Source organism: Rhizobium sp. 3T7 (assembly GCF_020166565.1).
Taxonomy (GTDB): Bacteria; Pseudomonadota; Alphaproteobacteria; order Rhizobiales; family Rhizobiaceae; genus Rhizobium.
This window is the reverse complement of the sequence record NZ_JAIQXS010000023.1, coordinates 1-55,205: the sequence shown is the minus strand read 5'-3', so window position 1 is coordinate 55,205 and position 55,205 is coordinate 1. Positions and strand designations below refer to the sequence as shown.

The 55,205-nt window shown below is 60.2% G+C and carries 59 protein-coding genes and 2 pseudogenes (1 of these 61 running past the window's edge); 31 read left to right on the top strand and 30 right to left on the bottom strand.

Annotation, left to right across the window (positions count from 1 at the left end; genetic code table 11):
• Positions 1-486, top strand: the 3' portion of a protein-coding gene (locus K9B32_RS24430) for a multicopper oxidase domain-containing protein (protein WP_224566947.1). Its footprint begins 1,830 nt before the window's first position; only the last 486 of its 2,316 coding nucleotides appear in the window; the start codon falls outside the window, past its left edge; it ends in the stop codon at positions 484-486.
• Positions 487-869: 383 nt separating this feature from the next.
• Here K9B32_RS24430 and K9B32_RS24425 read toward each other — a convergent pair whose 3' ends face one another.
• Positions 870-1,781, bottom strand: coding sequence for a response regulator transcription factor (locus tag K9B32_RS24425; RefSeq protein ID WP_224566945.1), 912 nt, complete (start codon positions 1,779-1,781; stop codon positions 870-872).
• Positions 1,774-5,160 carry an ATP-binding protein gene (locus K9B32_RS24420; RefSeq protein WP_224566943.1) on the bottom strand — a complete coding sequence of 1,129 codons (3,387 nt, stop codon included), beginning with the start codon at positions 5,158-5,160 and terminating at the stop codon, positions 1,774-1,776. Before K9B32_RS24420 ends, K9B32_RS24425 begins: the two co-directional genes overlap by 8 nt.
• 217 nt (positions 5,161-5,377) lie before the next feature.
• On the opposite strand from K9B32_RS24420, the gene urtA reads away from it, so the two are divergent.
• From urtA to ureG, 16 genes are all read left to right on the top strand, one after another.
• Complete coding sequence (urtA, locus tag K9B32_RS24415; protein ID WP_224566942.1) at positions 5,378-6,670, top strand: urea ABC transporter substrate-binding protein; 1,293 nt, start codon at positions 5,378-5,380, stop codon at positions 6,668-6,670.
• 195 nt (positions 6,671-6,865) lie between these two features.
• The gene (urtB, locus tag K9B32_RS24410; RefSeq protein WP_224566939.1) at positions 6,866-8,485 is read left to right on the top strand and encodes an urea ABC transporter permease subunit UrtB; all 1,620 of its coding nucleotides are present in this window, start codon (positions 6,866-6,868) and stop codon (positions 8,483-8,485) included.
• Positions 8,482-9,642 (top strand): urea ABC transporter permease subunit UrtC, encoded by a 1,161-nt coding sequence (gene urtC, locus K9B32_RS24405; RefSeq protein ID WP_224566938.1) that lies wholly within the window; start codon positions 8,482-8,484, stop codon positions 9,640-9,642. Before urtB ends, urtC begins: the two co-directional genes overlap by 4 nt.
• Positions 9,643-9,648: 6 nt before the next feature.
• Entirely contained in the window at positions 9,649-10,404 is a 756-nt protein-coding gene (urtD, locus tag K9B32_RS24400) for an urea ABC transporter ATP-binding protein UrtD (RefSeq protein WP_224566936.1), read from the top strand.
• A 1-nt stretch (position 10,405) separates the two neighbouring features.
• Positions 10,406-11,101, top strand: a complete 696-nt coding sequence (urtE, locus tag K9B32_RS24395; protein WP_007790272.1) for an urea ABC transporter ATP-binding subunit UrtE — start codon at positions 10,406-10,408, stop codon at positions 11,099-11,101.
• Positions 11,102-11,279: 178 nt separating this feature from the next.
• Entirely contained in the window at positions 11,280-12,101 is an 822-nt protein-coding gene (locus tag K9B32_RS24390; protein ID WP_224566934.1) for an urease accessory protein UreD, read from the top strand.
• Between the two features lie 132 nt (positions 12,102-12,233).
• The gene (locus K9B32_RS24385) at positions 12,234-12,536 is read left to right on the top strand and encodes an urease subunit gamma (protein ID WP_224566932.1); all 303 of its coding nucleotides are present in this window, start codon (positions 12,234-12,236) and stop codon (positions 12,534-12,536) included.
• A 7-nt stretch (positions 12,537-12,543) separates the two neighbouring features.
• Complete coding sequence (locus tag K9B32_RS24380; protein WP_224566930.1) at positions 12,544-12,798, top strand: DUF1272 domain-containing protein; 255 nt, start codon at positions 12,544-12,546, stop codon at positions 12,796-12,798.
• A 10-nt stretch (positions 12,799-12,808) separates the two neighbouring features.
• A complete protein-coding gene (locus K9B32_RS24375; protein WP_224566928.1) occupies positions 12,809-13,114 on the top strand; it encodes an urease subunit beta in 306 nt (101 codons plus the stop codon).
• 19 nt (positions 13,115-13,133) lie between these two features.
• Positions 13,134-13,541 carry a lysozyme inhibitor LprI family protein gene (locus K9B32_RS24370; protein WP_224566917.1) on the top strand — a complete coding sequence of 136 codons (408 nt, stop codon included), beginning with the start codon at positions 13,134-13,136 and terminating at the stop codon, positions 13,539-13,541.
• Positions 13,542-13,557: 16 nt separating this feature from the next.
• The gene (locus K9B32_RS24365; protein WP_224566915.1) at positions 13,558-14,181 is read left to right on the top strand and encodes a Urease operon accessory protein; all 624 of its coding nucleotides are present in this window, start codon (positions 13,558-13,560) and stop codon (positions 14,179-14,181) included.
• 3 nt (positions 14,182-14,184) lie between these two features.
• On the top strand, positions 14,185-15,894 hold the full coding sequence (gene ureC, locus K9B32_RS24360) for an urease subunit alpha (RefSeq protein ID WP_224566913.1): 1,710 nt from the start codon (positions 14,185-14,187) through the stop codon (positions 15,892-15,894).
• A gap of 342 nt (positions 15,895-16,236) precedes the next feature.
• Positions 16,237-17,088 carry a GGDEF domain-containing protein gene (locus K9B32_RS24355; RefSeq protein WP_224566911.1) on the top strand — a complete coding sequence of 284 codons (852 nt, stop codon included), beginning with the start codon at positions 16,237-16,239 and terminating at the stop codon, positions 17,086-17,088.
• A 97-nt stretch (positions 17,089-17,185) separates the two neighbouring features.
• Positions 17,186-17,668, top strand: coding sequence for an urease accessory protein UreE (ureE, locus tag K9B32_RS24350; protein ID WP_224566910.1), 483 nt, complete (start codon positions 17,186-17,188; stop codon positions 17,666-17,668).
• Positions 17,669-17,674: 6 nt separating this feature from the next.
• Complete coding sequence (locus K9B32_RS24345; protein WP_224566908.1) at positions 17,675-18,346, top strand: urease accessory protein UreF; 672 nt, start codon at positions 17,675-17,677, stop codon at positions 18,344-18,346.
• A 100-nt stretch (positions 18,347-18,446) separates the two neighbouring features.
• Positions 18,447-19,058 (top strand): urease accessory protein UreG, encoded by a 612-nt coding sequence (ureG, locus tag K9B32_RS24340; protein WP_224566906.1) that lies wholly within the window; start codon positions 18,447-18,449, stop codon positions 19,056-19,058.
• A 3-nt stretch (positions 19,059-19,061) separates the two neighbouring features.
• Here ureG and K9B32_RS24335 read toward each other — a convergent pair whose 3' ends face one another.
• The 7 genes from K9B32_RS24335 to K9B32_RS24305 all read right to left on the bottom strand — a co-directional run bounded on the left by K9B32_RS24335 (position 19,062) and on the right by K9B32_RS24305 (position 28,671).
• Positions 19,062-19,742 carry a Crp/Fnr family transcriptional regulator gene (locus tag K9B32_RS24335; protein ID WP_224566904.1) on the bottom strand — a complete coding sequence of 227 codons (681 nt, stop codon included), beginning with the start codon at positions 19,740-19,742 and terminating at the stop codon, positions 19,062-19,064.
• 142 nt (positions 19,743-19,884) lie between these two features.
• Positions 19,885-23,178, bottom strand: coding sequence for an efflux RND transporter permease subunit (locus K9B32_RS24330; RefSeq protein ID WP_224566902.1), 3,294 nt, complete (start codon positions 23,176-23,178; stop codon positions 19,885-19,887).
• A gap of 10 nt (positions 23,179-23,188) precedes the next feature.
• Positions 23,189-24,379, bottom strand: coding sequence for an efflux RND transporter periplasmic adaptor subunit (locus tag K9B32_RS24325; protein WP_224566900.1), 1,191 nt, complete (start codon positions 24,377-24,379; stop codon positions 23,189-23,191).
• Positions 24,380-24,768: 389 nt separating this feature from the next.
• Complete coding sequence (locus K9B32_RS24320; RefSeq protein WP_224566898.1) at positions 24,769-25,740, bottom strand: ABC transporter substrate-binding protein; 972 nt, start codon at positions 25,738-25,740, stop codon at positions 24,769-24,771.
• Positions 25,741-25,795: 55 nt separating this feature from the next.
• Positions 25,796-26,923, bottom strand: coding sequence for an ABC transporter permease (locus K9B32_RS24315; protein WP_224566896.1), 1,128 nt, complete (start codon positions 26,921-26,923; stop codon positions 25,796-25,798).
• Positions 26,920-27,804, bottom strand: a complete 885-nt coding sequence (locus tag K9B32_RS24310) for an ABC transporter permease (protein ID WP_224566893.1) — start codon at positions 27,802-27,804, stop codon at positions 26,920-26,922. The genes K9B32_RS24315 and K9B32_RS24310 overlap by 4 nt, the downstream gene beginning before the upstream one ends.
• Positions 27,805-27,840: 36 nt before the next feature.
• Positions 27,841-28,671, bottom strand: coding sequence for an ABC transporter ATP-binding protein (locus tag K9B32_RS24305; RefSeq protein ID WP_224566891.1), 831 nt, complete (start codon positions 28,669-28,671; stop codon positions 27,841-27,843).
• 53 nt (positions 28,672-28,724) lie between these two features.
• Here K9B32_RS24305 and K9B32_RS24300 point away from each other — a divergent pair, with 53 nt between their 5' ends.
• The gene (locus tag K9B32_RS24300; RefSeq protein ID WP_224566880.1) at positions 28,725-29,138 is read left to right on the top strand and encodes a cupin domain-containing protein; all 414 of its coding nucleotides are present in this window, start codon (positions 28,725-28,727) and stop codon (positions 29,136-29,138) included.
• A 9-nt stretch (positions 29,139-29,147) separates the two neighbouring features.
• Here K9B32_RS24300 and hydA read toward each other — a convergent pair whose 3' ends face one another.
• The 3 genes from hydA to K9B32_RS24285 all read right to left on the bottom strand — a co-directional run bounded on the left by hydA (position 29,148) and on the right by K9B32_RS24285 (position 32,574).
• On the bottom strand, positions 29,148-30,605 hold the full coding sequence (gene hydA, locus K9B32_RS24295; RefSeq protein WP_224566878.1) for a dihydropyrimidinase: 1,458 nt from the start codon (positions 30,603-30,605) through the stop codon (positions 29,148-29,150).
• 16 nt (positions 30,606-30,621) lie between these two features.
• Entirely contained in the window at positions 30,622-31,257 is a 636-nt protein-coding gene (locus tag K9B32_RS24290; RefSeq protein ID WP_224566876.1) for a LysE family translocator, read from the bottom strand.
• A 63-nt stretch (positions 31,258-31,320) separates the two neighbouring features.
• Positions 31,321-32,574 carry a Zn-dependent hydrolase gene (locus tag K9B32_RS24285; RefSeq protein WP_224566874.1) on the bottom strand — a complete coding sequence of 418 codons (1,254 nt, stop codon included), beginning with the start codon at positions 32,572-32,574 and terminating at the stop codon, positions 31,321-31,323.
• Between the two features lie 302 nt (positions 32,575-32,876).
• On the opposite strand from K9B32_RS24285, the gene K9B32_RS24280 reads away from it, so the two are divergent.
• A complete protein-coding gene (locus K9B32_RS24280; protein ID WP_224566866.1) occupies positions 32,877-33,533 on the top strand; it encodes a TetR family transcriptional regulator C-terminal domain-containing protein in 657 nt (218 codons plus the stop codon).
• A gap of 32 nt (positions 33,534-33,565) precedes the next feature.
• On the opposite strand, the gene K9B32_RS24275 is transcribed toward K9B32_RS24280, so the two are convergent.
• Positions 33,566-34,633 (bottom strand): glycosyltransferase family 4 protein, encoded by a 1,068-nt coding sequence (locus tag K9B32_RS24275; protein ID WP_224566864.1) that lies wholly within the window; start codon positions 34,631-34,633, stop codon positions 33,566-33,568.
• 100 nt (positions 34,634-34,733) lie between these two features.
• A complete protein-coding gene (locus tag K9B32_RS24270) occupies positions 34,734-35,147 on the bottom strand; it encodes a rhodanese-like domain-containing protein (protein WP_224566862.1) in 414 nt (137 codons plus the stop codon).
• A gap of 68 nt (positions 35,148-35,215) precedes the next feature.
• Between K9B32_RS24270 and ftrA the strand changes: the two genes are divergently transcribed.
• Positions 35,216-36,211, top strand: coding sequence for a transcriptional regulator FtrA (gene ftrA, locus K9B32_RS24265; protein ID WP_224566860.1), 996 nt, complete (start codon positions 35,216-35,218; stop codon positions 36,209-36,211).
• Between the two features lie 105 nt (positions 36,212-36,316).
• On the opposite strand, the gene preA is transcribed toward ftrA, so the two are convergent.
• The 4 genes from preA to K9B32_RS24245 form a co-directional block, all read right to left on the bottom strand.
• Positions 36,317-37,630 (bottom strand): NAD-dependent dihydropyrimidine dehydrogenase subunit PreA, encoded by a 1,314-nt coding sequence (gene preA / locus K9B32_RS24260; protein ID WP_224566858.1) that lies wholly within the window; start codon positions 37,628-37,630, stop codon positions 36,317-36,319.
• A 15-nt stretch (positions 37,631-37,645) separates the two neighbouring features.
• The gene (locus tag K9B32_RS24255) at positions 37,646-39,007 is read right to left on the bottom strand and encodes an NAD(P)-dependent oxidoreductase (protein WP_224566856.1); all 1,362 of its coding nucleotides are present in this window, start codon (positions 39,005-39,007) and stop codon (positions 37,646-37,648) included.
• A 366-nt stretch (positions 39,008-39,373) separates the two neighbouring features.
• Complete coding sequence (locus tag K9B32_RS24250) at positions 39,374-40,381, bottom strand: sensor histidine kinase (RefSeq protein ID WP_263491085.1); 1,008 nt, start codon at positions 40,379-40,381, stop codon at positions 39,374-39,376.
• Positions 40,382-40,578: 197 nt separating this feature from the next.
• Positions 40,579-41,373, bottom strand: coding sequence for a response regulator (locus tag K9B32_RS24245; RefSeq protein ID WP_224566854.1), 795 nt, complete (start codon positions 41,371-41,373; stop codon positions 40,579-40,581).
• Positions 41,374-41,672: 299 nt separating this feature from the next.
• Here K9B32_RS24245 and K9B32_RS24240 point away from each other — a divergent pair, with 299 nt between their 5' ends.
• Entirely contained in the window at positions 41,673-41,834 is a 162-nt protein-coding gene (locus K9B32_RS24240) for a NepR family anti-sigma factor (protein WP_224566993.1), read from the top strand.
• A gap of 9 nt (positions 41,835-41,843) precedes the next feature.
• Entirely contained in the window at positions 41,844-42,398 is a 555-nt protein-coding gene (locus K9B32_RS24235; RefSeq protein ID WP_224566852.1) for an RNA polymerase sigma factor, read from the top strand.
• Between the two features lie 88 nt (positions 42,399-42,486).
• Here the strand turns inward: K9B32_RS24235 and K9B32_RS24230 are convergent, their stop codons facing one another.
• The 7 genes from K9B32_RS24230 to hemP form a co-directional block, all read right to left on the bottom strand.
• Complete coding sequence (locus K9B32_RS24230; RefSeq protein ID WP_224566849.1) at positions 42,487-42,888, bottom strand: hypothetical protein; 402 nt, start codon at positions 42,886-42,888, stop codon at positions 42,487-42,489.
• Positions 42,889-42,897: 9 nt separating this feature from the next.
• A complete protein-coding gene (locus tag K9B32_RS24225) occupies positions 42,898-43,257 on the bottom strand; it encodes a YqjD family protein (protein WP_224566847.1) in 360 nt (119 codons plus the stop codon).
• A 141-nt stretch (positions 43,258-43,398) separates the two neighbouring features.
• Complete coding sequence (locus K9B32_RS24220; protein ID WP_224566846.1) at positions 43,399-44,187, bottom strand: heme ABC transporter ATP-binding protein; 789 nt, start codon at positions 44,185-44,187, stop codon at positions 43,399-43,401.
• A 10-nt stretch (positions 44,188-44,197) separates the two neighbouring features.
• Positions 44,198-45,310, bottom strand: a complete 1,113-nt coding sequence (locus K9B32_RS24215; RefSeq protein WP_224566844.1) for a FecCD family ABC transporter permease — start codon at positions 45,308-45,310, stop codon at positions 44,198-44,200.
• A gap of 2 nt (positions 45,311-45,312) precedes the next feature.
• Positions 45,313-46,209 (bottom strand): hemin ABC transporter substrate-binding protein, encoded by an 897-nt coding sequence (locus tag K9B32_RS24210; protein WP_224566842.1) that lies wholly within the window; start codon positions 46,207-46,209, stop codon positions 45,313-45,315.
• Positions 46,210-46,216: 7 nt separating this feature from the next.
• Positions 46,217-47,269, bottom strand: a complete 1,053-nt coding sequence (locus tag K9B32_RS24205) for a hemin-degrading factor (protein ID WP_224566840.1) — start codon at positions 47,267-47,269, stop codon at positions 46,217-46,219.
• Between the two features lie 9 nt (positions 47,270-47,278).
• Positions 47,279-47,461, bottom strand: a complete 183-nt coding sequence (gene hemP / locus K9B32_RS24200; RefSeq protein WP_224566838.1) for a hemin uptake protein HemP — start codon at positions 47,459-47,461, stop codon at positions 47,279-47,281.
• Between the two features lie 140 nt (positions 47,462-47,601).
• Between hemP and K9B32_RS24195 the strand changes: the two genes are divergently transcribed.
• The 6 genes and pseudogenes from K9B32_RS24195 (at position 47,602) to K9B32_RS24170 (ending at position 50,874) form a co-directional block, all read left to right on the top strand.
• Positions 47,602-48,045, top strand: a complete 444-nt coding sequence (locus tag K9B32_RS24195) for a hypothetical protein (protein ID WP_224566836.1) — start codon at positions 47,602-47,604, stop codon at positions 48,043-48,045.
• A gap of 59 nt (positions 48,046-48,104) precedes the next feature.
• Entirely contained in the window at positions 48,105-49,394 is a 1,290-nt protein-coding gene (locus K9B32_RS24190; RefSeq protein ID WP_224566834.1) for a cell envelope integrity protein TolA, read from the top strand.
• A gap of 111 nt (positions 49,395-49,505) precedes the next feature.
• Positions 49,506-49,913 (top strand): DUF2325 domain-containing protein, encoded by a 408-nt coding sequence (locus K9B32_RS24185; protein ID WP_224566832.1) that lies wholly within the window; start codon positions 49,506-49,508, stop codon positions 49,911-49,913.
• Positions 49,910-50,179, top strand: a complete 270-nt coding sequence (locus K9B32_RS24180) for a hypothetical protein (protein WP_224566830.1) — start codon at positions 49,910-49,912, stop codon at positions 50,177-50,179. Before K9B32_RS24185 ends, K9B32_RS24180 begins: the two co-directional genes overlap by 4 nt.
• A gap of 10 nt (positions 50,180-50,189) precedes the next feature.
• Entirely contained in the window at positions 50,190-50,504 is a 315-nt protein-coding gene (locus tag K9B32_RS24175) for an antibiotic biosynthesis monooxygenase family protein (protein ID WP_007790189.1), read from the top strand.
• Positions 50,505-50,534: 30 nt separating this feature from the next.
• Positions 50,535-50,874 (top strand): annotated as a pseudogene (locus K9B32_RS24170) (bleomycin resistance protein).
• A gap of 4 nt (positions 50,875-50,878) precedes the next feature.
• On the opposite strand, the gene K9B32_RS24165 reads toward K9B32_RS24170, so the two are convergent.
• Positions 50,879-51,247, bottom strand: coding sequence for a DUF423 domain-containing protein (locus K9B32_RS24165; RefSeq protein ID WP_224566828.1), 369 nt, complete (start codon positions 51,245-51,247; stop codon positions 50,879-50,881).
• Positions 51,248-51,255: 8 nt separating this feature from the next.
• Entirely contained in the window at positions 51,256-51,645 is a 390-nt protein-coding gene (locus K9B32_RS24160; protein ID WP_224566825.1) for a group II truncated hemoglobin, read from the bottom strand.
• A gap of 146 nt (positions 51,646-51,791) precedes the next feature.
• Here K9B32_RS24160 and K9B32_RS24155 point away from each other — a divergent pair, with 146 nt between their 5' ends.
• From K9B32_RS24155 to K9B32_RS24145, 3 genes are all read left to right on the top strand, one after another.
• Positions 51,792-52,352 carry a TetR/AcrR family transcriptional regulator gene (locus K9B32_RS24155; protein ID WP_224566824.1) on the top strand — a complete coding sequence of 187 codons (561 nt, stop codon included), beginning with the start codon at positions 51,792-51,794 and terminating at the stop codon, positions 52,350-52,352.
• A gap of 14 nt (positions 52,353-52,366) precedes the next feature.
• Positions 52,367-52,708, top strand: coding sequence for an SMR family transporter (locus K9B32_RS24150; protein WP_224566822.1), 342 nt, complete (start codon positions 52,367-52,369; stop codon positions 52,706-52,708).
• A gap of 162 nt (positions 52,709-52,870) precedes the next feature.
• Positions 52,871-53,713, top strand: a complete 843-nt coding sequence (locus K9B32_RS24145) for an aspartyl/asparaginyl beta-hydroxylase domain-containing protein (RefSeq protein ID WP_224566820.1) — start codon at positions 52,871-52,873, stop codon at positions 53,711-53,713.
• Positions 53,714-54,020: 307 nt separating this feature from the next.
• Here K9B32_RS24145 and K9B32_RS24140 read toward each other — a convergent pair whose 3' ends face one another.
• From K9B32_RS24140 to K9B32_RS29185, 3 genes and pseudogenes are all read right to left on the bottom strand, one after another.
• Positions 54,021-54,245 carry a hypothetical protein gene (locus tag K9B32_RS24140; RefSeq protein ID WP_224566818.1) on the bottom strand — a complete coding sequence of 75 codons (225 nt, stop codon included), beginning with the start codon at positions 54,243-54,245 and terminating at the stop codon, positions 54,021-54,023.
• Positions 54,246-54,494: 249 nt separating this feature from the next.
• Entirely contained in the window at positions 54,495-54,764 is a 270-nt protein-coding gene (locus K9B32_RS29190) for an aminotransferase class I/II-fold pyridoxal phosphate-dependent enzyme (RefSeq protein WP_411969746.1), read from the bottom strand.
• Positions 54,765-54,772: 8 nt separating this feature from the next.
• Positions 54,773-54,978, bottom strand: a pseudogene (locus K9B32_RS29185) (histidinol-phosphate transaminase); the annotation flags it as partial.
• Positions 54,979-55,205 lie beyond the last annotated feature (227 nt).

Genomic DNA, 55,205 nt, shown 5'->3' with positions numbered 1-55,205 from the left:
GGCGAGGCTTCCCACTCGATGAACGCCAACAGGATTTCCCTGCTCATCCCAAAGGCCGGCGAGGTGGAGCATTGGACCTACAAGAATGGGGGCGGCGGATGGGATCACCCCATTCACCTTCATTTCGAGGAGGGGATTACAATATCGCGCACCGGAATGAAACTTGAGGCGACCGAGAACCTGCAGAGGAAGGACGTCTGGAGGCTGGGCGAAGGCGGCAGCGTCACCTTCCAGGTTCAGTTTGGCGAATTCGGCGGCGCCTACGTCAACCATTGCCATAACACGGTGCATGAGGATTTCTCGATGCTGGCGCGGATTCAGCTGCTGACCGGTGTCGCCGGCACGCCTCAGGCCGCGGTGACCCCAACTCCCAATCCAACCCCGGACGGAGTCTTTTTCACCACACCGGAGATTCTGCGCGAAGGCGTGCCGAAAGGCTGGGTCAACACCCAGCCGCAGGCGACTGCCCAGGTCGAAGCATTGTGAGACGTTGATAGAGCGGTTGTTCGAAGTGTTATTATCGTTGATGGTACGTCCTGAATTTTGGCTTGAGCTTCCTTTAGCGTGTTAACGCGTAGCGCGACTGGAACCAGGCGATCAAGGTGGCGAGATATGCGACCAAAGCAATTGGACTTGCTGCGGCGCAGGTATCGAGGACAGAAAGGCATTCAGGAAATCAATCATCGCAGATTCCCCTCCGACTTTTGTAGCTAGAACCGAACCTCGAAGAGTAGTTCGCCGTCGCTGTGGCCAATCAAGCGCCAACCGACGCGACGGTAAAGGTTCTGCTGTCGTTCTCGGATCCGTCGTCAGCCAGATCCGCCGGATCGCGTTGTTTGAGCTGTCGGCGCGATCTGCCGGATGGTGGATCAGGTCTCGTGCAGGACATGAGCGGCCTTGACGGCGGCGGAGGCGCGGTTTTCGACGCCGAGCTTCACATAGATCTGTTCGAGATGCTTGTTTACGGTGCGCGCCGACAGGCCGAGAATCTCGCCGATATCGCGGTTGGCCTTGCCCTTCGCAATCCATAGCAATACTTCGGATTCTCTCTGTGTCAGCGAGAAATGCCGGCGCAGCACCTCGTCATCGGCGCGCGCGTTGTTTGCCGTCAGGCGAAACAGATATTCGTCAGCACCGATCGCGCCCAAAAAGGCAAGCTGAAGCACGTCCTTGCCGGCATGCGAAAGCGAGATCGCGCCGTCGCGCGCTGAGGCCGGGCGGGTTTTCATCCACTCGGCAATCTTCGTGACCACCGTGTCCATGGCGTCGTCTCTGTCCATTGCAGCGTTGACGAGGCGTGTTGCCTGTGGCGTCGACCAGTGAATGTCGCCGTTGCCCTTGACCGCAAGCAAATGCCGGCCGGCAGCATCCAGCGCAACGCGCGCGCTCTGTGTCGAACGTGCGTTGCGCAGGTGGACACCGATCCGCGCTCGCAACTCGTCGATATTGATCGGCTTCGTCAGGTAGTCGACGCCTCCGGATTCAAGAGCGCGAACGACATGCTCGGTTTCCGTCAGACCGGTCATGAAGATGACCGGTATCTGGCTGATTGCCGGGTTCGATTTGAGTTTCCTGCAAGTCTCAAAGCCGTCCATAGATGGCATGACCGCATCCAGCAGAATGAGGTCTGGGGTAATGCGCTCCACAATATTCAGCGCAGCCGAGCCCGATGTGGCGATCAGGACGGAGAAGCCGGACTGCTCCAGAGCATCGGTCAAGAACCCCAATGCTTCCGGCGAGTCATCCACCAGCAAAACGATATCGCGCGGGAGCTCAGCCAAGGGTTTCTACCTTCTCATCAAAACGGTGGAGGAAGTTCATGAGGCCATTCAGATCGAATGAGGCCGCATAGGAACGAAGCTCCTCTGTAAATGGCTGATTTGCCTCATCCTTGGCAAGGTCGGTGAGCTTTGCTTCGATGCCTCTGATGTAGCCGATCTCGGCGAGCCGCAACAATTCCTGGACGTGTGCGGGCCCCGGGTTGACCAACGGTTGTTCGCGCTTGGCGGCGGGTGGCTGGACGTCCTCCGCATAGAGCCATTTCAAGCCGAGATGGAGCGCAAGCTTGTCCCGCAGCTGCCTGATGTCGACGGGTTTTCCGATCGCATCGTCGTGGCTGTCGTCACTGTCGCGGTGAGCAGCAGCGTCGCCGATATTGGCGGACAGCATGACGATCGGAGCGGTTTGTCCATTGGCACGCAGGCGAGAAACGAGTTGCCAGCCATTCATGCCGGGCATCAAGATGTCGACGAGGAACAGATCGGGTTGAATGCCTTCGATCAAGGTTAGGCAGTCCGTCCCGCTCGCCGCCGTCAGGACGACGAAATCAAGTGGGGCAAGCACCTCGCGCATCATTTCGCGGTGATCCTCGTTATCGTCCACGACGACGATCGTGCGTCGAGGGCCGTTGTAACTGACGATCTTTTTTTCCTGCGGCGGGACGATCATTTCGCGAAGGACCGCTGAAAGCATGAGCCGAACCCGGAACACGGTTCCATGATCCTTCTCGCTGCTCACCGAGATTTCGCCGCCGAGCGTGTTGGTCAGCAGTTGCGTGATCGTCAGGCCAAGACCGAGGCCCGGCATCGGACGGATGCTGTCGGCTTCTCCCCGCTGGAACGGCTCGTAGATGCGGGTCAGATCCTTCTCGGCGATGCCGCGCCCGGTGTCGGCCACGGTGAAGGTCGCGACTTGGCTGCGATAGCCGACGTCGAAGGTGACGCTGCCTTCGTCCGTGAACTTGATGGCATTGGAAAGCAGGTTGACCAGAATCTGGCGTAGCCGCTTTTCGTCGGTGCGTACGAACTGGGGCAGGGCGGGCGAGCGATCGTGATGGAAGGTCAGTCCCTTGGCTTGCGCCTGCGGGCGGAACATGTCGACGACCTGATCCAGGAAATCCTGGATGTTGATCTCATTGGAATAGACCTGCAGACGCCCGGCTTCGATCTTGGAAATATCGAGGAGGCCATCAATGAGGCCGGACAGATGTTCCGCGCTGCGGCGAATGACCTTGATCGAGGACTGGCGTGGAGCCGGGATCGTTTCGTCGCGCTCGAGAATCTGCGCGTAGCCGAGCACCGCGTTCAGTGGCGTGCGCAGTTCATGACTGAGACCGACCACATAGCGGCTCTTGGCCCGGTTGGCCGCCTCCGCCGTCTCCTTTGCGGTCTGCAAGGCGGCGTCAGTCTTCTTGTGGGCAGCGATTTCCTTCAATAGCAGCGTGTTTTGGCGCGACGACTCCTCTTCGGCTACCACGCGGCTGTCGTGCGCCAGGACATAGAACCAGCACACGACGCCCGCAATCACGGCAAAGACGAAGAAGACGACGAGGATCGTTCCGTTGACGACCTCGGCGGTCTCCGGGGACGCTGAGGAAACCTGATGGGCGATCATCGCGAGGATGACGCCGACGGCCGTCAGCGCCAGCACGACGGCGATGCCGTAGCGACCGAGGCGGGTGGTCAGCTTCTCGACCACGGTTTCCGGCAGCACTGCCTTGGCGACCGTGCCGATCTGCGCGTTGAAGTGCGCCTTCGGCTTGCACATATCGTGGCAGCGGCTGTCGAGCGAACAGCAGAGCGAGCAGATCGGCGCCGCATAGGCCGGGCACCAGGCCATGTCTTCCGGCTCGAAGGGATGCTCGCAGACCGAGCAGGTGATGTTGGTGAGGTTCCTCCAGCTGTGGCGCGGCTTGCGGGCCAGATAGAACTTGCCTCTTGTCCCCCAGGCGATCAAGGGCGAAGCGATCAGCGCGACGACAAGTGTGATGTAGGGCGCCAGCGATGCGGCGATGGAGCCGAACACACCGAAATGCGCGACTAGCGCAATGCTAGCCGACAGCGTCATTGCGCCGAGGCCAACGGGGTTGATGTCGTAGAGGTGGGCGCGCTTGAATTCGATGCCGGGAGGGGCAAGGCCGAGCGGCTTGTTGATGAAAAGATCGGCTGAGATCGTGCAGAGCCAGGCCATGGCGATGATCGAAAAGATGCCGAGCGTTTCCTCCAGCAGCTTGTAGATACCGAGTTCCATCAGCAGAAGGGCGATCGCCACGTTGAAGACGAGCCAGATGACGCGACCGGGATGGCTGTGGGTGAGGCGGGAGAAAAAGTTCGACCAGGCGAGCGACCCCGCATAGGCATTCATCACGTTGATCTTCAGCTGTGAGACGACCACGAAGGCGGCCATGAGCAGCAGCGCGGCATGGTGCCAGGGGATCATGTAGCCGAAGGCTGTGAGATACATCTGGGCCGGATCGGCGGCGCGATCGACCGGCACGCCCGAAGCGAAGGTGAGTACCACGAGGAAGGAGCCCGCAAGCAGCTTCGGCGCCCCGATAATCACCCAGCCGGGACCGGCCAGAAACACCGCGAGCCGGTGGCGCCAGTTGCGCTGCTTTTCCGGCGGTAGAAAGCGCAGGAAGTCGGCCTGTTCGCCGATCTGCGACATCAGCGCCAGGATGACGGCCGAGGCGGCACCGAACTCGACGAGATCGAACGGTGCTACGGTGCCCGGCGGCCCGGAAGCATGACGGATACCGGCAAAGGCGCGCCAGAGATCGAACTTTTCCCAATCCATCACGGCGATGAAGAGGAAGGGCAGAACGTTGAGGACGATCCAGAAAGGCTGGGTGAGCAATTGGAACCGGCTAATCAGTCGGACGCCGTGCGTGACCAGCGGAATGACCATGACGGCGCTGATGATGTAACCGATCCATAGCGGGATTCCGAGCGTCAGCTCCAAGGCGCCGGACATGATGGAAGCTTCAATCGCAAACAGCATGAAGGTGAAGCTGGCATAGATCAGTGAGGTGACCGTCGAGCCGATATAGCCGAAGCTCGCGCCGCGGGTCAGCAGGTCGATATCGACGCCGTGGCGGATCGCATAGCGGCTGATCGGTAACCCGATGGCGAGCATGGCGATGCTGGCGACGACAATGGCGAAAAAGGCGTTGGTCGTACCGTAGGAGAGGGTGATCGCACCGCCGATCGCTTCCAGCGCCAGGAAAGAGATGGCGCCGATCGCCGTCTGCGAGATGCGCTGCGACGAGAACTGCCGGGCGCTCTTTGCGGTAAAGCGCAGCGCGTAGTCTTCCAGCGTCTGGTTCGCCACCCAGCGATTGTATTCGCGCCTGACCGGAATGATGCGTTGCCGCGCTGCCATGCCTTGGTGCCAGCCCCTTTGTTCCCCTTGTCACGCGTTCGTAACACGGAACGACACGAGGCTTAAGAGTGCGGTGCAGCGCAAGACTGCACATTTCGCCCCGTCCACTACGTCATATTACGTATACGCTTTCGCAGTGCAGCACCGGATAGTCCTTTAAGCAACAGTTAACTTCCGTTTTCGGCCTGTTGTCCAACAAGAAGAGGGGATCAACCAGATGAATCTCAAGTCCTATATCACGGGCGCCGCACTCGGCGCCGTCCTGTCGGCCACGGCCGCTTTCCACGGAGCCGTTGCGGCTGACGACACCATCAAGGTCGGCGTTTTGCATTCGCTGTCCGGCACGATGGCGATCTCCGAAACGACGCTGAAAGACGCCATGCTGATGCTCATCGACGAGCAGAACAAGAAGGGCGGCCTTCTGGGCAAGAAGCTCGAAGCCGTCGTCGTCGACCCGGCTTCCGACTGGCCGCTGTTTGCCGAAAAGGCACGCGAGCTGATCGAAAAGGACAAGGTTGCGGCCGTCTTCGGTTGCTGGACGTCCTCGTCGCGCAAATCGGTTCTGCCTGTATTCGAAGAGCTCAACTCGATCCTCTTCTACCCGGTCCAGTATGAAGGCGAAGAGTCTTCGCGCAACATCTTCTACACGGGTGCTGCTCCGAACCAGCAGGCGATCCCCGCGGTCGACTACCTGATGGAAAAGGAAGGCGTTAAGCGCTTCGTTCTCGAAGGCACCGACTACGTCTATCCGCGCACGACGAACAAGATTCTGGAAGCCTATCTCGAATCCAAGGGTATTCCGAAGGAAGACATCATCATCAACTACACGCCGTTCGGCTTCTCCGATTGGCAGACGGAAGTGAAGAAGATCAAGGAATTCGGTTCCGCTGGCAAGAAGACGGCCGTGGTCTCGACCATCAATGGTGACGCGAACGTTCCTTTCTACAAGGAACTCGGCAACCAGGGCATCAAGGCAACCGATATCCCGGTCGTCGCCTTCTCGGTCGGTGAAGAAGAGCTTGCCGGTCTCGACACCAAGCCGCTCGTCGGCCACCTCGCTGCTTGGAACTACTTCGAGTCTGTCGAAAGCCCGGCAAACAAGAAGTTTATCAAGCAGTGGCACGAGTTCACCAAGAACAACAAGCGCGTGACGAACGACCCGATGGAAGCCGCCTATATCGGCTTCAACGCCTGGGTTAAGGCTGTTCAGGCTGCCGGCACGACCGACACGGATAAGGTTCTCGACACGATCATCGGCACCACCGTTCCGAACCTGTCGGGCGGCTATGCGACCGTTATGCCAAACCACCACATCACGAAGCCGGTGCTGATCGGCGAAATCCAGGGCGACGGCCAGTTCGAAATCGTTCAGCAGACCCCGGCGGTCGTCGGCGACGAATGGTCCGACTATTTGCCCGACTCCAAGGATCTGATCTCCGATTGGCGCAAGCCAATGAACTGCGGCAACTTCAATGTTGCCTCGGGCAAGTGCGGCGGCAAGGGCTCCTGAGTGCGTTCCACCCTGTCACTCTGACGCCTGAAGACTTCCGCCCGGTCTCTCCTGTCCGGGCGGAAGGTCCATCTCCGAAGCGCAGCCTTGATGCTTCGGACGGCACCGGTTCCATGTTTTGGATCGATGCCGATTTGAAGGCTTAACTTTCTCGATTGCGCCGGAAGGCCAACGATAACCGAGGCAAGAAAGCCGATGTATCGCGCCATCAAGATTTTGCTTCTGACCCTATGCCTGGCAGTGCCGGCTTTTGCGACTGCGCTCAAAGCGCAGGAAGATATTCATCCGCTTATTGATGCACTTGGCGTCGGCGATTTCCCTGAGCGCGAAGCCGCGATCAAGGCACTGGTCGCCTCCAAGGACCCGCGTGTCGGTGAGATTCTGCAGCTGCTGCGCGACGGCCAGCTTTACGTGAATTCCGAGACCGGCGGCCCTGTGCTGGTGCAGGGCGGCGCCGAGGGTGAGCCGACCTACGCCGACCCGATTTCCGGTGAGGTCGTCTCCGACGTTGATCCGGATTACATGTCCAAGGTCAAGATCAACAATTCGTTGCGCACGGTGATTGCCACCGCTACGAGCCAGCTGACGCTGCTGAGCCCGGATCGCGGCGCGCGGCTTGCGGCGGCTCAGGGATTGCTCAAGGACGCCGATCCAGCAAACCTTGATCTTCTCACCTCGGCGCTGGCCGAAGAGAAGGACGCCGAAGTTAGGAATGCGATGGAAGCGGCGCGCGCCGTTATGGTGCTGAAGAGCGATGTCAGCGCCGACGAGAAGAAGGCTGCGATCGACACGGTTGCGGCGCGCGGTGGGCGCGATGCGCTGACCATCCTGAATTCGGCCATGGCGACCGCGCCTGACGAACTGAAGGGCGCCATCCAGACCCATATCAATGCGATCAACCGCAGCCTCGCCCTCTGGGATGTCGGGCAGAATGTATGGTACGGGTTGTCGCTCGGGTCGGTGTTGCTGCTCGCGGCGATCGGCCTTGCCATCACCTTCGGCGTCATGGGCGTCATCAATATGGCGCACGGCGAAATGGTGATGATCGGTGCCTACACGACGTACGTCGTGCAGGAGTACATCAGCTCCGCATTTCCGGAACTTGGAAACTACTCGCTGGCCTTCTCCGTTCCGGCGGCCTTCCTCTTCACTGGCTTCGTCGGCCTCGTCATCGAGCGCATCGTCATCCGCTATCTCTACGGCCGCCCGCTCGAAACGCTGCTTGCCACCTGGGGCGTGTCGCTGATCCTGCAGCAGGCGGTGCGGACAATCTTCGGCCCGACCAACCGCGAGGTGCGCAATCCGAGCTGGATGTCGGGCGCATTCGAACTGAGCGGTCTCTCGATCACCTGGAATCGTCTCTGGATCATCGTCTTTTCGATGGTGGTGTTCTTTGCGCTGCTTGTTCTCTTGAAGCGCTCGGCATTCGGATTGCAGATGCGCGCGGTTACTCAGAACCGCCGCATGGCGTCGTCGATGGGCATCCGTACCGGTTGGGTCGACGCATTTACCTTCGCGCTCGGTTCCGGCATTGCCGGCATCGCGGGCGTCGCACTCTCGCAGATCGACAACGTTTCGCCGAACCTCGGCCAGAGCTATATCATCGACAGCTTCATGGTCGTGGTCTTCGGCGGAGTCGGCAATCTCTGGGGCACGCTTGTCGGTGCCCTGTCGCTCGGCGTCCTCAACAAGTTCCTCGAGCCCTTCGCCGGCGCCGTGCTCGGCAAGATCCTGGTGCTCGTTCTCATCATTCTCTTCATCCAGAAGCGTCCGCGCGGGCTCTTCGCACTTAAAGGAAGGGCGGTGGAAGCATGATTACGGCCTTCCTGCTCCGGTCTCTCGACCGCAAGATCATCGCTGCGATCGTCATTCTGCTTGCGGTCGCCGTGCTGGTGCCCGTGCTCAACCTGATGACCGCACCGACCAACCCGCTGCATATCCCGACCTACATCATGGCGCTGTTTGGCAAATACCTGACCTATGCGCTGCTGGCACTGGCGCTCGATCTGGTCTGGGGCTTCTGCGGAATCCTCTCGCTCGGGCACGGTGCTTTCTTCGCGCTTGGCGGCTATGCGATGGGCATGTATCTGATGCGGCAGATCGGCTCGCGCGGCGTCTACGGTGACCCTGTTCTACCCGATTTCATGGTGTTCCTGAACTGGAAGGAACTGCCTTGGTTCTGGTACGGCTTCGACAAGTTCTGGTTTGCAGCCCTGATGGTTCTGCTGGTGCCCGGCCTGCTTGCCTTCGTCTTCGGTTGGTTCGCGTTCCGCTCGCGCGTCAACGGTGTCTATCTCTCGATCATTACGCAGGCGATGACCTATGCGCTGCTGCTTGCCTTCTTCCGCAACGACATGGGCTTCGGCGGCAATAACGGCATGACCGACTTCAAGGAGATTGTCGGTTACAGCGTGCAGGCCGATGGCACGCGCGCCGCGCTCTTTGCTGCGACCGCCATCTTCCTGGCGTTGTCGCTATTGATCGCCTCCGCCATCGTGCGCTCGAAGTTTGGCAAGGTGCTTGTCGGCGTCCGCGATGCGGAAAGCCGTACGCGCTTCCTCGGCTACCGCGTCGAACACTTCAAGCTCTTCACCTTCGTCGTCTCGGCGATGATGGCCGGCATCGCCGGGGCGCTCTATGTGCCGCAGGTCGGGATTATCAACCCTGGCGAATTTGCTCCTGCCAACTCGATCGAGGTTGTCATCTGGACGGCGGTCGGTGGGCGTTCGACTCTGATTGGCCCGATCATTGGCGCCATTCTCGTCAACGGCGGCAAAACCATCTTTACCGGTCTGTTTCCGGAGTTCTGGCTATTCGCGCTTGGTGGTCTCTTCGTGCTCGTCACGCTGTTCCTGCCGAAGGGGATCGTTGGCACGATCGGCCAGTACTTCTCGCGCCGCAAGCCGAAGGCGGAGGCCACGCCCGCGCTTCAGGAAGAGGGCGTCGACGCAAAAATCCAGCCGGCGGAGTGAGCGATCATGATCCCTGATGTCAAACCAAACAGCGTTCTCTATCTCAACAACGTCTCGGTTTCCTTCGACGGATTCAAGGCGCTGAACTCGCTCTCGATCATCATCGAACCCGGCGAACTGCGCGCCATCATCGGCCCGAACGGCGCCGGCAAGACGACGATGATGGACATCATCACCGGCAAGACCCGACCGGACGAAGGCGAAGTGTACTTCAACGGCGACGTGGACCTGACGAAGAGAGACGAGGCCGACATCGCCCAGCTCGGGATCGGCCGCAAGTTTCAGAAGCCGACGGTGTTCGAGAGCCACACGGTATGGGACAATCTGGAACTGGCGCTGAACCGCAAGCGCGGTGTCTTTGCGACGCTGTTCTATCGGCTCTCCGCCGACGACAAGGCGCGTATCGAGGAGATCCTTGAAACGGTGCGGCTGACGCATCGGCGTGACGAGCTGGCTGCCAATCTCTCGCACGGCCAGAAGCAGTGGCTGGAGATCGGCATGCTTCTGGCGCAGGAGCCGAAGCTGCTCCTGGTCGACGAGCCGGTCGCCGGCATGACGGACGCGGAGACCGCGGAAACCGCGATCCTGCTCAAGCAGATTGCCAAGACGCGCTCGGTGGTCGTCGTCGAGCACGACATGGGCTTCATTCGCGAACTGGGCGTCAAGGTGACCTGCCTTGCGGAAGGTTCTGTGCTGGCCGAAGGGTCGATCGATTTCGTAAGCTCCGATCCGAAGGTGATCGAGAATTATCTGGGGCGGTGAGATGCTGACAGTCGAGAATGCAAACCTTCACTACGGCGCGGCACAGGCGCTGCGCGGCATCTCCATCAAGGCTGACATGGGCAAGATCACTTGCGTGCTGGGGCGTAACGGCGTGGGCAAGAGCTCTCTTCTCCGCGCCGTTACCGGCCAGCATCCGTTGTCGGCCGGCAGTGTCAGCTTCAACGACGTGAAGCTTAACGGACTGCCGCCGTTTGCCCGCGCCAAGCAGGGCATCGGCTATGTGCCTCAGGGCCGCGAGATCTTTCCCTTGCTGACGGTCAAGGAAAACCTCGAGACCGGCTTTGCGCCGCTGGGGCGCCGGGACCGTTCCATCCCTGATGATATTTTCAGCCTGTTTCCGGTGCTGCAGTCGATGCTCGGGCGGCGCGGCGGCGATTTGTCGGGTGGACAGCAGCAGCAACTGGCGATCGGCCGGGCGATGGTGACGCGGCCGAAGATCCTCGTGCTCGACGAGCCGACCGAAGGCATCCAGCCGTCGATCATCAAGGATATCGGCCGGGCGATCCGCTATCTGCGCGACAGCACTGGCATGGCGATCCTGCTGGTCGAGCAGTATCTCGACTTCTGCCGCGAGCTCGCCGACTATGTCTACATCATGGATCGCGGTGAGATCGTTCATGAGGGGCTTGCCGAAACGCTTGATACACCGGAAGCGCGTCGTCATCTGACCGTCTGATCCTGCGGCAATCCACTGGGCAGATGCTGCTTTCTTCGGCAATTCCTGAGTGCGTCGAAGCTGCTTTTCCGAAGGCGCGGAACGCATCGGCGCGGCACAGGAATTGCTTGCTTTCAGCAGGTTGCTAACTTCAATGAAAACGACTGGGTCAACCGGCGGTGCACTGGAAGGGGATGGAATGACGAACGCGGCGGTAGCCACGAGACCGCAAAGAGCCGAGGGGTGCGGGCATCTGGCTGCAAAGACGCTCGACGGGCGCACGCGCCTGCAGGAGCTTTATCAGGAGGGAGCGGCAAAAATCCGCCTTCCCGATACATTCGATTCCTCCATGGAGGCCGTCATCATCAATACGGCAGGCGGCCTCACCGGCGGCGACCGGATGAACTGGAGCGTAAATGCCGGTCCAGGCACGCGCATCGACGTCACCACCCAGGCCTGCGAGAAGATTTACAAGGCGTCAGCGGGAACGGCCGAGGTCAACACTAGCATTTCCGTCGGCGCAGACGCTCGGGTGGACTGGCTGCCGCAGGAAACCATTCTGTTCGATCGCTCGTCGCTGTTTCGAAGACTAGACGTCGATCTCGATGACGATGCCGAATTCCTGGCCGTCGAAGCGATCCTGCTTGGCCGCAAGGCGATGGGGGAGGCGCTGGACACCGGCCTCTTTCGCGACCGCTGGCGTATCCGCAAGGCAGGCCGGCTCTGCCACGCGGAAGACCTGCAATTGCAGGGGAGTGTCGCATCGCTTGCCTGTGCGGATGCCGTGCTCGGTGGCAAGGTCGCGTTTGCGACGGTGCTCTATGTCGGGCCGCGTGCGGAAGCTTATCTCAGCGCAGTGCGTCCCTTGCTCGAAGATCATATGGGCGGCGCCAGCAGCTGGGCCGGCAAGCTCGTCGTGCGTCTTTCGGCGCCCGATGGTTTCGCCTTGAGAAAAATCCTAATCCCGATCATTTCGACCTTGCGCAATGGAGCGCCGGTACCGAAAGTCTGGAATCTCTAGAACCGGATGATTTCAGGTTCTTCGACCTGAAATCTGAATCCGGTTCTAAATTAAAGAAGAAGAGCATGATGTCGTCCGAATACCGCTTCAGACTTTTCGGCATCATGCACTGATCAAGCAGATGGATGCACGATGAACCTCACACCGAGAGAAAAAGACAAGCTGTTGATTTCGATGGCGGCCATGGTCGCGCGGCGGCGGTTGGAGCGGGGCGTCAAGCTCAACCATCCCGAAGCGATCGCGCTGATCACCGATTTCGTCGTCGAAGGCGCGCGTGATGGTCGCCCGGTCGCGGAACTGATGGAAGCCGGCGCCCATGTCATCGCCCGTCACCAGGTCATGGAAGGCATTGCCGAGATGATCCACGACGTGCAGGTCGAGGCGACTTTTCCCGATGGCACCAAGCTCGTGACGGTCCACGAGCCGATCCGCTGAGGTTCACATGCTGGAGCTGCGCCCCAATTGCGAATGCTGCGACAAGGATCTGCCGCCTGACAGTTCCGAAGCGATGATCTGCACCTTCGAATGCACATTCTGCACCGATTGTGTCGCCGATGTCCTCGGCGGTGTCTGCCCGAATTGCGGCGGCGAGCTCGTGCGCCGCCCGGTGCGCCCGGCGGCCAAGCTTGCCAAATACCCCGCGTCGACAAAGCGCGTTCTGAAGGCCGAGGGCTGTGCGCCCATCAAGGCCGCGTGAGGAGAAGATCATGATCCCAGGAGAAGTCATTGCCGCAAGCGGCGAGATCGAGCTGAACGTCGGTGCGCCGACGGTAACGCTCGAGGTCTCGAACACCGGCGATCGCCCGGTGCAGGTTGGCAGCCACTATCATTTCGCGGAGACGAATGCGGGCCTGTCCTTCGAACGGGAGAAAGCGCACGGCATGCGACTTGATATCCCGGCAGGCACTGCCGTGCGCTTCGAGCCCGGCCAGACGCGATCGGTAACGCTGATCCCGCTTTCCGGCAAGCGCGAGGTCTATGGTTTCCGCCAGCTCGTCATGGGCAAGCTCTAAAGTGGCCCGGGAGGAAACGATGCGGGCGAGCTTGCATCTTCTGGCGACCGGCGTTGCGATGTTCATCGCCGTCGGCGCCCGTGCCGAAGATCTGGACTGCAAAAATCCCGTCACACAGGCCGACATGACCGCTTGTGAGCAGGCGCGTCAGGAAACCGCCGACAAGGCGCTGAACGCGCAATACAAGATTACGCGCGCGGCCCTTGCTACGCTCGACAAGGATCTCGGCGCCGATAGCGGTGCCGAGAAGGCGCTTGTAAAGGCACAGCGGGCGTGGGTCGATTTTCGCGATGCGGAGTGCGAGGCGGCAGGCTTCCAGGCGCGCGGCGGCACGATGGAGCCGATGCTGGTCGCCGGCTGCATCGCCGAGTTGACGGACGAACGCACCAAGCAGCTCAAGGAACTTGCAGAAACGATGGGCAACTGAGGTGGTTGGCAGGATCATGATCGTCGGCAACGGAGAGATCGGAGCAGAAGCGGCGGCCGCGGTGGCGGATTCCGCATTCGTGATCCGCTTCAACGAATGCCGGTCTTATGAGGCGAGCCCGGGCCGCACAGATGTCGTCGCGATCTGCAATACCGGGCGGCCAGCAAAGGCAATGCTCGGCTCCGATGCGTGGCGGGAACATCCCGGCGTGCGGGAAGCGGCGGCGATCTGGAGTGTGCGCGATCCGGAGAAATTCGCGCAGCTGCGTGAACCACTTGCCGTATCGCACCCCGAGCTGGATGATTTCTGCGACGATTACACGAGTCAATTCAATGCGTTCTGCATGGCTGTTGGAAAGGTGCATGTGGTCGTGGATAAAGTGATTCATGAGGCCGTCGACACGGCGCTCGCGGCTTACCACCCCGCGCCTTACGTCGTGCCGAGCAGCGGCATGATCGTGATCGCTGAAGTGATGAACAGATTTCCCGAGGCCGCCATCGATCTCGCGGGCTTCGGCCACGCGGGTTGGGAATGGCATCCCTTTGCTGCCGAACGGCAGCTTGTCGACAGTTATGTCGCCGCCGGCCGCGTCACGCGGCTGCCGGCGAGCACATCCCTTTCTTCCTCCCAAGGAGCCTGACATATGCCCTACAAGATTTCCCGCGCCGCCTATGCCAGCATGTTCGGCCCGACCACCGGTGACAAGGTGCGTCTTGCCGATACGGAGCTCTTCATCGAGATCGAGAAGGACTTCACCACCTATGGCGAAGAGGTAAAGTTCGGCGGCGGCAAGGTTATCCGTGATGGCATGGGGCAGAGCCAGGCAACACGGGCGCAGGGTGCCGTCGATACCGTTATCACCAATGCCGTGGTTATCGATCACTCCGGCATCTACAAGGCCGATATCGGGCTCAAGAGCGGCCGCATCGCGGCGATCGGGAAGGCGGGTAATCCCGATACCCAGCCGGGCGTCAACATCATCGTCGGTCCCTCGACCGAGGCAATCGCGGGCGAAGGCAAGATCATCACGGCCGGCGGCATGGACGCGCATATCCACTACATCTGCCCGCAGCAGATCGAAGAAGCGCTGATGTCGGGCGTCACCTGCATGCTGGGCGGTGGCACGGGCCCCGCACATGGCACGCTCGCCACCACCTGCACCGGCGCCTGGCATATCGAGCGGATGATCGAGAGCTTCGACGGCTTTCCGATGAACCTCGCGCTTGCCGGCAAGGGCAACGCCTCGCTGCCGGCGGCGCTCGAGGAAATGGTGCTGGCCGGCGCGTCGTCGCTAAAGCTGCACGAAGATTGGGGCACGACGCCGGCGGCGATTGACTGCTGCCTTTCGGTCGCCGACGAATACGACATCCAGGTGATGATCCATACCGATACGCTGAACGAAAGCGGCTTCGTTGAGGATACGATCGGCGCTATCAAGGGCCGCACGATCCACGCCTTCCACACCGAGGGCGCGGGCGGCGGACATGCGCCTGATATCATCAAGATCTGTGGCCAGTCGAACGTCATTCCGTCGTCGACCAATCCGACCCGGCCCTATACCGTCAACACGGTTGCCGAGCATCTCGACATGCTGATGGTCTGCCATCACCTGTCGCCGTCGATCCCGGAAGATATCGCCTTCGCCGAAAGCCGCATCCGCAAGGAGACGATCGCCGCTGAAGATATTCTTCACGATATTGGCGCCTTCTCGATCATCTCGTCCGACAGCCAGGCCATGGGCCGCGTCGGCGAGGTGGCGATCCGCACCTGGCAGACGGCCGACAAGATGAAGCGTCAGCGCGGACGCCTCAAGGAAGAGACGGGCGAGAACGACAACTTCCGCGTTCGCCGCTACATTGCGAAATACACCATCAACCCTGCGATCGCCCAGGGCCTCAGCCACGAGATCGGTTCGGTCGAAGTGGGCAAGCGCGCCGATCTGGTTCTGTGGAACCCTGCCTTCTTCGGCGTCAAGCCGGAGATGGTATTGCTCGGCGGTTCGATCGCGGCAGCTCCGATGGGCGATCCGAACGCTTCGATCCCGACGCCGCAGCCGATGCACTACCGGCCGATGTTTGCCGCCCACGGCAAGCTGCGCACCAATTCGTCGGTAACCTTCGTTTCGCAGGCGTCGCTCGACGCCGGCCTGAAGAGCCGTCTCGGCGTCGCCAAGAATCTCGTCGCGGTGAAGAACACCCGTGGCGGTATTTCCAAGGCGTCGATGATCCACAACAGCCTGACGCCTGAAATCGAGGTCGATCCCGAGACTTACGAGGTCCGTGCTAACGGCGAGTTGCTGACCTGCGAGCCGGCAACGGTGCTGCCGATGGCGCAACGTTACTTCCTGTTTTGACTGTTTGGAGCCGACCGGTGTCAGAGGCCGGCCGGTCCTAACATCTTGCGTTAGGATCGAATCTTCCCTGGGTTGTCTTTTATTTTTCGATGTTCCACCTTGAGGCGGCCTGTTCATAATGGAACATTGTTATTGTTGCGGCTTGAAAACATAGGCAAAAACAGTGGCTTATGATTTCGGCTTTATTGGTTGATTCACTGCAGAAAGCGTTGCGTTTTCGGGCACTTTTCAACCGGCGATCAATTCATGAAACTCGCTCAAATCTTAACAATTCACTTAAGAACTCGGCAGGAGTTGGCCTCTAAGCAATCTCTCTGGCGGTGGGCAAGAAGGTCGATTCGCATGAGAATTTCACTCCAGGCGGAGCTTGGCGATTTTCAGGATCGCCACACAATTTACGTCTTCGCTCTCAAGATGAGCTTCCTCGCGGTGACGCTGTCGTCGGTCGTGATAACGCTCGTATTGCCTCCGCTCGACTGGATGGGAATGTTGCCCGTCCCGCTCGCTCACGGCGTTGTCTATGGCGTGTTGCTGTCGTGGGTTATCGGCGGCGCCGTTTCGAGCGTGTTGGCTCTCGTGGCGGGTCACGCGATGCATCAGCTCAGCGTCTCGCGCGCAGAGTTCGAGCAGTTAAGCCGTACGGACGTGTTGTCAGGTCTTCTCAACCGACGCGCCTTTACCGAGGCATTGGAGCAGGTTGATGGAAATGCCTGCCTGGCGATCTTCGATGTAGACCGTTTCAAGGCCATCAATGATCGCTTCGGTCACGGCTGTGGCGACGCCGTGATCGTGGCCGTGTCGGCCATTCTGGCCGCCGCCTTCGACGGGCACTCCGTCGCGGGGAGGCTGGGCGGAGAAGAGTTCGGCGCGATCGTTGTCGGTGGCTCGCAGGAGCAGCGGATCGAGAGAGTGCGGTCGGTCTGCACACGTTTGGCGGCGCATCCCGTCGTTGCCGACGATTGCGTGGTTGCGCTTACTGTGTCGGCCGGTATTGCCGAGCTCGAGCCGGGGCGCAGCAAGGAGGGTGCCTATTCAGCGGCAGACAAGGCACTTTACCTGGCAAAGGCGCTCGGTCGAAACCGCGTGGTGCATGAGAACGAGGGACTGCATCCGGGTTGGCGCAGGCATCTGCCGGCGGAAACTGCGGCTGCTCGCGCGATGAATATGGATTGCGATGAGGCGCGGCTGGCCTGAAGAAATTCGCGCGGCGCTATTGTCCAGCGCCTCATTCCATCTTGCATCGTACGGGGCTATTTTGCATGGTCGCAATCTCAAGCGAATTGGACATGTCATGCAACACGTTACTTCCTATCTGCCTGCCGGAACGCCTTCCTCGAACCCGATCGGAAAAGTGGTTCTGCCGCACGACTTGAGGCATTTGCGGCGTAAGCTGCTTCATCTCGAAGACGGCGAGATGGTCATGCTCGATCTCAAGGAGCCGGTGCTTTTTGCAAGTGGCGATATGCTGGTTCTCGAGGACGGCGAACTCATCGAAATCGTGGCGGCCGACGAGAAGCTTTTCGAGGTCAAGGGCAAGAATCGCCTGCACCTGATCGAGCTCGCGTGGCACCTCGGCAATCGGCACCTCGGCGCGCAAATCGAGGAAGACCGCATTCTCATCCTGCGGGATCATGTGATCCGCTCCATGCTGGAAGGGCTTGGTGCGACGGTCCGGGAAGTTGCCGAGCCGTTCCAGCCGGCGCGCGGCGCCTATCATTCGCACGGACACTCGCATGGGCATGACCATGCGCACCATCATCACTCGCACGACTGAGCAAACATGACTGATGATGCCGATCTGCAGGCTCTGCTGCGGCTGATGGCATGGCTTTCGCCAGCCTTCCCCGTCGGGTCGTTCGCCTATTCAGGTGGTTTGGAGCGTGCCGTCCACGATGGGTTGGTCGCCGATTCCCATTCGCTTGCGGGGTGGGCATCGAACCTGATCGCGCGTGGGGCTGTGTGGAATGATGCCGTTCTTCTCGCCGAGAGCCACCGCTGTCACGGACAACTGGAGCGGCTTGGCGAACTGGCGGAACTCGCTGAGGCGCTTGCCGGCTCGCGCGAGCGTCATCAGGAAACGATGCTGCTTGGCGATGCGTTCCTGTCTGCCGCCAGCGCGTGGCCAGACGAGGTCTTCGATCGATTGCCACGACACGTGGCGTATCCAGTGGCCATCGGCGCCGTTGCGGGTGCGCATGGGGTGGCGTCGGAGAAGGCGATCGCGGCATTCCTCCATGCCTATCTCTCGCAGGCAGTTTCCGCAGGCATCCGTCTCGGCGTTGCCGGGCAGAAGGATGGCGTTGCCATTCTGTCGCGGCTGGAAGGCGAAATAGCCTCCGTCGCGAAGCGGGCAGCCGCTTCAACACTCGACGATCTCGGATCGGCGACCATCCAGGCCGATATCATGTCGCTGCGCCACGAGACGCAGCCGACGCGGCTCTTTCGATCATGACTTTATCCAGGCAGGTGCGGCCAGCCGTCGACCTGCGTCATTTGCCGGTGGTCGCTCTTCGAGCGGGGCGCTATCATCGATTGTCATTGGAGTTCAGAATATGAAATCAGGAAACGGACCCTTACGCGTAGGCATCGGTGGGCCGGTAGGCTCCGGCAAGACGGCGCTCACCGAGAAACTCTGCAAGGCCATGCGTGACGAATATTCCGTCGCCGTTGTTACAAACGACATCTACACGACTGAGGATGCCGAGGCGCTGATGCGCATGCAGGCTTTGCCGTCGGATCGGATCGTTGGCGTGGAAACCGGCGGTTGCCCGCATACGGCAATCCGTGAAGACGCTACGATCAATTTGCAGGCCATCGCCGGCCTCAACGAGCGGATTCCCGATCTCGACGTTGTTTTCATCGAGTCGGGCGGCGACAATCTGGCTGCCACCTTCTCTCCTGATCTGGCGGATATCACGATCTACGTCATCTCGGTTTGCCAGGGCGAGGAAATCCCGCGCAAGGGCGGCCCTGGCATTACCAAGTCGGATCTCCTTGTCATCAACAAGAAGGATCTGGCTCCTTATGTCGGCGCGGACCTGGATGTTATGGACCGCGATGCGACACGGATGCGCCAGGCACGGCCTTTTGTTTTCTCCGACATGAAGCGGGGCGATGGCGTCAACTCCATCGTCAGTTTCCTCAAGGAACATGGCGGCCTCTAGAGGTCAGACCTGCCTCAGCACATTGATATCCTCGATCGCGATGGCGCGGCCGCTAACGCTTACGCCTGATGTGCGCAAGGTGGAGAAGGCACGCGACAGCGCCTCTGGCGCCAGTCCCAGCTTTCGCGCCAGAAGGCTCTTCTGGAACGGCAGGCGCAAGGAGGCCCGCGTACCTTCATTGGTGCAGTGCGTCAGCAGATAATGCGCGACGCGTTGCGGGCTCGTGTTCATGCGATCCCGCGCCAGGCAATCCATGGTCGACAGCAGATGCTGCGAAAGGCTGCGCGCAATCGCGCTGCCAATGCGTGGCTGCCGGTCGAGCAATGCTTTGACCTGCGCGATGTCGAAGCGGGCAAGGATCGCGTGTTCCATTGCCTGGGCGCTGTAATTGTATCCTTCGCCGGCAAGCACCAGGCATTCGCCGAAGCTGTCGCCCGGCTCGCAGATGCTGATATCGGCTTCGCGGCCTTCGGAGCCGCGAAAGAGGCGAACATAGCCGCTCAGCACGCAGTAGAAGTAACGTGCCTTCTCGCGTTCGCGGAAGAGAACGTCCTGCAGCTCATAGCGCACCGCCACCGCGCAAGACAGCAGCGCATCTCGCTCATGCCGGTCGAGGCTGGACGCGATCAATGCACCACCAAGCACCGCACGCTGCGCGCCGCTCAGTTTCAAAGCTCTGGTCATCTGTTTCTCCCTGTGGCGCGGCAAGTGCGGCCCCTACCTGATATTGGCAAGGGTAACCGGGAGGCGCAGTTCAGAACTTGATCTCGATCAAATGTGGCCCAATAAAATGCCGGGGCGTTACCCCCGGCTTCTGAATTGGCGGCTACTCCGCCGCGAAAGGCGGCAGGCGCACGACATTGCCTGATTTGCCACGCTTGCCTTCCGGAGTCTCGATTGCGGTTACCCGGCTTTCGAGGGCGTCAACAGCCTGTGTAAGCTCTTCGCGGGACATTGCCAGCTCTTCCTTGTCCTTCCTGCCCACCAGACGGCCGAACATCCAGGCAAGCAGACGGGAGAGATCGTCCATGATCAGGAAGAACGAGGGCACGACGACCAGCGAAAGCACGGTCGACACGATTATGCCGCCGATCACCGCAATCGCCATCGGCGCGCGGAACGAGCCGCCCTCGCCGACGCCAAGCGCGGATGGGAGCATGCCGGCCGACATGGCAATAGACGTCATGATGATCGGGCGAGCGCGCTTGCGACCGGCCTCGACCATGGCTTCCACGCGTTCCATGCCGCGATGACGCATTTCGATGGCGAAGTCGACGAGCAGGATCGCGTTCTTGGTAACGACGCCCATCAGCATCAGGATGCCGATCATGACCGGCATCGAGAGCGGGTTCTGAGTGACAAGCAGCCCGACTGCAACGCCGCCGATCGCAAGTGGCAGCGAGAACAGGATGGTGAAGGGCTGGATCACGTCCTTGAAGAGCAGGATGAGCACAGTCAACACCAGCATGAGGCCCATCAACATGGCGTTGACGAAGCTCTGCTGCATTTCGGTCTGGACCTTCGTGTCGCCGCTTTCAGCCAGCTGGACCGTCGAAGGGATCTTGGCCTCGTCGACGATCTGCCGGAACCGAGCGGATGCCGTGTCGAGCGCCACACCCTGCGGCAGGTCGGACCCGATCGAGACGACGCGGTAGCGGTTGTTGCGCTTGATCGAGCTGACGCCTTCCGAATAGTCGATATCGGCGACGGTGGAGAGCGGCACTGTGCCGCCGCTCGCGGTCTGGATCTTCAGTGCCCGGAGGGCGGCAAGATCGCGGCGCATGTCGAGCGACGCCTGGACGCGGATCGGAATCTGGCGATCGTCCAGGTTGATCTTGGCGAGGGCCGCATCAATGTCACCGATGGTGGCGACGCGGATGGTCTCGGAGATTTGTTGCGGCGTGATGCCAAGACGGGCAGCCTGGTCCTTGCGGGGGCGGACCTGAAGTTCAGGACGGGGCAGGGCGCCCTCGGCGCTGACGTTTGCCAGCAGCGGATCGGCACGCAGCTTTGACTCCAGGATGCCGACGGCGTCGTTCAGATCCTTCTCGTTCTTCGAGAGGAAGTTGAACGACAAGTCGCGCTCGCCGCGATCGTTGAGCTTCAAGATACGCACGTCAGGGATATGGCGGAGTTTGGCAAAGACCTCCTTCTCGATATCCCACTGCGGGCGAACGCGACCCTTCGGTTCTACCTTCGGCAGATAGGGGCCGATGATCGGCAGTTTCCCAAGGAAATCATCGACAAGCTTTTTCGAAAGCCTCTGGTCGAGCTTATGGAGCGTGAGCGTAACGGTCGCGCGGCGCAGTTCGAGGTCGCCCTTCGGAGACGCGCCGCCGAGGACAAATACGCTTTCAACGCCGTCGATATCCTTGACGTCTTTGTAGATCGCATCCGTTGTCGCTTCGGTATCGTCGAGCGTCGCGTTCGGCGGCAGCTCGACGGACAGCACGACGCGCGATGCATCTTCCGGCGGCAGGAAGCTGCCGGGCACCTGCGCAAGCAACATGACGGAGCCAACGAGGAAAGCGATCGCCGCAAGCAGCGTCGCATAACGGGTCCACCACCGCCGGGTCGTGGCGCGCACGAGGCGCGTGTAACCGCGGAAGAAGAGACCATCATTGTCGTGATGGTCCTCGATGCCGTCTTCCGCACGCATTAGGTATGCAGCCATCATCGGCGTGATGAGGCGTGCCACCATGAGCGAAAAGAAGACGGAGAAGGCGACCGTGAGACCAAACTGAATGAAGTACTGGCCTGGGATGCCGGGCATAAACGACACCGGCACGAACACGGCAATGATCGTGAAGGTCGTTGCGATGACCGCGAGGCCGATTTCGTCGGCGGCCTCGATTGCAGCGCGATAGGGAGTCTTGCCCATCTTAATATGACGGGCGATGTTCTCGATTTCGACGATCGCATCGTCAACGAGAATACCTGTCGCAAGCGTCAGGGCCAGGAAGCTGACTAGGTTCAGCGAGAAGCCCATCAGGTCCATAATCCAGAAGGTCGGGATCGCCGACAGCGGCAGTGCGACTGCTGAAATCAACGTTGCACGCCAGTTCCGGAGGAACAGGAAGACGACGATGATTGCAAGTACCGCGCCTTCGATCAGCGTATCGATGGCCGCTTCATAGTTGCCGTATGTGAAGTAGACGGAGTCGCTGATCAGCTCGATACCGACGTTCGGGTTCTCGGCCCGAACCTTGTCGAGGCTCTTGGCGACAGTCTCCGCAACGCTGACTTCACTGGCGCCCTTCGAGCGGAACACGCCGAAGGTGACGACTGGCGTATCATCGAAACGCGAGAAGGACTTCGGCTCCTGATAGGTGTCCTTGATGGCGCCAAGGTCGGACAGCTTGACGAAACGACCGTTCGGCAGCGCGATCGTTGTGTTGGCGAGTTCCGCCACGTTGCGGGCATCGCCGAGCACCCGGATCGCCTGCTCGCTACCCGCCACCTGGCCGCGGCCGGAGCCGAGGTCCACGTTGGTGCCGCGCAGCTGTTGGTTTACGCTCGCGGCGGTGATGCCGTGGGCGTTCAGCTTGTCGGGATTGAGCTCGATGCGCACTTCGCGGTCCGCGCCGCCGTAGCGGTCAACGCGGCCGATGCCCGCCTGCCCCTGCAGGGCGCGTTTGATGGTATCATCGACGAACCAAGAGAGTTCTTCGAGCGTCATATCAGGCGAGGAGACGGCAAAGGTCTGAATCGCCTGGCCTTCGACGTCGATCTTCGAGACGATTGGTTCCTCGACATTAGCCGGCAGGTCGCTGCGGATGCGGTCGATTGCGTCCTTGGTATCCTGAACGGCCTGCTCGGTCGGGATTTCCATACGGAACATGACGACCGTCTGCGACTGGCCGTCTGTCACCGTCGACTGGATCTCATCGATCCCGGTTATGCTGGCAACGGCGTCCTCGATCTCCTTCGTCACCTGCATCTCGAGCTCGGCGGGCGAAGCGCCGCTCTGCGTTACGACGATGGAAACGAGCGGAACGTCGATATTCGGGAAACGCGTGATCGGCAGCTTGTTGAAGGACTGGATGCCGACGAAAAGCAGAAGTGCAAACGCCAGAAGCGATGCGACTGGATTTCGGATAGACCAGGCTGAAAAGTTCATCGGCCGTCTCTCAGTTGGAAACCGGTGGCTGTTCACGAACCGGCGTGATGCGGTCGCCGTCACGGACATAGGCGCCCGCCTTGGCTACCACCTCGTCACCGGCTTTCAATCCCTTTATGATCTCGACATAGGCGCCGTCCTGGATGCCGGTTTCGACCTTGGCAAACTTGACGACGCTGTTCTCGACTTTGCGGGCCGAGGATCCCTCATTGCCCGACAGCACGGCAGAGACCGGGAGGGCCACGTTTTCCGTGGTGCGCACGACGATGTCAGCACTGCCGTACATGCCCGAACGTGCCTTGCTGGAGTCATCGATCAAGATATGGACCAAACCGAGGCGTGTGAGCGGATCGACCGTTGGCGAAACCAAGCGTACGGAGCCGGTAACCTTCTCGCGACTGCCGGAGAGCGAGAGAGTGGCCTTCTGGCCGGGCTGAACCTTGACGATGTCGCTCTCACCCACTTCTGCTACCAGCTCGATCTCGTCGTCGCGAATGATCGTGAAGAGCGGGTCGCCGGTAGCGAGTGCAATCGCGCCAATCTTGGCGTTCTTGGCCGCGACGGTACCGCCGACGGGCGTCTTGACGTCGGTGCGCGCCAGCTTCAGATCGGCATCCGCAATCTGGCTTTCAGTCACCTTGATCTCCGCGACGGCTACCTGGATCGCCTGCTTTGCGGAATCGACACGGGCATTGGCTGATGCCGCTGCGGCATCAGCCTGCTCGACGGTCGCCGTGGAAACCGTGCCCTTCTTGCCCATTTCCTGGGCGCGTGCCTGCTGTTGTCGCGCCTGCTCTGCGTTGGCCTGCGCCTCGATCAACTGAGCGCGAAGCTGCGCAAGGCTCGCTTCGTTTTTGGCCTTCGTGGCCTGCATCTGGCTCTTCTGTAGAATGAGTGCGTCGTCGTTCAGGGTCGCCAGCGTGCTTTCAGCTTGAACCTTGTCGCCAACATCGGCATTCAGCGTGCGGACCGACAATCCTTCGACTTGAGGCTGAATGTAAACTTCCTCGACGGGCTTTACCGTACCGGTCGCAACAACGCGGTCGACGAGGGTGCGGGTGGACGCCTTCGTCACCACGATTGCCGGCAGGTTCTGCTGCGGCTTTGCGACCGGCTGCTCCTGGGCAAATGCTGCCGAAGCAACAGCTGCCGCGATCAGCAGGGTTGAGGCGCGAAGTATCTTAACAGGCGTACGTGCCATGCGTCGTCATCCAGTTTTGGTCGGCCCGACTCGCGCGTTGTCATCAGCTCGCGAATGGCCGGTTCCCGTATTGGTGTTCTCAGAAGTATTTCCGCATCCTTTGCCGACTCTTACTTAAGAAGTCCCTCGTCCGGCAAACTCGGTTTGTACGTGGTAGCGATTTGCCCATCGCGCAAGCCCAGCAGAAAATAATTCCTCATTTGAACACAATAATTACCGTTGTGATGTAGATCAATCACTGTCCGGTTATGCAAGCATTCCGTTAGTTGATCGCGCATCGCCTCCATATGACGTCAGAGCCACGCCTGATGCGACATCGATCGCGAACTTTTCGCCAAAAAAGCAAAACGCGCGGAAGCTCCGCGCGTTTCGTCGTTGCAGTCACTGTCTTACTTGGAAGCCGCGTCCGTGACGTCGTGCGTCCAGGCGCCGGTCGGCTCCTTGTTGATGATCTTCTGATCGAGGAGAGCCTTGGCCGTGCGATCGTAGAGAGTGGTGTCGAGTTTGCCGGTGCCGTCGCCGATCAGCTTGGCGACTTCGCCCATCATGCGCTTCTGGTGGTTTTCGTCCTGGCCGCCGGCATCAACGACGATTTCGGCTGCTTCATCGGGGTTCTCGGTTGCGTATTTCCAGCCCTTCATCGAAGCCTTGACGAACTTGACCATCTTCTCCTTGAAGGCAGGGTCCTTTAGCTTGTCTTCCATGGCATAGAGACCGTCTTCGAGAAGGTCGTTGCCCATGGCGGTGTAGTTGAAGACGAGCAGTTCTTCAGGCTTGAAGCCGGCATCGATCGCCTGCCAGTATTCATTGTAGGTCATGACGGAGATGCAGTCGGCCTGCTTCTGCAGCAGCGGCTGCACGTCGAAGCTCTGCTTCAGCACGGTCACGCCGTCAGCACCGCCGTCGGTCTTCAGGCCGAGCTTGTTCATCCAGGCGAAGAACGGGTACTCGTTTCCGAAGAACCAGACGCCCAGCGTATGCCCCTTGAAATCGGCTTCGGTCTTGATCGGGCCGTCCTTGCGGCAGATCATTTCCATGCCCGACTTCTGGTAGGGCTGGGCGATGTTGACGAGCGGAACGCCCTTTTCGCGGGCAACGAGCGCACCGCCCATCCAGTCGACGATGACGTCGGCGCCGCCGCCGGCGATCACCTGTTCCGGCGCGATGTCAGGGCCGCCCGGCTTGATGGTGACGTCGAGCCCCTCTTCCTCGTAATAGCCCTTTTCCTTGGCGACGTAGTAGCCGGCGAACTGCGACTGCGTCACCCACTTGAGCTGCAGCGTCACCTTGTCGGCAGCCATCGCCTGGGCTGCTGCGAGCGACATCGCGCTCGCCATCATCGCAATGATCAGTTTTTTCATTTTCTTTTTCCCTCTGAAGTTATGCCCAATCCCATTTGCGGGAATAAAGCGACGCCTAGCCACCACGGATAGACGGATGCCAGAAAGTCACCGCCCTTTCGGCGAGGGCGACGACGCCATAAAAGATCGAGCCGACCAGCGCCGCAACGGCAATTTCGGCCCAGACCATGTCGACGTTCATGCGCCCGATCTCGGTGGAGATACGGAAGCCCATGCCGACGATCGGCGTACCAAAGAACTCCGCGACGATGGCACCGATGAGCGCCAGCGTCGAGTTGATCTTCAATGCATTGAAAATGAAGGGCATTGCCGCCGGAAGCCGGAGCTTCAGCAGTGTCTGCCAATAGTTGGAGGCGTAAGTCTGCATCAGGTCACGCTCCATCGGGCCGGATGCGGCGAGGCCGGCGACGGTGTTCACCAGCATCGGGAAGAAGGTCATGATGATGACGACGGCGGCCTTCGACTGCCAGTCGAAGCCGAACCACATCACCATGATCGGCGCGACGCCGATGATCGGCAGCGCCGACACCATGTTACCAATCGGCAACAGGCCGCGGCGCAGGAAGGCGACGCGATCGGCGAGGATCGCGACGGCAAAGCCTGCACCACAGCCGATGATGTAACCGGCCAATACCGCCTTGAAGATCGTCTGGCGCACGTCGTCGGCCAGGATCGGCAGCGAGCCGGCGATCCTGGCGCCGATGGCGCTCGGCGGCGGCAGCAGAACGAAGGGAATGCCGGCGCCGCGCGTCAGCGCTTCCCAAATGATCAGGATCCAGGCGCCGAAGATTGCCGGGATCAGCAGCCGGAGGCAGGAGCGGACAAAACTCGAAGCCGGCGTCATAGCCGAAAGCTCGGTGACGCAGCGCCAGGCAAGCAGCCAGCAGGCGGCCATCAGCAGGAAGAAGGATTTGGTCGCCAAACCTTCGTTTCCGGTCACGCCCGCCAGCAGCACCCACGCCGCCCAATGCGCACCGACCAGCAAAACGGCGGCGATGTATGGCTTCGGCAATGGTACGAAGGAAATGAAGGCGACGGCGACGATCAGCGCGATCGTCAGGCCCACCGTTATCGACGACACCGGGTCCGGTGCGCCTTCGGCCATGATCGGCAAGGCGATGATCGCAATCGCCGTCAGCACCAGGGCAAGCACGCCCTGCCATGCGAAGGTCATCTGGTTCATGCCGCCCTCCCGCCCATCGAACGATCGACGATCTTTGCGACAAGACCGACGATGGCGACCAGGCTTGCGGCCAGTACCGAGCCTGCCACGAGAGCCGCCCAGATGTCGATCGTCTGACTGTAGTAGGAGCCTGCGAGCAGCTTCGAGCCGATGCCGGCGACGGCACCGGTCGGAAGCTCGCCGACGATTGCGCCGACCAGGCTCGCGGCGATCGCGACCTTCATCGAGGTGAAGAGGAATGGCACGGAGGCGGGAACGCGAAGCTTCCAGAAGGTCTGCGAGGCTGTCGCGTTATAGGTCCGCATCAGATCGAGGAACATGACTTCGGGCGAACGAAGACCCTTCACCATGCCGACGGTGACCGGGAAGAAGGATAGGTAGGTCGAGATCAGCGCCTTTGGTACGAGGCCGGTAATATTCACCGCGCCGAGGACGACGATCACCATAGGGGCGATCGCTAGGATCGGCACGGTCTGCGAAGCGATGATCCACGGCATGAGGCTGCGCTCAAGCGCCTTGATGTGAACGATCCCGACGGCGATCACAATGCCGAGCAGCGTGCCGAAACCGAAGCCGAGCAGCGTCGACGAGAGCGTGACCCAGCTATGGTAGACCAGGCTTCGGTTGCTCGAAAGCTTCCGCAGGAAGGTGTTCTCAAAGACGTTCTGCGCCACCTGATGCGGGGCAGGCAGCAAAGGCTTGGGCTGCGACAGCGTCTTTTCGATGAATTCCACCGTTCCCGGCGTCTGGTTGGCGCGTTGATCCATGTCGCGCTGGAAGGAGGCATTCATCAGCACCGACGCAACGTACCAGATCGCGATCAATGCCAGGAGGATTGTGAGGACGGGAACGATCCGATCCTTGAGGGTATCTGGCTTCATGAGCGCCCCCGCGCGCCGGTTTTAACACCCAATGGCTTAGTGCTCATAGCTGTGCCCCGATCTCAGGCCCTCGCGCACGCGATGGGCGATTTCAAGGAACTCGGGCGACTCGCGAATGTCTAAAGGCCGCTCCTTGGGAAGGGGCGAGTCAATGACGTCAGTGACGCGGCCGGGGCGGGGTGACATGACCACGATCTTGGTGGAGAGGTAGACGGCCTCGGGGATCGAGTGGGTGACAAAGCAGATGGTCTTGTTCGTGCGCGCCCAGAGCTTGAGAAGTTCCTCGTTCAGGTGGTCGCGGACGATTTCGTCGAGGGCGCCGAAGGGTTCGTCCATCAAGAGCAGGTCGGCATCGAAGGCGAGTGCGCGGGCGATGGAGGCGCGCTGCTGCATGCCGCCGGACAGCTGCCAGGGGAATTTCTTCTCGAAGCCGGATAGGTTCACCAGATCGAGCGCATCGGCGATGCGTTTCTTCTGGTCAGCCGAGGCGTAGCCCATGATTTCGAGCGGTAGAGCGATATTCTTCTCGATCGTACGCCAGGGGTAAAGTGCCGGCGCCTGGAAGACGTAGCCGTAGGCGCGAGCCTTGCGGGCTTCCTCCGGCGTCATGCCATTGACCGTGATCTCGCCCGATGTCTTCCTTTCGAGATCGGCGATCACGCGCAGGAAAGTCGTCTTCCCGCAACCTGAAGGGCCGATGAAGGAGACGAAGTCGCCCTTGCGCACGTCGAGATTGACGTTTGTCAGCGCATGCACGGGCGCATCGCTGGCATCATAGGTCAGACAGAGGTCCTTGGCGGATACGACGGAGGCAGCTTGCGTCAATGCTTGTGTATCCTGTTTTCCCCGCGCTTCTGCGCTTTGCATGATAGTATGAGTAGCTGTTTTCATTGTTCCGGCAAGGTCCATGGAGGATGACGATGGACGCGACATCAAAGCCCACCTGTCACATTGTGCGCCCCAGTCATGCCTACGACGGCAAGCAGGGGCTCAGTTACTTCGAAGGCATCGCGGCCGAGACGGTCGGCGCCAAGGGCATCTGCATGCATTTGCTGACGATTCCGCCCGGCGTGCGGGCCAAGGCGCATCTGCACGAGTCGCACGAAACGGCGATCTACATGCTCTCCGGCGTGGCTCACACCTGGTATGGCGACGATCTGGAGCATCATGTCGTCGTGCATGCCGGCGAGCTGTTCTACATCCCCGCCGGTGTTCCGCATCTGCCTGCCAACCTCAGCAGTACCCCTTGCACCGCGATCATCGCCCGCACCGATCCGAACGAGCAGGAAAGCGTCGTTCTGCTTCCGGAGCTTGATCGGCTGGTGCAGGAGTGATGCCAAGGATCAGACCCCCGTCGCCGGAATGCCGGACCGTTCGACCTTGCGCGGCGCCACAAGCTCCTTCCATGTCGAGAGCGCCTTATTGACTGCCTGGAACGGCTCGCGCTTGACGAATTGGCCGTGGCCCTCCTTCGTCTTGACCGTGCCTTCCTCGATCGCCACTTCGCCGCGCGTCAGCGTGTAGCGCGGCAGGCCGGTGACTTCCTTGCCTTCGAAGACATTATAGTCGATCGACGATTGCTGCGTCTTGGCCGAGATCGTCTTCGAGCGCTTCGGATCCCAGACGACGATATCCGCATCGGCGCCGACGAGGATGGCGCCCTTCTTCGGATAAACATTGAGGATCTTGGCGATGTTGGTCGAGGTGACCGCAACGAACTCGTTCATTGTCAGGCGGCCGGTGTTCACTCCATAAGTCCAGAGCATAGGCAGTCTGTCCTCGAGGCCGCCGGTGCCATTGGGGATCTTGGCGAAGTTGCCGACGCCGAAGCGCTTCTGCTCGGTCGTAAACGCGCAATGGTCGGTCGCCACCACAGACAGCGAGCCGGACTGCAGGCCGGCCCAAAGGCTGTCCTGGTGCTGCTTGTTGCGGAAGGGTGGAGACATGACGCGGCGGGCGGCGTGATCCCAGTCCTTGTTGAAATATTCGCTTTCGTCGAGCGTCAGGTGCTGGATCAGTGGCTCGCCATAGACTCGCATGCCCTTCTGGCGGGCTCGGCGGATGGCTTCATGCGCCTGTTCGCAGGAAGTGTGCACGACATAAAGCGGCACGCCGGCCATGTCGGCGAGCATAATGGCGCGATTGGTTGCCTCGCCTTCGACCTCGGGCGGGCGTGAATAGGCATGTGCCTCGGGACCGTTGTTGCCTTCGGCGAGAAGCCTCGCGGTCATCGAGGCAACGACGTCACCGTTCTCGGCATGGACCAGAGGCAGGGCGCCGAGCTCGGCACAGCGCTGGAAAGAGGCGAACATCTCGTCGTCGTTCACCATCAGCGCGCCCTTGTAGGCCATGAAATGCTTGAAGGTGTTGATGCCCTTGTCCTTGACCACCGTCTCCATCTCGTTGAAGACGCGCTCGTTCCAGCCGGTGATGGCCATGTGGAACGAGTAGTCGGCGTTTGCGCGGCTTGTCTTGTTGTCCCACATTTGCAGCGCTTCGAGCAGCGACTGTTCCGGTCCCGGCAGGCAGAAATCGACGACCATGGTCGTGCCGCCGGCAAGGCCCGCACGGGTGCCGCTTTCGAAGTCGTCGGTGGAGTAGGTTCCCATGAACGGCATTTCGAGATGGACATGCGGGTCGATGCCACCCGGCATGACGTAGCAGCCCGTGGCATCGAGCGTTTCGGTGCCGGAGAGGTTGGGGCAGATCTCGACGATCTTGCCGCCTTCGATCCTCACGTCCGCCTTGTAGGTCAGGTCCGCGGTGACGATGGTACCGTTCTTGATGATCTTTGATGTCATGATGAACCTCCGCTTTTCAGGCGCGCATGGTTGCGAGTTTTAGACCGAAGCCGACGAAGACGACGCCTGTTGCCGCCTTGATCCAGCGTTGCACTCTGCCTCCACGCGTCAGCGTGGCAAGACGGGAAAACACGACGACCATGGCGCTAAACCAGACCAGGTTGATCATGGAATGAATGAATACCAAAAGGAAGATATTGGCGGCGGTCGCTTTTTCCATCGGCACGAATTGCGGGAAGGCCGCGAGATAGAACATCGCAACCTTGGGATTGAGTGCATTGGTCAGAAAGCCCTCGATATAAGCCGCCACCAGGGTCCGTCGGCGTTTTGAAGGGGCGGCGATCGGCTGCGATGAAAGCGGATTGCGCCAGGCCTGCGCCAGCGCCTTGACGCCAACCCAGCACAGATAGGCGGCGCCAAGCATCTTGACTGCAAAGAACAGCTCGGCAGAGCGCGCGAGAATGACCGAGACGCCGAAGACGACAAACGCCCCATGCATGTAAAAGGCGGAGACGAAGCCGGCGACATTGGCAAAGCCCGCCAATCGACCCGAGGTGGGTACGGTCTTGGCGATCAGAACACCGTTTGGGCCCGGGGAGATAACGAGCAAGGTCGTCACTGCGACGAAGGCAAGGATAGTTGTCAGATCCATGGGTGCTTTTCCTATGTCAGCCGCGGGTCTTCATGAAGAATGTCGTCCATTGCCGACTGGCAGTCACGCCACAATCTCCGCTGTCTCGACGACGGCGTGGAAGAGGACGTCAGCGCCTGCTGTTGCCCATTCCTTGGAGATGTCCTCCGCCTCGTTGTGCGAGAGACCTCCGACGCAGGGGCACATGACCATCGTGGTCGGGGCGACCTTTGCTGCCCAGCAGGCGTCGTGGCCAGCGCCCGAGATCAGGTTCATGTGGCTGTAGCCGAGCCGTTCGGCTGCGCCGCGCACGCGGGAAACAAGCGTCGGATCGAAAGTCACTGGCGCGAAGTGGCCGATCGCCTCGATCATGCAGCCGACGCCGAGTGCTTCGCAAATCTTTGGCGCTTCCGCTTCGATTCTGGCACGCATGCCGTCGAGTTTTGCCTGATCCGGCGAGCGGATGTCGACGGTGAAGACGACCTTGCCCGGCAGGACGTTGCGGGAGTTCGGGGTGAAGAAGACCTGGCCGACGCCGCCGACGGCGCCCGGCTGGTTCTCCATCGCCACGGTCTGCACCATTTCGATGATGCGTGACATCGCGAGCCCGGCATTCACGCGCATGTTCATCGGGGTCGAGCCGGTATGGGCTTCCCTGCCGGTCAGCGTGAGTTCAAGCCACCAGAGGCCCTGACAGTGCGTCACCACGCCGATCTGCTTGTTCTCGACCTCGAGGATCGGACCCTGCTCGATGTGGTATTCGAAATAGGCGTGCATCTTGCGCGCGCCGACCTCTTCGTCGCCGACCCAGCCGATGCGCTTCAGCTCGTCGCCGAAGCTCTTGCCTTCGGGATCCTTGCGATCATAGGCATATTCCAGCGTATGGACGCCGGCGAAAACACCAGAGGCCAGCATGGCCGGGGCAAAGCGGGCGCCTTCCTCGTTTGTCCAGTTGGTAACGACGATCGGGTGCTTGGTCTTGATGCCAAGGTCGTTCATAGTGCGGACGACTTCCAGTGCGCTGAGCACGCCGAGCACGCCGTCATACTTGCCGCCGGTCGGCTGGGTGTCGAGGTGCGAGCCGACATAGACCGGCAGAGCGTCCGGATCGGTGCCGGGGCGGGTCGCGAACATCGTGCCCATCTTGTCGACGCCGAGCGTCAGGCCAGCGCCTTCGCACCATGTCCTGAAGAGGCTGCGTCCTTCGGCATCGGAATCCGTCAACGTCTGGCGATTGTTGCCGCCAGCAATGCCCGGGCCGATCTTTGCCATGTCCATGAGGCTGTCCCAAAGACGATCCCCGTTGACGCGCATGTTCTCGCCTGGTGCTGCCACCATGTCTAAAGTCCTCACCTGTTTTCTGCGGTCATGCAATGGGCATGCCCGCTTGTTCCCGTGGTCCGTTTCTCGGCGCTCTTGTTTGTTTTGTTAGCGCCGGAAAATCGCCAGTTGCCTTTGTTTTGCATCTGATCGATAATTTGACCGATTGGTAAACATTACAACTTCCGGCGCTGGGCTCAAGACGAAAATCAGGAAAAATACAGACAAAATTACCGGCATCTGCTCAATTTTGCGGCAAGGTGCCCTGCCTGTCCAATCTTGAGTGAAACGGTTGAATTTGAAGGGAAAACAAGGTCGACATGGCAATCCCGAGAGCAGCCAAGACCCAGCGGCGCACACGCATCCAGGAGGAGAAGGAAGAGCAGATTCTTGAAGCCGCGCTCGACGTGTTTTCGGTCAGCGGCTTTCGCGGCTCCACCATCGACCAGATCGCCGAAGTCGCCGGCATGTCGAAGCCGAACCTGCTTTATTATTTCCGTACCAAGGAAGCGATGCATCGGGCGCTGATCGACCGCGTGCTTGATACATGGCTGGAGCCGCTGAGAGCCTTCGACGCCGAGGGCAATCCCGAAAGCGAGATTCGCAGCTATATCCGCCGCAAGCTCGAAATGGCCCGCGACTTCCCGCGTGAGAGCCGGCTTTTCGCCAACGAAATGCTGCAGGGCGCGCCGCATGTCGAAGATGAGCTGAAAGGGCCGCTGAAGGAACTCGTGGACGAAAAGGCCGAGGTCATCCGCGCCTGGGCAACGGCGGGGAAGATCGCCAAGTGCGACCCCTATCATCTGATCTTTTCGATCTGGTCGACGACGCAGCACTATGCCGACTTCGACGTTCAGGTAAGGGCTGTGCTCGGGCAGGAGCATGCAGGCGTCGGTCGCTTCGAGGATGCGGCACGCTTTCTCGAGCAGCTGTTCATCGACGGGCTGAAGGTCAAGTCCGTGCCAAAAGTGTCATGATGTCATCGGCCGCAAGCGTCCGATATGGTACGTCATTCCTCTAAATCGAAGAGCGTGTCGATTGCCGCACGTGCCTTCGCATGGCGGGTGCCATAGGCTTGGCGGATGACCTCGCGTCTTGCGTCCAATGCCGGTCCCGGCGCCATGGCGGACAGCCATGCCAGTGCCGTCGGCACGAACTCGTCGTCGGCGGGGGCAAGCAAATCGCTTTCGTCCAGTTGCTTCCTGATACAGCCGCGGTCGGTGGAAATCACCGCGTTTCCAGCCGCCTTCGCTTCGAAAATCACCAGCGGCTGCGCCTCGTTGCCGTACGTTGTGGGGAGGACGAACACGTCGATCTCGCGATAGAAGGCGGCTTTCGCGTCGCCATACAACGCACCCCGGTAATCCAGCATCTCGCCCAATTCCATAACGGCGGCGTCAATCGCCGCGCGCTCGCCAGTGCCGGCCGGACCTGCGAGGATCGCCCTGATCGACAAGCTTTCATGCCGCGCTTGCCTTGCGAGATCAAGGAAGGTGTCGAGACCTTTCTCCGTACTGGGATTGCTCAGCATTCCGATCACCAGAGTCGTGCGGTATCGCGGTGCGTCGTTCTGCTCCGTTGGTACCACGCAAGCAGCATTGGAGACGATGCTACTGCGCGTGCGGCGCCGGTAGGTGTCCGTGAAGCGGTCTCGCATGACATCGCACAAAAAGATGTGCCGCAATTGGCTATCGCCGAAAGCTAGGACACATCGCATCAGTAAGCTCGCCCTATCGATATAGCTGAAACTGTGATGATGCAGATAGATTGGGTAGGCCAACAGTCTCGCGACCAGCACGATCAGCGCCGTGTAGACCAAACCAAGGCCGCCTTCACAGGCAAGATAGCAAATCCGGTTGTCATGCTTGCGATCGCGAAAGAGCGCGCGGCAGGCGCCGAGGACACGGTTGAGCTTGATTGGATGCTTGAGCAACGACAGTTTGCCGAATGGCGGGGAGACGTCGCGGTTGATGACGTTGTTTCCTTCCTCGAGAAGGGCGATCATGCTCCTGGTCGCGAGCGAGAAGCCGTTGAACGGCGGAGGCAACGGGCCGATCGCAATAATGTGACGTGTCATGCAGGAGGCTACCCTTTGCGCCTCCCGACTATCGCATCGATGGAAGAAAATTCAATCTCCCGCTCATGTGCTGCGGTCCTGGCCCACAGCACATGCGACGTTAGGCTGCAGCGGTGTCCGGGCCGCTATCGAAGGCAAAGCCTTCGTCGGCCCAACCCGTCATTCCGCCAATCATGACCTTCACCTGAAGCCCGAGTCGGGCAAGGCGCAGGGCTGCCTTGTCGGTGCCGTTGCAATGAGGGCCGGCGCAGTAGACGACGAAGATGGTATCTGCTGGCCACTCCGACATGCGGTGGGCCGTCATCTTCCCGTGCGGCAGGTTGATGGCGTACGGAACGTGAGAGGCGGCATAAAGCATCGGGGAGCGGACATCCAGCAGCACGAAGTCGCGGTGACCGGCGGCGAGTGATGCGTGAACATCCCAGCAGTCGGTCTCGAAAGCGAGCTTGCGGGCATAGTAGGCGGCGGTGGCTTCCGGAGAGGCGGCAGGGGTTTCGGTGACGAAGCTCGGCATGGCATGTCCTTTCGGTTCGAGTTGTCGCCGACCATCGCTGATGTTATGTCTTGGCGAAATTGGCCAGAATGACGGTTAGCGTAAAGATCATGCCAAATGTGGTGAAGGGACCCCATGTCGCGGTGCTTGCCTATGACGGGCTGTGCACCTTCGAATTTGGAATTGCCTACGAGGTCTTCGGTCTGTCGCGTCCGGAAATGGGCGAGGGCTGGTATCGCTATTCGGTCTGCGGGATCGAGCCGGGACCGCTTCGTGCGGGCGGTGGGCTGATGGTTTGCGTCGATCATGGGTTGGAGGTGCTGGAGGAGGCGGACCTGATCGTCGTGCCTGGCTGGCGCGCGATCGATGCAGAGGTTCCGGAGGCCTTGATCGATGCCCTACGCGCGGCCCATCGGCGTGGCGCGCGGATGATGTCGCTCTGCTCGGGCGTTGCCGTGCTAGCAGCGACCGGGCTTCTTTGCCATCGGCGGGCAACCACGCATTGGCGCTACGTCGCCTCGATCTCGGAACGCTATCCCGACATCAGCTTCGATGCCGATGTGCTTTACATCGACGATGGCAGTATCCTGACGGCGGCCGGCAGCGCCGCCGGTATTGATCTCTGTCTGCATGTGGTTCGTGGTGATTTCGGCGCGCAGGCTGCCAACAGCGTCGCGCGGCGGCTGGTGCTGCCGCCACATCGCCAAGGCGGGCAGGCACAGTTCATCCAGGCGCCGGTGCCGCAGGAGCGCGAGGGCATCAGGCTCGGCCCGCTGATCGACTGGATGCGGCAGCAGCTGGATGAGGAGCAGCCGATCAGCCTGCTTGCCGCGAAGGCCGGGATGAGCCAACGGACCTTTCAGCGGCGGTTCGAGAGCACGACCGGGCTCAGCGTCGGTGAATGGTTGCTGAGGGAGAGACTTCGCCACGCGCGCGAGCTTCTCGAGCGACAGATTGGTGCAACCCTCGATGACGTTGCCGTTGCCAGCGGGTTCGGTACGCTGGCGACGATGCGGCATCACTTCCGTACGCGGCTGGGCACAAGCCCCGGCGCCTATCGGAAGATATTTGCGGCTGGCAGGTGAGGCGGGGAATTGGTCTTTCTACTTCCCTCACTTCTCTGACAGCACAGGCGAGGGGTTCAGCAAGCAAAACGCCGCGGAGATGTTTGCGCGGCGTTTGTCTTTGACCTACTCCGCCGCCTGGCGGGCCATCGGGTTGTTCGGATGGGTCGTCCAGTTTGCGTAGTTCGGATCGACGATCTTGCCAGTGCGCTTGTCGAGGTCGCCGACGGGGAGCTGCTCCATGGTAATGCAGTTCTCGACAGGACAGACATTGACGCAGAGATTGCAGCCGACGCATTCCTCTTCCATCACCTCGAAGTGCCTGACGCCATTGACGAACTGGGTGATCGCCTGGTGCGAGGTGTCCTCGCAGGCGATGTGGCAGCGGCCGCACTTGATGCAGGCGTCCTGGTCGATCTTCGCCTTGGCGATGTAGTTGAGGTTGAGATACTGCCAGTCGGAAACATTCGGCACCGCGCGGCCGGTGATGTCGTCGAGGTTGCGATGCCCCTTGGCGTCCATCCAGTCGGAGAGGCCCGTGATCATCTCCTGCACGATCTTGAAGCCGTAGGTCATCGCCGCCGTGCAGACCTGCACGTTGCCGGCGCCGAGCGCCAGGAACTCCGCCGCATCGCGCCAGGTCGTGATGCCACCGATGCCGGAGATCGGCAGGCCGTAGGTTTCCGGATCGCGGGCGATCTCGGCGACCATGTTAAGCGCGATCGGCTTGACCGCCGGGCCACAATATCCACCATGGCTGCCGCGCCCGTCGATCGACGGCTCCGGCGAGAAGGTGTCGAGGTTGACCGACGTGATCGAGTTGATCGTGTTGATCAGCGACACGGCATCGGTACCGCCGGCCTTGGCAGCCCGCGCGGGCTTGCGGATATCGGTGATGTTGGGCGTCAGCTTGGTGATGACGGGCATGCGCGTGTACTGCTTGCACCAGCGCACGACCATTTCGATATATTCCGGCACCTGCCCAACCGCGGAGCCCATGCCGCGCTCGGACATGCCGTGCGGACAGCCGAAATTAAGCTCGATGCCGTCGGCGCCGGTCTCTTCGACCAGCGGCAGGATCGACTTCCAGGCATTTTCTTCACAGGGAACCATGATCGAGGCGATCAGCGCTCGGTCCGGCCAGTTCATCTTCACCTGCTTCATTTCGCGCAGGTTGGTGGAGAGGTCGCGGTCGGTGATGAGCTCGATGTTGTTCAAGCCGAGCAGACGACGGTCGGCGCCCCAGATCGCGCCGTAGCGCGGGCCGTTGACGTTGACGACAGGCGGGCCTTCCTCGCCGAGGGTCTTCCAGACGACGCCGCCCCATCCGGCCTTGAAAGCACGCTCGACGTTGTAGGCCTTGTCGGTCGGCGGTGCCGAGGCCAGCCAGAATGGGTTGGGCGACTTGATGCCGACGAAATTATTGCGGAGATCAGCCATTGTTCATTCTCCCCTTCACGCGACGGCAACGGCCGGCTGCGCGCCGGCAGCAAGCACGCGGTTGATGGATTCAGCGGCATCGCGGCCTTGCGCGACGGCCGAGACGGTCAGGTCGTCGCCGCCGAAGACGCAATCGCCGCCGGCCCACACGCCATCCAGCGAGGTCTTGCCTTCCGCATCGATGGCGATGCGGCCGGACTCCATGCGCAGCGCGCCGAGGCCGGAAGCGTCGAAGGTCTGGCCGATCGCCTTGAAGATCTGGTCGGCGGCAATGACACCCGTCTCTCCCGTCGTCGACAGGCGACCATCGACGAGCTTGGTATATTCCACCTCGATCGCGGCAACCTTGCCGTCCTGTGCGAGAATGGATTTTGGCGCCAGCCAGTGGCGGATGATGACGCCCTTGGATGTGGCGAGATCCTGCTCGAATTCCGAGGCGTTCATATGCTCCTTGCCGCGGCGATAACAGATCGTCACTTCCTCGGCGCCCAGCAGCTTTGCCTGCACGGCGGCATCGATCGCCGTCATGCCGCCGCCGAGAACGACGACGCGGCGGCCGATGGCAACGTCACCCTTGTCTGCGGCCTGGCGCAGGCCGGCAATGAAGTCGACGGCGTCATCGACGCCTGGCAGGTTTTCACCATCGACACGCAACGCATTGACGCCGGCAAGGCCGATGCCGAGGAAAACGGCATCATACTGCGATTGCAGATCCGCGAGAGAGAAATCGCGGCCGAGCTGTTGGTCATGTCTAACGTCGATGCCGCCGATCGCCAGAACGTAGTCCACTTCCTTCTGCGCGAAGTCGTCGACCGTCTTGTAGGTGGCGATGCCATATTCGTTGAGGCCGCCGGATTTCGGCCTGGCGTCGTAAATCACGACATCATGGCCCTTCACAGCAAGGCGATGGGCAGCCGCAAGACCTGCCGGGCCCGCGCCGATGACGGCAATCTTCTTTCCGCTCGAGGTAGCACGGCTGTAAAACTGCATGTCCGCCTGCATGGCCGTGTCGGTGGCAAAGCGCTGCAGACGGCCGATTTCGACGGGACGTTCTTCCGCCGTGTTGCGCACACAGGCCTGCTCGCACAACTCTTCGGTGGGACAGACGCGAGCGCACATGCCGCCCAGAATGTTCTGGTCGAAGATCGTCTTGGCCGATCCGAGCGGATTGCCGGTGGCGATCTGCCGGATGAAGAGCGGAATGTCGATGGAGGTGGGACAGGCCGTCATGCACGGCGCGTCGTAGCAGAAATAACAGCGGTCGGCAGCGACCAGCGCCTCGTGCTTATCGAGGCGCGGATGAAGATCGGAGAAGTTCGACTCGTACTCGGCGGGCGAAAGCCGGCCAGCACGAATCCCAGTTCCCAGTCGTTCCATTGAAGTTCCCTCATTATTGGTAAACGGCCAGTAAGGGAAAGCGTAACTCAGGTTCAAAAATTTATCAAACGGTAAAATTTTTGCCGTGCGTACCTGTTATCATATTGTTTTTATATGGCTATTTTCCCCACCTTGGAGTGCCGTCCGACCTCGATCGTGTCCTGCAGATAAAAAAATGAAAAAATCGACTTTTTCTCGTCCGTTCGGGGAACCATTCGGATACTTGCCCGTTACTGCGGTATCCGAACGATGACCGCATCGACCCAACATGCGCGCCCCCAACCCATCGTTCGGACGTACTCACGGTCCCCTCCCGGTGAGTGAAAGAACAGCCGGTGCGCCGCCCTCGCACTGGCTGTTCTTCGTTTAGTGCATGGCTGCCTGCCGAGGAGGACGCCGGAGAATCTCGAACTCGGCGTCGGGAATGACCAGATGATATTCGATCCGGCCTGGTACCAGCGTGAGTTCGGCCTTGCCGTTTACGGAGGAGGGGACGACGCGTTCGAGCACCGTCCTGCCGAAGCTGTTTTCGCTGAATTCATGAATCTCCGTCGGATCGCACAGCGTCTCCGCCCATGAAACCTCGATTGCCTTTCGCCCGGCGGAGGCGACTTCGTGGCAGCTCAAGGTGACAGCAGGTTTGCTGCCGGCGATCGCTCCATAGGAAGCCGAATTGACGATCAATTCGTGCAGTGCCAAGCCGACATGCACGGCGGCATTGGGTGTCAGGTGGACGTTTATCCCGGAGATCGGCAGCGGCCCTGCGGTCTCAGGCCAATAGGGCGCGAACTGCTTTTCAGCGAGTTCGAACAGGAAGGCGCCGCGCCAACTGGAGTCGGTAATCAAGTCCTGCGAATTCGACAGCGATTGCAATCGCCCGCGGAATTTCGCCAGGAAGCTATCCAGCGATATGGTGTTGCGGGCTGTTTGTGTGGCGATGCCCTGAATAATGGCCAGGAGGTTCTTCGAGCGGTGCGATAGCTCGCGAAGAAGGGACTTCAGCACTTTTTCGCGATGCCGCGCCTCCGTTACCTCGGATATGACGGTAAGGATGCCCATGGCGTGATCCGTGCCAACGCGCTGAATCTTCAGTTCGTACGTGCGTTTTTCCCCGTCGATCGAAATGTCGACCTCGGTTGTCGTCTGCTTCCCGGTTTCGAATACCTGCTGCTTCAGCTTCTCCAGGTTGCGCCCATGTGTCTCGCCGAAGAGATCGGCGTCAGTTCCGCCCGGTATTGCAAGCGGCTGAAAATATAGAGGAAGGTTATCGGCATAGGTGATCGACAGGCCAGGATCTTGGTAGATCACTGAAATCCCGGCACTTGCGAGCGAGCGTTGCAGTAGAACCACTCTGCCTTCCAGCGCGAAGGGCATGCCGGGCACCGGTTCATTCCTGTTCACCTAGTCGCCTTTCCCATTTTTGATCCTTCCTCACGGCGGAGGAGGGTGCCCATTGATCGGGAAACTTATCCTAGAAGAAAGCGCTAAAAGAATACTTTAAGGCCGGAAAAGCGTTCCAGATTCTCCGAAAACGCGTTTCCGTTCTCTTTGTTCCTCGCGTCGCCATTTCCTCAGGCGGCGGCCTTGGTGGATTGGTTGAAGAAAAGTGCCTGACTGATCAATGCTTTGACCATGTCCGGATTGAACGGCTTTGTGACCAGGAACGTCGGCTCCGGCCGTTCGCCCGTCAGCAGTCGCTCCGGAAAAGCGGTGATAAAGATCACTGGCACGCTCGCGGTCTTGAGAATGTCGTTGACCGCATCGATGCCGGAGCTGCCGTCGGCAAGCTGGATATCTGCCAGAACCATGCCCGGCCGGGTCCTGTTATAAAGCGCAACCGCTTCGGCATGGGTGCGGGCGATGCCGGTAACACGGTGGCCGAGGCTTTCCACCATTTGTTCGATGTCCATCGCAATCAGTGGCTCGTCCTCGATGATCATGACATCAGTGGCAACCTGTCGAGAGATCTCGCGCGATGCGTCGTCAAGCAGGCTGACGACTTCGTCTTCTTCCACGTCCAGAATCTCCGCAATTTCTCCAACCCGAAAGTTCTCGACGGAGGCGAGGATAAAAGCCTGGCGGGCGCGCGGCGAAACCTTGGCGAGGTTCAGCGTTGCGCGCTGCTCCCACGCATAAGGCGAGGCAGGTTCAGGAATCTGGACCGTGACGGAACCAAACAGCGAGGTGAAAAGTTTGTACAATGCAACGCGGTCATCCGCGGTATCCGGGAAAATGGATATATCGGTAATGATCGCCTCGAGTACGGCGGCTACATAGGCGTCGCCCGACGTCTGCGTTCCAGTAAGCGCGCGGGAATAACGACGCAGATAAGGAAGGTGCGGCGCAATTCGAGTCGAAAGTGTCATTTATAGCTCCCAACAGGCCGGTAAGGGGCCTCAATGGCGATTAAAACGCGGCGGACTGTAAAAATGTTCCTGACATATAGGAACTTTTTTTTCTCAGCAGCATTATCGTGCCTACAAACAGAGGGCTCATCGCATTTGTTTCATGACACGCAACGGGATGTTCGCCAATCAGCCTGCCCAAGCGGCTTATTTAGTTAAGACGAACTTAATCATGGCGGCGTGGCAGGACGGGCGGATAACAAGTAAAGTGACGATTGATGACGACACGGAAGAATGAAAAGGATCGGCAGCGGCTGGAAATGCGCGCAAGCGATATCCTCGACCCGAACAGCCAGATCGGGGTGAAGTTGCGATCGCTTTATGCTGCCGTGCAGGACGAGGCAATTCCGGAGCGCTTTCTCGATTTGCTCGAGAAGCTTGACCAGGCTGAGCTGGTCGCTTCGGCCAAGGCCGCGAAGTAAGGTGGCTCCATGGAAAAGCAGCAACCAAGCTTCAAACGCGAGCTCCTTGCGTCGCTTCCGAGTCTTCGAGCCTTTGCCATTTCGCTGATTGGACGTCACGATCGGGCGGATGATCTGGTTCAGGACACCATCATGAAGGCCTGGGCAAAGCAGGACCATTTCGAGATGGGCACCAACATGAAGGCCTGGCTCTTCACGATCCTGCGCAATGAGCTTTACAGCCAGATGCGCAAGAGCGGACGCGAGATTCAAGATAGCGATGGTTTGTTCACTGAGTCCATGGCGATGCACCCGGCGCAGTACGGGGCGCTCGATCTTCAGGATTTTAAGAAGGCGCTCGATCAGTTGCCCCCCGATCAGCGTGAAGCGATCATTCTGGTCGGCGCATCGGGGTTCTCCTACGAAGAAGCCGCGGAAATCTGCGGATGTGCCGTCGGCACGATCAAGAGCCGCGTAAACCGCGCTCGCCAGCGTCTGCAGGAGCTCCTTCAAATTACGGGCGAGGCGGATTTCGGACCTGACGCGACATCGTCGCCGCTTACGTCCAAAGCTTTTGCCTTCTGACACTTGCCCAGATACCGAGAAAGAGGCCGGCTGCCTCGAGGCGCCGGCCTTTCTCGTGTAGCACAGTAGCAGAAGAGTTATCTAAGTGTCAGTCGTCTCGCTTGGAGCCCATGAGATTAGCCGCGACGATCGCTGCGAGGACCCCGGCCGTCAATAGGGGCTGAGCCCGGACGAGGCCAATGCCGACTGCGGCAAGCGATTCCAACGCCTGCTTGCGTTCCTTGGCGCGACGCGCCTCCTGCGCATTGATCACCATCATGATGATGAGAACGACGACGGCGATCAGCAGCGCCGCGGCAGCCAGGAATAGCGCCGCGCCTATGGGCCCATAAATGCCTGAGAGCCATATCGCGCCAGCGACCACCGCGAGCGTATAGGCGGTCAACAAGAGTACGACGGCAATCGCAATGAAAATACCGTTGCGCTTCGTCCGCGCAACGGTTCGGTGAACACTCGTGCCTACCAGCAGGCTGAGAAGAGGGAAGAGCATCTCGCCTCCTTAACGGCGGGCGAGGAGGGCGAGGACGAGCCCGAAGGCTGCCGCCGCGCCGATGGTGGCTACGGGATGCCGGCGTACCGTGTTGCGCACTTCCCGCGCGCCGCGAAGGTAGCCCTCCTGCAATTCGTGGATCAGGTCTTCGCTGCGTGACAGTAGATCGTCGTAGCTGGTTGCTGCCTGATAGCGAAGTCGATCACCGGACTTCCGCGACTGCTTTCCAGCGATCTTCGTCAGGGCCGCGATGTCATCGCGAAGAGCCTCGATCTGCTCTTCGATGGTGGATTCAATGTTGTGAAGCGCGCCGCCATTGCGCCGGCTGCGAATGGGGTGGAGGAGCGAAGAGGCCACGATTTTCTCCATCGGTAAGGCGCGCTTTGATGCGGCCTGGTTCAACACAGGGCCGTCACCGAAGTTTGCATGAAGATTGTCCCCCGGCAATGACCCACATGATCAGTTGCTTAACGCGGTCGACCTTCAAAAGTTCCGCTACGCTGGATTGTATCAGGCCTGAACTGCACTATGAGCAAGCACGAAGGGTGTGCCGTCTGTTGGAACCTGATTGATCCGCAGGGCACAGCCAAAGACGGATTCCATGGTCTCATCCGTCAGCACGTCGCGAACGCTGCCTCTCGCAGCCACTTGCCCGGATTTCATGAGGATGATCTGGTCGGAGAAGAGCGCGGTCAGGTTGAGATCGTGCATGACGGCGATGACGCCGCCACCGGCTTCGCAGAATTTGCGCGCCAGTGTCATGATGGTCAGCTGATGGCTGATGTCGAGGCTCGACACCGGCTCGTCGAGCAGGAGCCAGCACGGCTTTTCGTCGACGACGGGCTCAGTGATCTGGCAGAGAACGCGGGCGAGCTGCACGCGCTGCTGCTCACCGCCGGAAAGCTCCTGATAAAAACGTCCCTCGAAGCCCCCGAGATCGACAGCGGCCAGTGCGTTCGCCGCAGTCTGCTCGGCTTTCTCAGGGCGATTGACACCGGCGGTCAAGCCCATCCGCACCACTTCGCGCACCGTGAACGGGAAGGAGATCGAGTTTGCCTGCGGCAGCACGCCACGCATCGTCGCCAACTGCCATGGCTGCAGCGCGCTCACATCCTGCCCGTTGAGGCGAATGGAGCCCGCATAGGGGAGTTCGCCAGAGACGGCCTTCATCGTCGTCGTCTTGCCTGACCCGTTCGGACCGGCGATCGCCGTCAACTGGCCAGCCTGCGCGGTGAAGCCGACCTGACTAACAATGGTCTTGCCGGAAAGGCGTACGGAAGCGCCGGATACTTCGATCATTGCTTGATACTCAAAGGGCAAGGCGTGCGCGATGCCGCAACAGAATCCAAAGGAAGAACGGGCCGCCGACAGCGGCCGTAATAATGCCGATCGGCAATTCGGCCGGCGCGACGATCGTCCTGGCAAGGACATCGGCGAAAATCAGCAGCGAGCCGCCGAGAAGTGCGGAGGCGGGCAGCAGGAAGCGGTGATCGGGGCCGATCGACATACGCAGCACGTGGGGAACCACGATGCCGACGAAACCGATGCCGCCGCTGACGGCGACCGAAGCACCCGTCGCTGCGGCGACGCTGACGATGGCAATAGTCTTCAACCGCTGTACGGGGATGCCCATGTGGAACGCCGTCGCTTCACCGAGCGTCATGGCATTGAGGCCGCGGGCCATGAACGGCATGGCGGCAAATGAGAGAAGAATGATCGGGGCGGCGGTGGCAATCTTTGCCCATGTTGCTCCGGCAAGCGATCCCATGCCCCAGAAAGTGAGGTCGCGCAGCTGCTGATCGTTAGCCATGTAGATCAGCAGCCCGGTGAGCGCGCCGGCAAGCGAGCCGAGCGCGATGCCGCCAAGCAGCATCGTGGCAACCGAGGTCTGGCCGTTGCCGGTCGCAATCCGGTAGAGTAGCCACGTGCTGGCAAGGCCGCCGCAGAAGGCTGCGAGCGGCAGCGCATAGATGCCAAGCAGAGCGTAGAGCGGCGCGGCAAAGGTGCTGGCGAGCACGATGATCACCACTGCACCGAGGCTCGCACCCGAGGAGACGCCGACAAGGCCCGGATCCGCGAGCGGATTTCGGAACAGGCCCTGCATGACGGCTCCCGAGACGGCAAGCGAGCCGCCAACCAGGAAGCCCAGGATCGCGCGAGGCATGCGGATATCGAAGATGATGATCCGGTCGCGCGCAGTCAGCGCCTCATCCGACCCCGCCATGTTTGCAATCACGTCGAGGAACGAGGCGTTAGAAGCGCCCGTTCCCACCGAAAACAACAGGGACAGGACGGAGCCAACCGCAAGCAGAACGATCGCCAGCAGAGCAAGGCGGCTCCGGTCACCGGCCCTGTGAAGGTCCCGGAGACCTGTCAGCGAAAACATGGCGCGCTTCTGTCCCATGGCGTCCTGCAGGGCCATCATCAGCTTCCGTAGATCGCCGCGTTCAATTCACGCACGGCGCCCGCGGTGCGGGGGCCGAAACCGAGCAGGTGCAGGCCGTCCATGCGGATGATCGCCTTGTTCTGTGCCGCGGGTGTCAAGGCCAGTGCGGGCTGCTTGAGAAGATCTTCATTCTTCGTGGCCGAGCCGTCGCCGCGGTTCATCATCAAGATCACGTCGGGCTTGGCTTCCACGATCGCTTCGTCGGTCAGCGGCTTGTAGCCGGGGAAGTTTCCCACTGCATTGACGGAGCCCGACAGCTTGATGATGCCGTCGGCCGCCGTGTCGGTTCCGGAGGCCATGATCTTGCCGCCCTGCATGCTGAGAATGAAGAGTACGCGCTTGCGCTCGCCTTCGGGGCGCTTCTCAGCGTCGGCGATCGCCGCGTCGAGGTCCGCGCCGACCTTCTCTTCCAATGACCTTGCCTTGTCGGGCTGACCGAGGAGATCGCCGACCCGGTCGATCTTCGCGAGGATGCCTTCGCGCGTATAGGCGTTAGGCACGGTCTCGAAAGGGACGCTCGCGCTCTTCAGCACGTTCAGCGCTTCCGGCGGTCCGGATCCCTCGATGGCGATGATCGCCGTCGGGTTCATCGCAAGGATACCCTCCGGCGACAGGGCGCGCATGTAGCCGACATCGGGCAGCTTCATCGCCGCTTCGGGATACATGCTTGTCGTGTCGCGCGCGATCAGCCGGTCCTGCTCACCGAGCGCATAGATGATCTCGGTAACGTCGCCGCCGACGGATACGAGGCGGGTCGTATCCAGTTTCTCGGCCGCCAAGGCATCTGAGACAGGAGCCAGCGACAGCGCAATAGCCGCCGCCGAAAACGCCAGTGCCCAAAGCCACTCGTGGCGCGGTTCTTTACGCATCGTCATCCCTTTCTCAAGCTGCGACGCTCGTTCCTGCGCGCGGCAGGTTTTCCATGATCGAGCGCCAGTCGTCGCGCTCTTCGGTGCCTTCCTTGCGCTTGCCGAAGAACTGGATGATCATTTCTCCCTCGGCATTATAGGCCTCGAGCGACGTCACATGGCCGTCCTTTGTCGGCTTGCGTACGGCCCAGGTCTCGGCAATGTGATCCTGCCGAAGGTGCAGGTGGAAGGTCGGGTCGAGAACGTTGATCCATGGACCCATCGGCTGCACGTTGAAGATCGGGCCGGAATGGATCTGCACGATGCCGTTGTTGGCGACGAAGCACATGATCGGCAGGCCCGCCTTGACCGAAGCATGCATCATCTCTGCCGTCGCCGTATTGTCGAGCTGCCAGGCATAGTCGTCGCCAACGGTACGCACGGCGGCCTGGCGGCCGATCTTCAGCTTGCGCAGCATACCGAAGAACTCATGCGTGTCGGTGAGCTTGCTCCAGTGCTGGCGCAGCTCGTCGCGCGTGACCGCGCCGCTTTCATCCATCGAAGACAGCGTCAGATCGGCGACGAATTCCTGTGACTGATCCTCAAGCTTCAGATCCCGGACGATGGCGTCATAGGCCTCGACATTGGAGTTCGGGCGAAGATGTACCTTGTGAACTGCGTTCCCGGCCCTGTCGAAGTACTGCAGGCTGAGACGCTCCTGGTCGCCATCCTTCTTGGAGACGGCATAGGCATGCGCCCAGCGATTGGGGAAAATGCGCAAGTCGATGTTTTCCCCAAGCACGATCGAAGCGTGCGGTCCGGCGGTGATGTTCTCGTAGACGCCGATCTTCTCGTGAACGGCACTTTCGTTGCGGGAAAGGGCCATGACTTCGCCGAGTTCAGCTGCCCGCTCCAGAAGCTTTAAGGCGCTACCGTCGATGCGGGTTGCGCTGATGCCAACCTCGGCCGCGACGAGTGCAGCTTCCGAAATCTGAAGCTGAGCAGCGATATCGCGCTCACGCATCCTCGGATTTTCTGCGCGAAATGCGCGAATGTCGGCGGGAGCCGGTTTCGTGGTTTCAGTCATGTCCTAGCCCTACTTATTGAGAATGAGTTTTCCCTGACGGGTGATTTTCATGCGGTAGACCACGCCGCCGTGACGGATCATGATCTCGCTCGCTCCGCGAAAAATGTCTGCACTTTCCAGAACGCGCATTTCTGCGGTTGGTTGGCGCTGCAGCGACGCGTGACTAAAGCTATCTGGCTTCTCAACCATCATTTCGGTCGGTTATTTCCGCTCGATCCGCGGCGCCCAACGCCGGGAAAATCCATAATTATCTTGACTTTCATAGTCATCATTTTTTAATGACGCAATAGCGGAGTTTATAAGTCAAGTTTTAGTGTCTACTGATGGAAGGAATGGCAGTGAGCAAGGTTGCAGCGCTTTTGACAAGCGGTCTGATCGCGGTTGCGGGTGCATCGCATGTTTTTGCTCAGGATGCTGCAGCGGCCTCGCCGGCCAAGGGCCTTGAGGTCGAGCTGAACGGCTTCGCGGCCTCGCAGAAGGGCTGCATGATGACCTTCGTTGCGCTCAACAATCTGGCCGCGCCGATCAACAAGATCTCTTTCGAGCTTGCTTTCTTCAACGATAAGAATGCGGTCGACCGGGTCACCGTGTTGGACTTCCGAGATCTGCCGCAAGGTAAGAAGCGCGTGCGCCAGTTCGATATGCCGAACGTCAAGTGCGAGAGCGTGACGCGGCTGTTGATCAACGATGCGCCGGTCTGCGATGGGCCGGCTGCGGGCGAGTGCATGAAGGGTCTTGTCACCCGTTCACAGGTCTCCGTTCCTTTCGAGGGTTGAGTGGTTCGCCGGCATGACAGCCGGCGGTTTTCTGTTTCAACTGGCCGAGGCAGGCGCAAATGGCAGTTTCAGCAAAATCCAAATCGAGAGTCATTCTCGTTGAGGAACCGGTCGCTGAGGGCGGAATGAACGACAACAATCCCGGCATGCATCCCGGGCATGAATTGTCTGATCTTCGCAATGTGCCACGCCAGCCAGCCGCAGAAGTCTCCATTCACTACGCCCGCCTGGCATTGATTGAATCCTTCCCGCAGGATCCGCAGAGTGCGAGCAACACCGTCGTTGCCGCGCCATCGATGGATGCGACCGTCGAAAAGGAAGAGAGCGCAAAACCACGTCAGCGCGATGTGGTGATGGCTTGTTTCAGCTCTTTCGCTTGCCATGCGGCTGTCATTGCAATCCTGGTCGTCGGGTTCGTGGTTACACCACACGATCCAGTCGAAGAGGCTGGCGAGGTGGTGAGCGTCATCATCCTTGGCGATTCGGAGGCGGATCAGGCGGCAGCGGGGGAGAAAGCTGAGGAGCCTCAGCCCGAACAGATCGTGGCCGGGACCGTGCCGACCCAGACTATACAGCCGACTGCAGTAACGCCCATGGAGACAGAGCCAACGGAACCGGTGACTGTTGCGCCCACGCAAGAGGTGACGCGCGTTTCCCCGCAGAATGTGGTCGCGGTGGAGCCCGAGGTTCTGACTTCTCTGTCGCCTGCAGAGACATCCGTCGTGCAGCCGATGGCGACGGAAGTGCCGGCCGAGGTTCTTGCGAAGGCGCCTCCCGTCGCCCAGGCGGCGCCGGAAGAGGTAAAGCCGGTCCAGCCGATGGAGACAGCGACGGTCGCTCCCGAACCGGATGAGCCCACACCTGAACCTAAGCCGAAGGCGGAAAAGCCAGCTACCAAACCCGCCGAGAAGAAGGAGCTGCCGAAGAAGGCCAAACCATCTGCGGGGTCCGGCGGCGAAAACAAGCAGGATTCCAAGAAGGGATCGGCCGAGGGGACCGAGACAGCAACATCGAACCAAAATTCGCGTGGCTCCGGTAGCAGCGGCGGTGGTGGGAGCGCAGCCGTTGCCAACTATCCCGGCAAGGTGCAGGCACGGATCAAACGCTCTGTCAGGGTGCCGTCGGAGTACAAGCGTATGAGCGCGTCCATGAGTGTTCGCGTTCGCCTCACAATTGGAGCCAGCGGCGATCTGAACGGTCTTTCGATCGCGCGCAGTTCAGGTATTCCCGAGCTGGATCAGGCTGTTGTCGACGGTATTCGCCGAGCGGCGCCGTTCCCTTCGCTCCCCAGCGAGTGGGGTAAGCCGGTCTGGTCATTCAGTCAGGATGTTCAGGTGACGGGTCGCTGACAAAATATGACTGATACAATCAACTTTATACTTTACTCTAAAAATCAAGTTTAATAAGGTCCCCCGGCACACGCAGGTTCGTGTGACGATCAACGAGCGAACGGGTGGGCAATGGCTCGAAAGACGAAGAAGGGTTCCAACCGCGAGATCCGCGTCGACGCTGGTATCGAGACGGTTCAGGAAGCGTCCGGGCGGTCCAAACTTGATGGACGCAGTTTCCTGTATGTCGGCGGACGGGACTGCCAGGTGGCGCATCTTCGCCAGATCGCAAGCAACTTTGGGGCAGAGCTGATCCACCACGACGGCGGCTTGCGCGAGGCGGTCTCCCGCATCGATACCGTGCTTCCCTCGGTCGACTGCGTTTTCTGCCCGATCGACTGTATCAGCCACGATGCCTGCCTGCGCGTGAAGACCGGCTGCAAGAAGTTCGGCAAGGCCTTCATCCCGCTTCGAAACGGCAGCAAGTCCAGTTTGGAACGTGCGCTACAGACAATGAACGAACGAGACATATCCCGATGAACGAAGAACGCCCCGACGGGGTCATGATGATCGGCCTGCACAAGCTTGCCGCTCAAAGAGGTGACGGTCTTGTGCCGGAGCTTTACGACCTGCTGCTGCGGAATTCCGAGCGGCGTAGAGACTATCCCAACGTGTCGGAGTTTCCTCTGTGGGAGACACGCATGCCCGGGCAGCAGCCCGAAAGGCCACTTGGTTTGGAGGCGGCAAACGGCAATAATGTTGTGGCCTTCGCGCCGGCGCGCGCCAGTGTGAAAAACAAAGCGTAGGGATCATTCCATGTATATTGCGATGAACCGCTTCAAGGTTGCGATCGGATCCGAGGCAGATTTCGAGGAAGTCTGGCGCAATCGCGATTCCAGCCTCTCGCAGGTTCCCGGCTTCGTCGAGTTCCGCCTGCTGCGGGGCAAGACGAATACGGAGGAGGAGTACACGCTGTTTTCCTCGCATACGCTCTGGCAGAGCGAGGAAGACTTCGTGAACTGGACGAAGTCGGAAAACTTCCGTGCCGCGCACCGTAGTGCCGGTGAGCGCAAGGCCATGTACAAGGGGCCGCCGGTTTTCGAAGGTTTCAACGTGGTGCACGGCATCTGAACGGCCAAGGTCGATCCCGATCGAGTTGAAATCCTGCCCGTTCTGCCATCGCTTGATCTCGATGAGACGCTGGCCTTCTATCGCGACGAGCTTGGCTTCAACCGGATCATCCACCCGTCCTCAGACTATCTGATCCTGCGCCGCGATGAGATGGAGCTGCATTTCCGGCTGGCGCGCGACCGAGCGCTATGCGAGGCGACGTCCGTCTACCTGCGTGGCGGTCGCATAGCCGCGCTCCATTCGGAAATATCAAGGGAAGCGCGTGGCGCATCTGGCCCGCTTGAGCGACGGCCGTGGGGTATGGAAGAATCCTCTTATCCATGACCCGCACGGCAACCTGTTGCGGTTTGGGCGCATACCCGTCAGCTGATCGATCAGTTCCGGCGGAAGAAGGCGCCCACCGCGATCGCCAGCCAGCCGAACATCATGGCAAATCCGCCCGTGGGCGCCGCCATCGGAAACAAGCCGGAACCCGCATAACGCAAAGCCACGAGATCGCCGGCAAACAGAAGTGTGCCAGCGCCTATGAGTATGCCGGCAAGCCAGGCGGTCCTTAGTTTCTCGGCGCCGATGGCAAGAGCCAGCAGGGCAGGTGCGTGCGCCAGGCACATTGCCGAAGCCGAAGCAACGAGATGCGCGTCGCCGCCGCCATGCGCCGCGGCTGCGGACAGCGCCACGCCAGCAAAACCGAACAGGCCGGCCAACAGATAGAATAGCGGCGCGATACGCGTGTTCAGCGTCATGGTTTTTCCTATTCCTTGTTCTGCATGTGATATGCGAGCCGTTCGATGGGCGGCAGGATGATCTCGCGCAGCTTCGGATTGGCGATGGTTTCTTCAAGCGCGCGACGAAAGCAGTGCAGCCACTCATCGCGTTCCACGGGGCCGATCTCGGCAACAAAATGGCGGCTTCTGAGGCGCGGATGGCCGTGTTTGTCCGTGTAGAGCGGCGGGCCGCCGAGATATCCCGTCAGGTATTCGTAGAATTTCTCTTCGCTGCCTTCCAGCGTCGGCGGATGGACGGCGCGAACGTGCCTCGCCTCCGCCAGCGTCTCCATCAGCTCATAGAAGCGGTGCGTCAGCGCACGCACGGCCGCGTCGCCGCCAATTGCCTCGTAAAGCGTAATGACTTTTTCCGTCACGGTTCCATTCCTCGAAATCGAACTCTTAATGCACTGCGAGGAAGAGGACTGCAACCGCTCGGATCAGGACGCGGCAATTCGTCCGTCGTCGGCTTGGTGATTATAAATTTCTTGACAAAACCGTCTGGACGGTATCTTTTGTTGATATGTCACTCGCTCATCATCGCCGCAAACAGCCTCTCGTCGTGCGCCAGCAGCTGCTGGACGTGGCCGCTCGGCTGACAATGGAGCAAGGTATGGGTGCTGTGACACTGGATGCAGTGTCCGGCGCATCAGGCGTCAGCAAGGGCGGGCTCTTGCACCATTTCCCGACGAAGAACGCGCTGCTTGACGCCCTCTTCGAGAGTCTTCTGGATCGGTTCGATGCTGATATCGATGAGCGCATGCGAAAGGATCCGGTGCCGCATGGCCGTTTCAGTCGCGCCTATCTTCATGCTGTTGCGGATCTTAGGGACAGTCCCGATGAGTCCGCGCACTGGGCGCAAGTAACGGTTGCGCTGCTCGCCGAGCCGCGGCTTCGGCAGCGCTGGCGCGCATGGGTGCAGGATCGGACGGAGGAATACGTCGGCACGGATTCGTCCATCGACGCGCAGATCGTTCGGTTCGCTGCCGATGGGCTCTGGCTCGCCGACATGCTGGCCAGTCATGATAACGGCGGGGACCGCCAGGCGCTGATCGCCCGTCTCGTCGAATGGACGAACAAGTAGAGTAGGACCCCGCCATGGCTCCAGCTGCTGTTTATGCGCTGCTCTTTGCTGCGATCGCGCTCGAGGTGATCGGCACGACGGCGCTGCAGCTGTCGCAGCAGTTCACCCGCGTCGGGCCGACCGTTGTTCTGGTTGTCTGCTACGTGGCGGCATTCTATTGCCTGTCGATGACGCTGAAGATCATTCCCGTTGGCATCGCCTATGCGATCTGGAGCGCGCTCGGCATCGTGCTGATTTCCGCCGTCGGTCTCATCTATTTCAAGCAGCGGCTTGATGCGCCGGCGATCATTGGGCTCGGGCTGATCATTGCCGGCGTGCTGGTGGTCAACCTTTTCTCGAAATCCATCTCCCATTGATTTCGCCGACATCCGGGCTTATCTGGCTAACCACCTTCGCCCACTGCGATCCCTCAGACGTCGTCGCGACATTTGACCGCCGCCGCGCGGGCTTGTGAAAAATGCTGCCATATCCATATCTTCTTGAACTTTTCACCGCTTATTCTACGCATTGGACACCCCATGACTGACGGTACCGCTGACGCAGGTCTTTCCGAAAATCCATCCGCAACCGAGGGCCAATCCTTCAACACCGCCGGCATCGCGCCGATGGATCGACCGAGCGCGATCACGCGCTTTTTCATGGGTATCGTTGCATGGGCGGAAAAGCTGAACTTCAGATACGCCAAGCTCGGCAATCCGCCTGTCTACGATGCCGCCACATTTCCCTGGGCCTCCGAAGTGGAGAAGGCGTGGCCGCAGATCCGGTCAGAACTGGACCGTGTGCTCGTGCGGCAAAGCGAACTGCCGACATTCCAGGACATCTCGACTGACGTGAAGACGATTTCCAGCGATAGCGGCTGGAAGACCTTCTTCCTTGTCGGCTTCGGCGTGAAGTCGGAACAGAACATCAAGGCGTGCCCGCAAACCTGGGAAGCGGTGCAGAAGATTCCAGGATTGAAAACCGCCATGTTCTCGATCTTCGAGCCTGGCAAACATCTGCCGGCTCATCGCGGACCTTATAACGGCGTGCTTCGCCTGCATCTCGGCATGATCGTGCCGGAGCCTGCCGACAAGCTGGCCATCCGGGTCAAGGACCAGATCTGCCACTGGCAGGAGGGCAAGGCTCTGATTTTCGACGATGCTTACGAGCACGAAGCCTGGAACCATACCGAAAAGACGCGTGTCGTGCTGTTTGTTGATTTCGTGAAGCCGTTGAAGTTCCCGGCCCGCTTCGTCAATTGGGCGCTGATGAACCTTGCAGTGTTTACACCCTTCATTCGTGAGGGGCTGGATAACCACAAGGAATGGGAAAAGAAGTTCTATGCGGAAGCGGAAGCGTTCAGAAACAGGCCGCAGAATTGAACGCCAATCGTAGAACCAATAGATAGCCCCCAGCCAGTTGTTTGGGGATCAGTCGAGAACCTGCACGCGCAGTGCGTCGGGGGCATCGATGATGTGGCGGTTCGACCACAGCGTAGGCCATTTCGGATTGTCGCGGGGACCGGGGTGACGACGACATCGGCCGGAATGGACTGCCGACGACGATCGGCTGCTGGATCACAACGGGCGCGGTCGGCGCAGCTGCACTGGGCATAGGTGGCGACTTGCGCCGGCGCCCACCACATCGTCAACTGCAGCCCCAACGAGACCCGCCAGCGGTCGACGGCGCTCAGTTGCTATTGGCCGCCATTGCCTTGCGTTTCGCTTTGGTGGCCAGATACATGACATAGTTTTCCGCAGCATCGGCGAGATGAAGAGCAATTTCCTCTTCCCGCCATCCCGCCGCTACCGCGCGACGGACAACTTCGGTGATTGCCGTTTTGCAGACGGTTTCGCATTCCCGCGAGCGTCCCATATCTTCGGCGCTATATTTCGGAGAATTGATGTTCGTCATGGCAGCAAGGTGCCACAATCTGGCGCGTTTTCAACAGGATGCTAATAGAGTGGTTAGCCGGTATGGTTAAGCGTGTGGGGCAGGTTAAGACGCGGCCGCCGTGTTTGCATCAAAAAGAAAACGGCGGCCGGGCATGCACTAATATGGTACTTCCAACGCTGCCAATATGTGCCGTTTTCGTAAGGAACGCTTCATGGCGTTTTGCGCTCGAATAGTCGTCGCTCACAACGATATTTCGCCCGACCGGCCTCAAACTTCCGAATATGAATTCGGCAGTATTTGTTTGAAAGCTGCCAAGAGCTTATCGCATTCAGCGTCTGTTCCAATGCTGATGCGAAGATAGTTTTCTATGCGTTCCATCGGGAAATGCCGGACCAGGACCGCTTTGTCCCGCAATCCCGCAGCCAAGTCCGCACCGGATCTTTCGCGATGCCGTGCAAACAGAAAATTGGCGGATGATTGGAGAACGTCAAAACCAAGCGCTCGCAGAGCGATGGTCAGGCGCTCCCGGCTCGCCATAATCAAATCACGGTTTTGCGCAGTCGAAAGGCTGTCGGGTCCGGATAGAGCCGGAGAGTATCGTTTGCTGCTTCTGATATCGCTGCGAGGGCAAGTGGCGATGTGCCGTAAGGATTTTCATTGGTGTTCAGTTTGACCAACCCGCTCATTGTCGGTTGCTGCCCGCAACGTAGGGGGTCAAGGAGTGAACAAGCGGACTCCAAAAACGACTCATTGTAACTTCCAATTCGGGACTGTCGCAAATATCCCAATTAAAGCGGCAGTTTAACGTCTGATTTTTGTATCGTCGCAAAATCGGAGTCCGGCGGCAACCGGCTCAACGAAGATATCTTCGGCAGGTAGCACCAACTAAAACGGACCATCAGCAAGCGGGTTCAAGCGCTTGCTGATGGTCCGATTCTACATGGGCTGCCCCGCTGTGGGCGGGGCTTTTTGTCTGCT

Bases quoted from the DNA above. Each gene is read 5' to 3' on its own strand.
- K9B32_RS24420 (WP_224566943.1), bottom strand. From the start codon at position 5,160: ATGGCAGCGCGGCAACGCATCATTCCGGTCAGGCGCGAATACAATCGC.
- urtA (WP_224566942.1), top strand. From the start codon at position 5,378: ATGAATCTCAAGTCCTATATCACGGGCGCCGCACTCGGCGCCGTCCTG.
- urtB (WP_224566939.1), top strand. From the start codon at position 6,866: ATGTATCGCGCCATCAAGATTTTGCTTCTGACCCTATGCCTGGCAGTG.
- urtC (WP_224566938.1), top strand. From the start codon at position 8,482: ATGATTACGGCCTTCCTGCTCCGGTCTCTCGACCGCAAGATCATCGCT.
- urtD (WP_224566936.1), top strand. From the start codon at position 9,649: ATGATCCCTGATGTCAAACCAAACAGCGTTCTCTATCTCAACAACGTC.
- urtE (WP_007790272.1), top strand. From the start codon at position 10,406: ATGCTGACAGTCGAGAATGCAAACCTTCACTACGGCGCGGCACAGGCG.
- K9B32_RS24390 (WP_224566934.1), top strand. From the start codon at position 11,280: ATGACGAACGCGGCGGTAGCCACGAGACCGCAAAGAGCCGAGGGGTGC.
- K9B32_RS24385 (WP_224566932.1), top strand. From the start codon at position 12,234: ATGAACCTCACACCGAGAGAAAAAGACAAGCTGTTGATTTCGATGGCG.
- K9B32_RS24380 (WP_224566930.1), top strand. From the start codon at position 12,544: ATGCTGGAGCTGCGCCCCAATTGCGAATGCTGCGACAAGGATCTGCCG.
- K9B32_RS24375 (WP_224566928.1), top strand. From the start codon at position 12,809: ATGATCCCAGGAGAAGTCATTGCCGCAAGCGGCGAGATCGAGCTGAAC.
- K9B32_RS24370 (WP_224566917.1), top strand. From the start codon at position 13,134: ATGCGGGCGAGCTTGCATCTTCTGGCGACCGGCGTTGCGATGTTCATC.
- K9B32_RS24365 (WP_224566915.1), top strand. From the start codon at position 13,558: ATGATCGTCGGCAACGGAGAGATCGGAGCAGAAGCGGCGGCCGCGGTG.
- ureC (WP_224566913.1), top strand. From the start codon at position 14,185: ATGCCCTACAAGATTTCCCGCGCCGCCTATGCCAGCATGTTCGGCCCG.
- K9B32_RS24355 (WP_224566911.1), top strand. From the start codon at position 16,237: ATGAGAATTTCACTCCAGGCGGAGCTTGGCGATTTTCAGGATCGCCAC.
- ureE (WP_224566910.1), top strand. From the start codon at position 17,186: ATGCAACACGTTACTTCCTATCTGCCTGCCGGAACGCCTTCCTCGAAC.
- K9B32_RS24345 (WP_224566908.1), top strand. From the start codon at position 17,675: ATGACTGATGATGCCGATCTGCAGGCTCTGCTGCGGCTGATGGCATGG.
- ureG (WP_224566906.1), top strand. From the start codon at position 18,447: ATGAAATCAGGAAACGGACCCTTACGCGTAGGCATCGGTGGGCCGGTA.
- K9B32_RS24335 (WP_224566904.1), bottom strand. From the start codon at position 19,742: ATGACCAGAGCTTTGAAACTGAGCGGCGCGCAGCGTGCGGTGCTTGGT.
- K9B32_RS24330 (WP_224566902.1), bottom strand. From the start codon at position 23,178: ATGAACTTTTCAGCCTGGTCTATCCGAAATCCAGTCGCATCGCTTCTG.
- K9B32_RS24325 (WP_224566900.1), bottom strand. From the start codon at position 24,379: ATGGCACGTACGCCTGTTAAGATACTTCGCGCCTCAACCCTGCTGATC.
- K9B32_RS24320 (WP_224566898.1), bottom strand. From the start codon at position 25,740: ATGAAAAAACTGATCATTGCGATGATGGCGAGCGCGATGTCGCTCGCA.
- K9B32_RS24315 (WP_224566896.1), bottom strand. From the start codon at position 26,923: ATGAACCAGATGACCTTCGCATGGCAGGGCGTGCTTGCCCTGGTGCTG.
- K9B32_RS24310 (WP_224566893.1), bottom strand. From the start codon at position 27,804: ATGAAGCCAGATACCCTCAAGGATCGGATCGTTCCCGTCCTCACAATC.
- K9B32_RS24305 (WP_224566891.1), bottom strand. From the start codon at position 28,671: ATGCAAAGCGCAGAAGCGCGGGGAAAACAGGATACACAAGCATTGACG.
- K9B32_RS24300 (WP_224566880.1), top strand. From the start codon at position 28,725: ATGGACGCGACATCAAAGCCCACCTGTCACATTGTGCGCCCCAGTCAT.
- hydA (WP_224566878.1), bottom strand. From the start codon at position 30,605: ATGACATCAAAGATCATCAAGAACGGTACCATCGTCACCGCGGACCTG.
- K9B32_RS24290 (WP_224566876.1), bottom strand. From the start codon at position 31,257: ATGGATCTGACAACTATCCTTGCCTTCGTCGCAGTGACGACCTTGCTC.
- K9B32_RS24285 (WP_224566874.1), bottom strand. From the start codon at position 32,574: ATGGTGGCAGCACCAGGCGAGAACATGCGCGTCAACGGGGATCGTCTT.
- K9B32_RS24280 (WP_224566866.1), top strand. From the start codon at position 32,877: ATGGCAATCCCGAGAGCAGCCAAGACCCAGCGGCGCACACGCATCCAG.
- K9B32_RS24275 (WP_224566864.1), bottom strand. From the start codon at position 34,633: ATGACACGTCACATTATTGCGATCGGCCCGTTGCCTCCGCCGTTCAAC.
- K9B32_RS24270 (WP_224566862.1), bottom strand. From the start codon at position 35,147: ATGCCGAGCTTCGTCACCGAAACCCCTGCCGCCTCTCCGGAAGCCACC.
- ftrA (WP_224566860.1), top strand. From the start codon at position 35,216: ATGACGGTTAGCGTAAAGATCATGCCAAATGTGGTGAAGGGACCCCAT.
- preA (WP_224566858.1), bottom strand. From the start codon at position 37,630: ATGGCTGATCTCCGCAATAATTTCGTCGGCATCAAGTCGCCCAACCCA.
- K9B32_RS24255 (WP_224566856.1), bottom strand. From the start codon at position 39,007: ATGGAACGACTGGGAACTGGGATTCGTGCTGGCCGGCTTTCGCCCGCC.
- K9B32_RS24250 (WP_263491085.1), bottom strand. From the start codon at position 40,381: ATGCCCTTCGCGCTGGAAGGCAGAGTGGTTCTACTGCAACGCTCGCTC.
- K9B32_RS24245 (WP_224566854.1), bottom strand. From the start codon at position 41,373: ATGACACTTTCGACTCGAATTGCGCCGCACCTTCCTTATCTGCGTCGT.
- K9B32_RS24240 (WP_224566993.1), top strand. From the start codon at position 41,673: ATGCGCGCAAGCGATATCCTCGACCCGAACAGCCAGATCGGGGTGAAG.
- K9B32_RS24235 (WP_224566852.1), top strand. From the start codon at position 41,844: ATGGAAAAGCAGCAACCAAGCTTCAAACGCGAGCTCCTTGCGTCGCTT.
- K9B32_RS24230 (WP_224566849.1), bottom strand. From the start codon at position 42,888: ATGCTCTTCCCTCTTCTCAGCCTGCTGGTAGGCACGAGTGTTCACCGA.
- K9B32_RS24225 (WP_224566847.1), bottom strand. From the start codon at position 43,257: ATGGAGAAAATCGTGGCCTCTTCGCTCCTCCACCCCATTCGCAGCCGG.
- K9B32_RS24220 (WP_224566846.1), bottom strand. From the start codon at position 44,187: ATGATCGAAGTATCCGGCGCTTCCGTACGCCTTTCCGGCAAGACCATT.
- K9B32_RS24215 (WP_224566844.1), bottom strand. From the start codon at position 45,310: ATGGCCCTGCAGGACGCCATGGGACAGAAGCGCGCCATGTTTTCGCTG.
- K9B32_RS24210 (WP_224566842.1), bottom strand. From the start codon at position 46,209: ATGACGATGCGTAAAGAACCGCGCCACGAGTGGCTTTGGGCACTGGCG.
- K9B32_RS24205 (WP_224566840.1), bottom strand. From the start codon at position 47,269: ATGACTGAAACCACGAAACCGGCTCCCGCCGACATTCGCGCATTTCGC.
- hemP (WP_224566838.1), bottom strand. From the start codon at position 47,461: ATGATGGTTGAGAAGCCAGATAGCTTTAGTCACGCGTCGCTGCAGCGC.
- K9B32_RS24195 (WP_224566836.1), top strand. From the start codon at position 47,602: ATGGCAGTGAGCAAGGTTGCAGCGCTTTTGACAAGCGGTCTGATCGCG.
- K9B32_RS24190 (WP_224566834.1), top strand. From the start codon at position 48,105: ATGGCAGTTTCAGCAAAATCCAAATCGAGAGTCATTCTCGTTGAGGAA.
- K9B32_RS24185 (WP_224566832.1), top strand. From the start codon at position 49,506: ATGGCTCGAAAGACGAAGAAGGGTTCCAACCGCGAGATCCGCGTCGAC.
- K9B32_RS24180 (WP_224566830.1), top strand. From the start codon at position 49,910: ATGAACGAAGAACGCCCCGACGGGGTCATGATGATCGGCCTGCACAAG.
- K9B32_RS24175 (WP_007790189.1), top strand. From the start codon at position 50,190: ATGTATATTGCGATGAACCGCTTCAAGGTTGCGATCGGATCCGAGGCA.
- K9B32_RS24165 (WP_224566828.1), bottom strand. From the start codon at position 51,247: ATGACGCTGAACACGCGTATCGCGCCGCTATTCTATCTGTTGGCCGGC.
- K9B32_RS24155 (WP_224566824.1), top strand. From the start codon at position 51,792: ATGTCACTCGCTCATCATCGCCGCAAACAGCCTCTCGTCGTGCGCCAG.
- K9B32_RS24150 (WP_224566822.1), top strand. From the start codon at position 52,367: ATGGCTCCAGCTGCTGTTTATGCGCTGCTCTTTGCTGCGATCGCGCTC.
- K9B32_RS24145 (WP_224566820.1), top strand. From the start codon at position 52,871: ATGACTGACGGTACCGCTGACGCAGGTCTTTCCGAAAATCCATCCGCA.
- K9B32_RS24140 (WP_224566818.1), bottom strand. From the start codon at position 54,245: ATGACGAACATCAATTCTCCGAAATATAGCGCCGAAGATATGGGACGC.
- K9B32_RS29190 (WP_411969746.1), bottom strand. From the start codon at position 54,764: ATGGCGAGCCGGGAGCGCCTGACCATCGCTCTGCGAGCGCTTGGTTTT.